This window comes from Geotoga petraea, assembly GCF_900102615.1.
Taxonomy (GTDB): domain Bacteria; phylum Thermotogota; class Thermotogae; order Petrotogales; family Petrotogaceae; genus Geotoga; species Geotoga petraea.
In genome coordinates, this window is record NZ_FMYV01000001.1 from 62,913 (window position 1) to 120,583 (window position 57,671).

56 protein-coding genes (1 of these 56 only partly in view) are annotated in these 57,671 nt (G+C 29.3%); 29 read left to right on the forward strand and 27 right to left on the reverse strand.

The genetic code is table 11. The features are described from left to right. Positions 1-261: 261 nt before the first annotated feature. From cas4 to cas2, 3 genes are all read left to right on the forward strand, one after another. Positions 262-756 carry a CRISPR-associated protein Cas4 gene (gene cas4, locus BLS00_RS00245; RefSeq protein WP_091401707.1) on the forward strand — a complete coding sequence of 165 codons (495 nt, stop codon included), beginning with the start codon at positions 262-264 and terminating at the stop codon, positions 754-756. A gap of 128 nt (positions 757-884) precedes the next feature. Then, positions 885-1,880: a type I-B CRISPR-associated endonuclease Cas1b gene (gene cas1b / locus BLS00_RS00250; protein ID WP_091401709.1), complete on the forward strand. Its 996-nt coding sequence runs from the start codon at positions 885-887 to the stop codon at positions 1,878-1,880. Further along, positions 1,880-2,161: a CRISPR-associated endonuclease Cas2 gene (gene cas2 / locus BLS00_RS00255; protein ID WP_176759798.1), complete on the forward strand. Its 282-nt coding sequence runs from the start codon at positions 1,880-1,882 to the stop codon at positions 2,159-2,161. The genes cas1b and cas2 overlap by 1 nt, the downstream gene beginning before the upstream one ends. A gap of 301 nt (positions 2,162-2,462) precedes the next feature. On the opposite strand, the gene BLS00_RS00260 is transcribed toward cas2, so the two are convergent. From BLS00_RS00260 to BLS00_RS00290, 7 genes are all read right to left on the reverse strand, one after another. Beyond that, on the reverse strand, positions 2,463-2,789 hold the full coding sequence (locus tag BLS00_RS00260) for a type II toxin-antitoxin system PemK/MazF family toxin (protein WP_091401713.1): 327 nt from the start codon (positions 2,787-2,789) through the stop codon (positions 2,463-2,465). Beyond that, the gene (locus BLS00_RS00265; protein WP_091401715.1) at positions 2,783-3,025 is read right to left on the reverse strand and encodes an AbrB/MazE/SpoVT family DNA-binding domain-containing protein; all 243 of its coding nucleotides are present in this window, start codon (positions 3,023-3,025) and stop codon (positions 2,783-2,785) included. Before BLS00_RS00265 ends, BLS00_RS00260 begins: the two co-directional genes overlap by 7 nt. A 122-nt stretch (positions 3,026-3,147) precedes the next feature. Next, complete coding sequence (locus tag BLS00_RS00270) at positions 3,148-4,065, reverse strand: YncE family protein (RefSeq protein ID WP_091401717.1); 918 nt, start codon at positions 4,063-4,065, stop codon at positions 3,148-3,150. Positions 4,066-4,186: 121 nt separating this feature from the next. After that, a complete protein-coding gene (locus tag BLS00_RS00275; RefSeq protein ID WP_091401719.1) occupies positions 4,187-5,881 on the reverse strand; it encodes a M3 family oligoendopeptidase in 1,695 nt (564 codons plus the stop codon). Between the two features lie 121 nt (positions 5,882-6,002). Further along, on the reverse strand, positions 6,003-6,428 hold the full coding sequence (locus BLS00_RS00280; RefSeq protein WP_091401722.1) for a MarR family winged helix-turn-helix transcriptional regulator: 426 nt from the start codon (positions 6,426-6,428) through the stop codon (positions 6,003-6,005). A gap of 5 nt (positions 6,429-6,433) precedes the next feature. Beyond that, positions 6,434-6,916, reverse strand: coding sequence for a glutathione peroxidase (locus tag BLS00_RS00285; RefSeq protein ID WP_091401725.1), 483 nt, complete (start codon positions 6,914-6,916; stop codon positions 6,434-6,436). A gap of 303 nt (positions 6,917-7,219) precedes the next feature. Beyond that, positions 7,220-8,449: an ATP-binding protein gene (locus BLS00_RS00290; protein WP_091401727.1), complete on the reverse strand. Its 1,230-nt coding sequence runs from the start codon at positions 8,447-8,449 to the stop codon at positions 7,220-7,222. Between the two features lie 154 nt (positions 8,450-8,603). On the opposite strand from BLS00_RS00290, the gene BLS00_RS00295 reads away from it, so the two are divergent. Next, positions 8,604-9,188, forward strand: coding sequence for a 3'-5' exonuclease (locus BLS00_RS00295; protein ID WP_091401729.1), 585 nt, complete (start codon positions 8,604-8,606; stop codon positions 9,186-9,188). Between the two features lie 95 nt (positions 9,189-9,283). Here the strand turns inward: BLS00_RS00295 and efp are convergent, their stop codons facing one another. Genes efp through rfbC form a run of 4 tightly spaced genes read right to left on the reverse strand, consistent with a single transcriptional unit; the run spans position 9,284 to position 12,310 of the window. Then, positions 9,284-9,841 (reverse strand): elongation factor P, encoded by a 558-nt coding sequence (gene efp / locus BLS00_RS00300; protein WP_091401732.1) that lies wholly within the window; start codon positions 9,839-9,841, stop codon positions 9,284-9,286. Between the two features lie 42 nt (positions 9,842-9,883). Beyond that, a complete protein-coding gene (gene earP, locus BLS00_RS00305) occupies positions 9,884-10,822 on the reverse strand; it encodes an elongation factor P maturation arginine rhamnosyltransferase EarP (protein WP_091401734.1) in 939 nt (312 codons plus the stop codon). Then, positions 10,819-11,766 carry a GDP-mannose 4,6-dehydratase gene (locus tag BLS00_RS00310; protein ID WP_176759799.1) on the reverse strand — a complete coding sequence of 316 codons (948 nt, stop codon included), beginning with the start codon at positions 11,764-11,766 and terminating at the stop codon, positions 10,819-10,821. Before BLS00_RS00310 ends, earP begins: the two co-directional genes overlap by 4 nt. 31 nt (positions 11,767-11,797) lie before the next feature. Then, a complete protein-coding gene (gene rfbC / locus BLS00_RS00315; RefSeq protein ID WP_091401739.1) occupies positions 11,798-12,310 on the reverse strand; it encodes a dTDP-4-dehydrorhamnose 3,5-epimerase in 513 nt (170 codons plus the stop codon). Positions 12,311-12,573: 263 nt separating this feature from the next. Here rfbC and BLS00_RS00320 point away from each other — a divergent pair, with 263 nt between their 5' ends. From BLS00_RS00320 to kamE, 10 genes are all read left to right on the forward strand, one after another. After that, complete coding sequence (locus BLS00_RS00320) at positions 12,574-13,227, forward strand: CoA transferase subunit A (RefSeq protein WP_091401741.1); 654 nt, start codon at positions 12,574-12,576, stop codon at positions 13,225-13,227. Further along, the gene (locus tag BLS00_RS00325) at positions 13,227-13,877 is read left to right on the forward strand and encodes a 3-oxoacid CoA-transferase subunit B (RefSeq protein WP_091401744.1); all 651 of its coding nucleotides are present in this window, start codon (positions 13,227-13,229) and stop codon (positions 13,875-13,877) included. The genes BLS00_RS00320 and BLS00_RS00325 overlap by 1 nt, the downstream gene beginning before the upstream one ends. A 184-nt stretch (positions 13,878-14,061) precedes the next feature. Continuing rightward, the gene (gene kal / locus BLS00_RS00330; RefSeq protein WP_091401746.1) at positions 14,062-14,448 is read left to right on the forward strand and encodes a 3-aminobutyryl-CoA ammonia lyase; all 387 of its coding nucleotides are present in this window, start codon (positions 14,062-14,064) and stop codon (positions 14,446-14,448) included. Between the two features lies 1 nt (position 14,449). Then, on the forward strand, positions 14,450-15,262 hold the full coding sequence (gene kce, locus BLS00_RS00335; protein WP_091401748.1) for a 3-keto-5-aminohexanoate cleavage enzyme: 813 nt from the start codon (positions 14,450-14,452) through the stop codon (positions 15,260-15,262). Positions 15,263-15,279: 17 nt separating this feature from the next. Further along, complete coding sequence (gene kdd / locus BLS00_RS00340) at positions 15,280-16,314, forward strand: L-erythro-3,5-diaminohexanoate dehydrogenase (protein ID WP_091401750.1); 1,035 nt, start codon at positions 15,280-15,282, stop codon at positions 16,312-16,314. Positions 16,315-16,331: 17 nt separating this feature from the next. Next, entirely contained in the window at positions 16,332-17,615 is a 1,284-nt protein-coding gene (gene kamA, locus BLS00_RS00345; protein WP_091401752.1) for a lysine 2,3-aminomutase, read from the forward strand. 17 nt (positions 17,616-17,632) lie between these two features. Then, the gene (kamB, locus tag BLS00_RS00350) at positions 17,633-18,613 is read left to right on the forward strand and encodes a lysine 5,6-aminomutase reactivase subunit KamB (RefSeq protein ID WP_176759800.1); all 981 of its coding nucleotides are present in this window, start codon (positions 17,633-17,635) and stop codon (positions 18,611-18,613) included. After that, entirely contained in the window at positions 18,610-19,980 is a 1,371-nt protein-coding gene (gene kamC, locus BLS00_RS10535; protein ID WP_091401757.1) for a lysine 5,6-aminomutase reactivase ATPase KamC, read from the forward strand. Before kamB ends, kamC begins: the two co-directional genes overlap by 4 nt. 440 nt (positions 19,981-20,420) lie before the next feature. Further along, on the forward strand, positions 20,421-21,977 hold the full coding sequence (kamD, locus tag BLS00_RS00360) for a lysine 5,6-aminomutase subunit alpha (protein ID WP_091401759.1): 1,557 nt from the start codon (positions 20,421-20,423) through the stop codon (positions 21,975-21,977). Further along, a complete protein-coding gene (gene kamE, locus BLS00_RS00365) occupies positions 21,974-22,756 on the forward strand; it encodes a lysine 5,6-aminomutase subunit beta (protein ID WP_091401761.1) in 783 nt (260 codons plus the stop codon). The genes kamD and kamE overlap by 4 nt, the downstream gene beginning before the upstream one ends. A 152-nt stretch (positions 22,757-22,908) precedes the next feature. Here kamE and argS read toward each other — a convergent pair whose 3' ends face one another. Further along, positions 22,909-24,597 (reverse strand): arginine--tRNA ligase, encoded by a 1,689-nt coding sequence (argS, locus tag BLS00_RS00370; RefSeq protein WP_091401763.1) that lies wholly within the window; start codon positions 24,595-24,597, stop codon positions 22,909-22,911. Between the two features lie 346 nt (positions 24,598-24,943). Here argS and BLS00_RS00375 point away from each other — a divergent pair, with 346 nt between their 5' ends. Further along, positions 24,944-26,875, forward strand: a complete 1,932-nt coding sequence (locus BLS00_RS00375) for a 5'-nucleotidase C-terminal domain-containing protein (RefSeq protein WP_091401765.1) — start codon at positions 24,944-24,946, stop codon at positions 26,873-26,875. Positions 26,876-27,168: 293 nt separating this feature from the next. Here the strand turns inward: BLS00_RS00375 and BLS00_RS00380 are convergent, their stop codons facing one another. Continuing rightward, positions 27,169-27,369, reverse strand: coding sequence for a heavy-metal-associated domain-containing protein (locus BLS00_RS00380; protein ID WP_167848933.1), 201 nt, complete (start codon positions 27,367-27,369; stop codon positions 27,169-27,171). 265 nt (positions 27,370-27,634) lie between these two features. Between BLS00_RS00380 and BLS00_RS00385 the strand changes: the two genes are divergently transcribed. Beyond that, positions 27,635-28,003: an encapsulin-associated ferritin-like protein gene (locus BLS00_RS00385; RefSeq protein ID WP_091401769.1), complete on the forward strand. Its 369-nt coding sequence runs from the start codon at positions 27,635-27,637 to the stop codon at positions 28,001-28,003. A 27-nt stretch (positions 28,004-28,030) separates the two neighbouring features. Beyond that, positions 28,031-28,819, forward strand: a complete 789-nt coding sequence (locus BLS00_RS00390) for a family 1 encapsulin nanocompartment shell protein (RefSeq protein ID WP_091401772.1) — start codon at positions 28,031-28,033, stop codon at positions 28,817-28,819. 40 nt (positions 28,820-28,859) lie between these two features. On the opposite strand, the gene BLS00_RS00395 is transcribed toward BLS00_RS00390, so the two are convergent. From BLS00_RS00395 to BLS00_RS00405, 3 genes are read right to left on the reverse strand one after another with little or no spacing between them, the layout of a single operon-like run. Then, on the reverse strand, positions 28,860-30,830 hold the full coding sequence (locus BLS00_RS00395; protein ID WP_091401774.1) for a P-loop NTPase fold protein: 1,971 nt from the start codon (positions 30,828-30,830) through the stop codon (positions 28,860-28,862). Positions 30,831-30,842: 12 nt separating this feature from the next. Further along, on the reverse strand, positions 30,843-33,683 hold the full coding sequence (locus BLS00_RS00400; protein ID WP_091401776.1) for an Eco57I restriction-modification methylase domain-containing protein: 2,841 nt from the start codon (positions 33,681-33,683) through the stop codon (positions 30,843-30,845). Between the two features lie 14 nt (positions 33,684-33,697). After that, positions 33,698-35,728 (reverse strand): metallophosphoesterase family protein, encoded by a 2,031-nt coding sequence (locus BLS00_RS00405; protein WP_176759801.1) that lies wholly within the window; start codon positions 35,726-35,728, stop codon positions 33,698-33,700. A gap of 151 nt (positions 35,729-35,879) precedes the next feature. On the opposite strand from BLS00_RS00405, the gene BLS00_RS00410 reads away from it, so the two are divergent. From BLS00_RS00410 to BLS00_RS00420, 3 genes are all read left to right on the forward strand, one after another. Beyond that, positions 35,880-36,632 carry a (S)-benzoin forming benzil reductase gene (locus tag BLS00_RS00410; protein ID WP_091401780.1) on the forward strand — a complete coding sequence of 251 codons (753 nt, stop codon included), beginning with the start codon at positions 35,880-35,882 and terminating at the stop codon, positions 36,630-36,632. A gap of 93 nt (positions 36,633-36,725) precedes the next feature. Then, on the forward strand, positions 36,726-36,998 hold the full coding sequence (locus BLS00_RS00415; protein ID WP_091401782.1) for an HU family DNA-binding protein: 273 nt from the start codon (positions 36,726-36,728) through the stop codon (positions 36,996-36,998). A 136-nt stretch (positions 36,999-37,134) separates the two neighbouring features. After that, positions 37,135-37,464: a DUF1292 domain-containing protein gene (locus BLS00_RS00420; protein WP_091401784.1), complete on the forward strand. Its 330-nt coding sequence runs from the start codon at positions 37,135-37,137 to the stop codon at positions 37,462-37,464. Positions 37,465-37,488: 24 nt separating this feature from the next. Here the strand turns inward: BLS00_RS00420 and BLS00_RS00425 are convergent, their stop codons facing one another. The 3 genes from BLS00_RS00425 to BLS00_RS00435 are packed head-to-tail and all read right to left on the reverse strand — an operon-like array spanning position 37,489 to position 42,460. Further along, positions 37,489-39,321 (reverse strand): beta-galactosidase, encoded by a 1,833-nt coding sequence (locus BLS00_RS00425; protein ID WP_176759802.1) that lies wholly within the window; start codon positions 39,319-39,321, stop codon positions 37,489-37,491. After that, positions 39,321-40,346 carry a LacI family DNA-binding transcriptional regulator gene (locus BLS00_RS00430; protein WP_091401790.1) on the reverse strand — a complete coding sequence of 342 codons (1,026 nt, stop codon included), beginning with the start codon at positions 40,344-40,346 and terminating at the stop codon, positions 39,321-39,323. The genes BLS00_RS00425 and BLS00_RS00430 overlap by 1 nt, the downstream gene beginning before the upstream one ends. Continuing rightward, entirely contained in the window at positions 40,346-42,460 is a 2,115-nt protein-coding gene (locus tag BLS00_RS00435) for an alpha-galactosidase (RefSeq protein ID WP_091401793.1), read from the reverse strand. The genes BLS00_RS00430 and BLS00_RS00435 overlap by 1 nt, the downstream gene beginning before the upstream one ends. Positions 42,461-42,827: 367 nt before the next feature. Between BLS00_RS00435 and BLS00_RS10540 the strand changes: the two genes are divergently transcribed. The 3 genes from BLS00_RS10540 (at position 42,828) to BLS00_RS00445 (ending at position 44,978) form a co-directional block, all read left to right on the forward strand. After that, a complete protein-coding gene (locus tag BLS00_RS10540; RefSeq protein ID WP_176759803.1) occupies positions 42,828-42,995 on the forward strand; it encodes a hypothetical protein in 168 nt (55 codons plus the stop codon). Next, the gene (locus BLS00_RS00440) at positions 42,976-43,728 is read left to right on the forward strand and encodes an ATP-binding cassette domain-containing protein (protein ID WP_091401795.1); all 753 of its coding nucleotides are present in this window, start codon (positions 42,976-42,978) and stop codon (positions 43,726-43,728) included. The genes BLS00_RS10540 and BLS00_RS00440 overlap by 20 nt, the downstream gene beginning before the upstream one ends. 80 nt (positions 43,729-43,808) lie before the next feature. Beyond that, a complete protein-coding gene (locus BLS00_RS00445) occupies positions 43,809-44,978 on the forward strand; it encodes a DUF401 family protein (RefSeq protein ID WP_091401797.1) in 1,170 nt (389 codons plus the stop codon). Positions 44,979-45,034: 56 nt separating this feature from the next. On the opposite strand, the gene groL is transcribed toward BLS00_RS00445, so the two are convergent. Both groL and BLS00_RS00455 read right to left on the reverse strand, forming a co-directional pair. After that, positions 45,035-46,684: a chaperonin GroEL gene (groL, locus tag BLS00_RS00450; protein ID WP_091401799.1), complete on the reverse strand. Its 1,650-nt coding sequence runs from the start codon at positions 46,682-46,684 to the stop codon at positions 45,035-45,037. Between the two features lie 17 nt (positions 46,685-46,701). Next, on the reverse strand, positions 46,702-46,971 hold the full coding sequence (locus BLS00_RS00455) for a co-chaperone GroES (protein ID WP_091401801.1): 270 nt from the start codon (positions 46,969-46,971) through the stop codon (positions 46,702-46,704). Between the two features lie 344 nt (positions 46,972-47,315). Between BLS00_RS00455 and BLS00_RS00460 the strand changes: the two genes are divergently transcribed. After that, positions 47,316-48,509, forward strand: coding sequence for an MFS transporter (locus BLS00_RS00460; RefSeq protein ID WP_091401803.1), 1,194 nt, complete (start codon positions 47,316-47,318; stop codon positions 48,507-48,509). A 45-nt stretch (positions 48,510-48,554) separates the two neighbouring features. Here the strand turns inward: BLS00_RS00460 and BLS00_RS00465 are convergent, their stop codons facing one another. From BLS00_RS00465 to BLS00_RS00490, 6 genes are read right to left on the reverse strand one after another with little or no spacing between them, the layout of a single operon-like run. Next, the gene (locus BLS00_RS00465; protein WP_091401806.1) at positions 48,555-48,863 is read right to left on the reverse strand and encodes a hypothetical protein; all 309 of its coding nucleotides are present in this window, start codon (positions 48,861-48,863) and stop codon (positions 48,555-48,557) included. A 12-nt stretch (positions 48,864-48,875) separates the two neighbouring features. Beyond that, positions 48,876-51,239 (reverse strand): phenylalanine--tRNA ligase subunit beta, encoded by a 2,364-nt coding sequence (gene pheT, locus BLS00_RS00470; RefSeq protein WP_091401808.1) that lies wholly within the window; start codon positions 51,237-51,239, stop codon positions 48,876-48,878. 11 nt (positions 51,240-51,250) lie between these two features. Further along, positions 51,251-52,264 carry a phenylalanine--tRNA ligase subunit alpha gene (gene pheS / locus BLS00_RS00475; RefSeq protein ID WP_091401811.1) on the reverse strand — a complete coding sequence of 338 codons (1,014 nt, stop codon included), beginning with the start codon at positions 52,262-52,264 and terminating at the stop codon, positions 51,251-51,253. Next, entirely contained in the window at positions 52,257-53,057 is an 801-nt protein-coding gene (locus BLS00_RS00480; RefSeq protein ID WP_091401812.1) for a hypothetical protein, read from the reverse strand. The genes pheS and BLS00_RS00480 overlap by 8 nt, the downstream gene beginning before the upstream one ends. A 19-nt stretch (positions 53,058-53,076) precedes the next feature. Then, entirely contained in the window at positions 53,077-53,712 is a 636-nt protein-coding gene (locus BLS00_RS00485) for a hypothetical protein (RefSeq protein ID WP_091401814.1), read from the reverse strand. Continuing rightward, complete coding sequence (locus BLS00_RS00490) at positions 53,705-54,262, reverse strand: flavin reductase family protein (RefSeq protein ID WP_091401817.1); 558 nt, start codon at positions 54,260-54,262, stop codon at positions 53,705-53,707. The genes BLS00_RS00485 and BLS00_RS00490 overlap by 8 nt, the downstream gene beginning before the upstream one ends. 168 nt (positions 54,263-54,430) lie before the next feature. Between BLS00_RS00490 and fsa the strand changes: the two genes are divergently transcribed. The 5 genes in view from fsa to BLS00_RS10710 are tightly spaced (at most 49 nt apart) and all read left to right on the forward strand, a layout consistent with a single transcriptional unit that may run on beyond the window. Further along, the gene (fsa, locus tag BLS00_RS00495; RefSeq protein WP_091401819.1) at positions 54,431-55,090 is read left to right on the forward strand and encodes a fructose-6-phosphate aldolase; all 660 of its coding nucleotides are present in this window, start codon (positions 54,431-54,433) and stop codon (positions 55,088-55,090) included. 49 nt (positions 55,091-55,139) lie between these two features. Next, the gene (locus BLS00_RS00500; protein WP_091401821.1) at positions 55,140-55,556 is read left to right on the forward strand and encodes a secondary thiamine-phosphate synthase enzyme YjbQ; all 417 of its coding nucleotides are present in this window, start codon (positions 55,140-55,142) and stop codon (positions 55,554-55,556) included. A gap of 4 nt (positions 55,557-55,560) precedes the next feature. After that, the gene (locus tag BLS00_RS00505; RefSeq protein WP_091401823.1) at positions 55,561-56,643 is read left to right on the forward strand and encodes a lysophospholipid acyltransferase family protein; all 1,083 of its coding nucleotides are present in this window, start codon (positions 55,561-55,563) and stop codon (positions 56,641-56,643) included. Between the two features lies 1 nt (position 56,644). After that, the gene (locus BLS00_RS10705) at positions 56,645-57,316 is read left to right on the forward strand and encodes a sodium/glutamate symporter family protein (protein WP_218119780.1); all 672 of its coding nucleotides are present in this window, start codon (positions 56,645-56,647) and stop codon (positions 57,314-57,316) included. 8 nt (positions 57,317-57,324) lie between these two features. After that, positions 57,325-57,671, forward strand: partial view of a hypothetical protein gene (locus BLS00_RS10710; protein WP_218119781.1) — the 5' portion only. The gene runs 316 nt beyond the window's last position; the window shows 347 of its 663 coding nt (coding positions 1-347); the start codon lies at positions 57,325-57,327; its stop codon lies beyond the right edge, outside the window.

Genomic DNA, 57,671 nt, shown 5'->3' on the forward strand with positions numbered 1-57,671 from the left:
TCTAAAAGTCCTATTAAATCAATCTAACATCAATAATGATTATATTTAAATTCAAATTCAGCTATAAATTGGTCATCGCCTGCAGGATATCTAACATCAATAATGATTATATTTAAATAAATACTCTTTACTTGAATTTTTAGAACCAAACAATTTCTAACATCAATAATGATTATATTTAAATTTGATTAACTATCTTTATGGATTTGAAACTATTTCTAACCTTTATAGTAATTATAAATATTGTTTAGGGGGGATTGTATGGAAGTGAATGGTACTTTAATAAACTATTATTTTCATTGTAAAAGGCAGTGTTGGTTACATGCAAATAGAATTAATCTTGAAAATGAAGATGAAACAGTAAAAATTGGAAAAGCTTTGCATGAGGAAAAGTTAGGGAAAAAGGAAAATACTGAAGTAAAAATTGATAATATTGCCATTGATAAAATCACTAAAGATTATTTAGTTGAAATTAAAAAATCAGATGCTGATTTTAAAGCGTCTAAATGGCAACTATTGTTATATCTTTCTGTTTTAAAAAAGAAAGGAATTCATAAAAAAGGGAAATTAGTGTTCATTGAAAAAAATAAAACTGATAAAAAAACATATTATTTTGAGTTAACCGAAGATAATGAAAATGATTTGAAGAAAATAATTTTTGATATTAAAGAATTAATAGCGAATGAAAAAATCCCTAATGTTGATTTTAAAAATAAATGTAAAAAATGTTCTTATTATCAATATTGTATGATTTAAACAAAATAAGGGAAAGTGAATATTGTAAAATACAATATTTTTATTATCTTATGCTTTTGAAGAGAAAGAACAGTTTGTTAAAACCTTAATTTGATAAAAAAATAACAGGGTCAATAAAGGAGGGAAACATGAAATCAAAATATATTATGACTATGGGAAATTTGAGCAGAAAAGATAATTCTTTAGATTTTAAGAACGAAAAAGGTCACAATTATATTCCAATTGAAGGAGTTAGAGAGATTTATATTTTGAATGAGGTTTCTGTTAATTCTAAACTATTATCATATTTGTCTAAATATGGAATTATTCTTCATTTTTTTGACTATTTTGGGCATTATACAGGAACTTATTATCCAAAGGAAAAATATATCTCTGGAAAATTATTAATTAAACAAGTTTATGCATTTACCAATAAAAGAGAAAAGATTGCAAAATCAATTATTAAAGGAATAATAGAAAATATTCATTTTGTTTTATATCATTATTATAAGCATGGAATTAATGAAGTAAAACCTTTTTTGGGCGATTTGAAAAAAATATATTTAAGGGATTTGGAAAAAGATATAAATATTTCACAAATTATGGCGATTGAAGGAGCAGTTTGGCAAAATTTTTATAATCAATTCAAATTTTTTTTGAATGAAGATTTTATTTTTAATAAAAGAGTTAAAAGACCTCCTGATAATCCAATAAATGCATTAATATCTTTCGGTAATTCCCTTCTTTATACTAGAACAATTTCTCAGATTTATAGAACTCACCTTGATCAATCAATTAGCTTTTTACACGAACCTGTTCAAAGTAGATTTTCTTTGAGTTTAGATTTATCAGAATCTTTCAAACCCTTAATAGTTTTTAAAACAATTTTTGATTTAGTTAATCATAATAGTTTAAAGGTTAAGGAACATTTTGATAATAAATTAAATTATTGTATTTTAAACCCACAAGGAAGGAAAATTTTTATAAAAGCATTCGAAGAAAGGTTAGACAAAAAATTCAAACATGGAAAATTAAAAAGGCTTGTTTCTTATAATACAGCTATTAAAATAGATGGATACAAACTGATAAAAGATATCATGGAAGATAAACCTTTTATTCCTTATATAGAAAAGATCAAGATATAATGAAAAATTATAATTATTCTTATATTATTTTAATGTACGATATAAATGAAAAAAGGGTACAAAAAGTTTTTAAGATTTGTAAAAAATATTTAGAACATTATCAAAAATCTGTTTTTATGGGAGAAATAACAGCATCGAATATTATTAAATTAAGAAAAGAATTAAAGAAAATAATCAATAAAAAAGAAGATTTTGTGGCTATTATAAAAATGATGAATGAAAAGAGCTTTGAAATAGAGAGTTATGGAAATGAAGAAAATGAAGATAAAGATTTTTTATAAAATCAAGCAGTAGGCTTATTAATTATCCTCTCAGTTGAATTTTCTCACTTGACAAAAACAGATATTATTGTTATTGTCAAGCGAAAAATCTACCAAATATCACTCGAAAAGTGTACCACTAAGGTAAAATAATCAAGAAAAGCCTTGAGAATCAGGTCTGCCTTGGGTTTGATTTATTGATGATTTTTTGATTTTAAAAATTATAATAATAATTAAAGAATCCACAAAAATACTGATTGAAAAAAGAGTCAATATACAAATTTTATAAAAAAATAACCTCAATTCAAATTAAAAATTGAGGTTATTTGATGAGCATTTCTTCAAGGACATATTTTACTTCTTGAATTTCTTTCTTGGTTAACATTCCTATTTTTTTGATAAATCTACTCTTATCTAAAGTTCTGATTTGATCTAAAACTATATGAGATTCTACGTCTTTTATTGTTGTTTTTACTCGAAAAGGATAGGTATTTTTTATCTTGCTTGTTAAAGGAGCAACTATTATTGTATTGAGATTATGGTTCATTTCATCTGGGGATATCACTAAACAAGGCCTAACTTTGTTTATCTTAGATCCTTTTGTTGGATTCAAATCGATCAAAAATATTTCATACTGTTTTATCACCAATCTATATCATTCCAATCATCTAAGTCATCATCTATTAAAAGATGGTCTTCTTGGTTCTCGTGTAGTTTTTTTGCTGCGGTGTCCCAACCCTCTCTCGTTTTTTTAACTGGTTTAATTATTAATTTATTTTCTATTATTTCCATCTCAATTTGTTCTCCAAGATCAAGCTCTTTAATTATGCTCGAAGGGATTCTTATTCCTTTAGAGTTCCCTATTCTGATTAGATTTGTTTTCATACATCTCACCTCTTTAATGTAATTACAATGTAATTATATAATAGTTTTCTTATAATTGTCAAATGATTATATTGTATAATAACCTCAATTCTTAATTTGAATTGAGGTTATTAGATTGTTGATTATTTTTTTAAATAGGCTATTCCATCTGGATGTATTCCTGCTTTTACTCTTGTTGTTTCTTCGAGTTTTTCCACATTTATAAAAGATATATCGTTGGTTTTGTTGTTGGCAACAAAAGCCATGCTTCCTGATTCGTTAAAGCACACTCCACCTGGCCATATACCTATCGGAATTCTTTTTATTTCCCAAGGTACTAATTGATCTTTCATTTTGTGTTTTGTGGCTATTACCGAAACATCTCTGGAATATCTGTTTGGAATAAAGGCATATTTTCCATCTGGGGAGAATACGATTCTTATTGGGCATTCTCCTGTTCTTCTTTTATAGTCTGGTTTTAATGTTTTTCTGTTTATGACATATAAGGTGTTGTCTTCTTGGTTTGCTACATAAACATATTTGCCATCTGGAGAGCAAGCCACACCCTCTGGACCTTTTCCAACCGGGAAATGCCCTGTTATTTCTTCTGTTTCTGTATCTATTATTGTTATGTTGTCACTACCAATATTTGGAACATAAATTGTTTTTTTATCAGGGGATGGTTCTATCATATGGGATAACTTCTGATAAGTGGGAAAATGTTTTATTATTTCATCTGTTTGGGTATCTATTATGAAGATTTTCTCTGAATAAGTGGAAGCTACGTAAAGTTTCTTTCCGTTATCCACTATATCCAGCCCATGTGGGAAATTGAAATCTTCATGAGTTATCCTTTTTGTTATCTCAAAACTATCATTGTCTATTACGTCTATAGTGTTACCAAGTGAGCAGGTTACATATGTCTTTTTACCGTCTTCAGTTACTATAACTTCGTGTGGATTGTGATCAGTCTGGATTTTTTTGATTTCTTCTTTTTTTTCTATGTTGATTATAGAAATAGAATCTTCGTCTTTGTTTAAAACTATAAGATATTCTTCCATATTACCCCTCCTTAGTTAGCTTTCCTAATTATATTGTACCATTTTTTATAACTAATATAAAATAATCGAGTAATATATTAACTAAAAAGTACCAGCTTTTGCTGGCACTTTCGTTAATTTATTATAGAGAATTTACATCAACCGAATTTATGTATGTTTCTATTTTATCTACAACATTTTTTAGAGCTCCATCTTTGAAAGGTAGTTCAATATTAGCAATTTCTATTAATTTGGTGAATGGATATTCTCCACCTGCTTTACAAAGATTAACATAATCTTCCCATGCTTTTTCGTGATCGTCTTGGTCTTTTTTCCAGAACTGGAGTGCGCATACTTGTGCTAAGGTGTAATCTATGTAGTAAAAAGGAGTTGCATAAATATGTGTCTGTCTTTGCCAGAAACCACCATTTTCTAAATACTCATGTCCATCATAGTCTCTATGAGGTAGATATTTGTTTTCCAATTCTTTCCATTTTTTTCTTCTATCTTCTGGAGTAACGGTTGGATTTTCGTAAACAAAGTGTTGGAATTCATCTACTGCTACACCATATGGGATAAATTTTAAGGCATCAAGCATGTGAATGTATCTTGCTTTTTCTGCTTGATTTTTGTAGAATAAATTCCACCATGGCCATGTGAAAAATTCCATGCTCATTGAATGAATTTCTGCTGATTCCATTGTTGGTATCCAATAATCTGGAACTTCTTTATCCAATGAAGAGTACATTTGAAAGCCGTGGCCTGCTTCGTGAGTTAGAACCTTTACATCTCCTGCTGTTCCGTTGAAGTTGCTAAAAATGAATGGAGATTTGTATTTTGGTAGTATTGTACAAAAACCACCGGGCCTTTTTCCTTCTTTACTTTCGAGGTCTAATAGATGATTGTTTATCATAAAATTGAAGAATTTACCCGTTTCTTCTGATAATTCTTCGTACATTTTTCTTGCGTTTTCAACCAGTTCATCTGATGTTCCTACCGGGTCAGGGTTTCCACCTTTGAAAGCATATGGTTCGTCGTAGAATTTGAAGTCATCTATTCCAACTCTTTCTTTTTGTTCTTTGTATAGTTTTTGTGTTAGTGGTACCAATACTTCTTTGACTTGTTGTCTGTAATTTTTAACCATTTTGTGGTCAAAATCAGTTCTTCTCATTCTGTCGTAACCAAGTTGAACAAAGTTTTCATAACCCAATTTTTTAGCTATTCTGTCTCTAACTTTTACCAATTTATCGTATATTTCATCTAATTGATCCATTTTTGATGCCAACCAATCGTATTTAGCTTTTGAGGCGTTTTTTCTGATTTCTCTATCTTCTGATTTTTCAAAAGGTGTCAATTGGGATAAAGTTCTTTCTTTTCCTTGGAATTCTACTTTTCCGGAAGAGATTAACTGAGTATATTGCATTTTTAATTTGTTTTCTTCTTTCAAGTCTTCGATTATTTCAGGTTTAAATGTTTTTAATTTTAATTCTATTAAATTGAAATAATGTTCTCCCAGTTTTTCTTTTAGGTCGTCTTTGAATTTTGAGTTGAACACCAATTTTTTGAATTCATTCTCAAGTCCATCTAATGTCGGTTCGTTTTCGTTTATGAATTCCACTTCTTTTTTGTAGAATTCATCGTTTGTGTTTATTGCATATCTTACATTTGCAAGGCTGAACATTGTTGAAAAATCTCTGGAATAATCGTTTAACTGGTGGATTATTCCCAGCTGTTTTTCAGCAGAGTTTGAGCTTTTAAATTCATCAATTAACTCTTTGAATGTTTGTTCGATTTCTTGAATGTTTGGTCTTTCATATTTCATGTTTTCAAATTTCATGTGTTCTCCTCCTTAAAAATATTAGTTAGCATTACTAACATTATAATAATATATGCACTAAAATGTCAAGAAAAATTAAAAATTTGGTTTTATAAATAAAAATACCAGCGTATGCTGGTATTTAAACATGGTTTTTTATGAATTCATCAGTCATTTTTTTTATGTTATGATACTGTTCCATTGTTAGCCCGGTTTCTTCTGCTATTTTGAAGGGTATGTTTTTTGCTTTTTCTTTTAATTCTCTTCCTTTTTGTGTTATTTCCACTTCGAGTATTCTTTCGTCTTTTTCGCTTCTTTGCTTTTTTACAAGATCTTTTTTTTCTAATTTCTTTATTAATGGACTTAAGGTCCCAGAATCAAGATATAGAGTATCTCCGAGTTCTTTTAAAACAATTTTTTCTTTTTCCCACATTACGAGCATAACTATGTACTGTAAATAAGTAAGGCCAATTTTTTTTAAATGAGGCTGGTAGAGCCTTGTTATTAACCTTGATGCTGTATATAGGGAAAAGCATAATTGATTTTCAAGTTTTAATTGTTCTTCCATTTAAATTACGCCTTAAGTAGTTCTTCGATATCTTTTTTCATACTTAATGGCTTTTTAATTGGAGCAAATCTTTTTACAACATCGCCATTTTTATCCACCAAAAATTTTGTAAAATTCCATTTTATATCTTTGCTGTTAAGAAGCCCTTTTACGTTCTCTTTTAAATATTTATATATAGGGTGTGTATTTTCACCGTTTACATCGATTTTGTCAAATAGCTGGAAAGTTACATTATAATTCAATTTACAAAAATTTCTAATTTCTTCATTGTCTCCTGGTTCTTGATTTCCAAACTGGTTACAAGGAAAGGCAAGTATTTCAAAATCTTGATCTTTGTATTCTTCATATAGTTTTTGAAGTTCTTCGTATTGTGGAGTAAAACCACATTTGCTCGCTGTATTTACCACTAATAAAACTTTTCCGTTGTAATCTTTCATGTTCTTTTCAATGCCCATGTTTGTTTTTGCCGAAAAATCGTAAAAATTCATATTATCACTCCTTGATTAATTTTATAAAATTTAGTTGTATACAATTAATTATATAATAATATTTTTAGTTTGTCAAATAATAAACGATATAATATTTTTCGGAGGTGGGAAAATGTATAAAGAAAATTTATTTAATGGTTGAGCAGAAAAATACGATAAGGATGTTTATAATACAGAAAAATTCCCCTTTAAAAATTATAAAGATGTACTTTTTAAAATTTATAATCAAATTCCAGAAGAAAAATCAAAAGTGTCTACCATAGTAGACACTTTTTGTATAAAAACGACTATTGCGATAGGCTATCACTGAATAAAACCAATTAAATATAAAGGTATAATGTTCCCAAACCCATTTATTTGATCATCTCTAAAGATATAGCCATTATCTATATTTTTAATTTGCTTTCTTGATTTATTCTTTCCCCCGATTTCACATTCAATAATTTTACCATCATAGTTTACTGTGAAATCTACGATCTTTGAAGCTTGAATTTTTTCAATATTTTTTATTTGAGAAACAAAAAAAGATTCTCTAATATTTCCCAGATCGGCAGAACTATTCCACATCTCTTCAGCCAAAGAGTAATAAAGATTTGGATTATAAAAAAGTATTTTTGAATTTTTTATGGATCTTAATTTACTATTATCTTCTCTTATTATATGGATTAAATCAGCTCTTTCTAATAAATCAAGAAATTCATAGAGGGTCTCTTTCGATACTCCTATTTCTTTGCAAGTTGAACTTACATTAATTGTTGGTATTTTTGAAGTTGTTAAAAAAGCTATCAATTTTTTAATTGAATTAATTGAAGAATATTTGATATTTTTAATTGAGCTCAAATCTTCATATATTATCTTATCTATTACATTATTTAAGATACTTTTATATTCTGGATATGAATAGTTATAAAAAAATGGATAAGCTCCTTGTTTTAGATATTCTTTGAATTCTCCTAGTATATTAGGTATTTTATTTTTTAATTCAAGTGATATTGTTTCATGATTTTCTATAATTTTTTCTAAAGATATTTTTTCAATTTTTTTGTTATGTTTTAAAATCAAAAATTCTCTAAAAGAAAGTGATTTTAAGTTATAAATCAAAGTCCTTCTGGATAAATCACCTTTTGCATTGAGAATGTCTATTTTAGAACTTCCCAAAATAATGAATTTTTTATCAGGATAAGAATCATATAATGCTTTTATTTCTTCTGACCAATTATTTTGTTTGTGGATTTCATCTATTATGACACATTCTCCATAGTATTTAAAATATTCTTTTACAGTATTATATATTCCATTTTTCAATATTAAAGGGTTATCAGCTGAAAAATATAAACATTTTTTTATATTATTATATTTTTCTATGTAATGTTGCAAAACCATTGTAGTTTTACCTGTACCTCTTGCGCCTGTAATAGTTATCATTCTTGCATTCCAATTTATATCTTTATATAAAGATCTTTTAAAATCTAAACTTATGTTTTTTATAATGTTATTTTGGATATTGAATAATTCAGATATAATATTCTCCATTTTTATCACCTCATACAAATTATATCATAAAAATGTCTACTGTAATAGACACTTTTTGTATAAAAACGACTAGTGAGATAGACGAAACAGTTGAGTTTGCTTTTTAACGATTTTGTACTAAAATATTATCATACCTGATTTGGAGGAGAGATTTATGAAAGATTTTTTGGTTTTTGATACTGAGACAACTGGTCTTCATCCGGGGAATATATGTCAATTATCTTATATAATAAACAATGAAAAAGAGGAGATAGCTAAAAATTTCTTTTTTACAGTTGATTATATAGAACCTGGTGCTAAAAGAGTGCACGGTTTTACAGAGGAAAAATTAATAGAACTATCTGGAGGGAGTACTTTTAAAGATTTTCTTCCTGAAATTGAGGAAGATTTTAAGAGAGTAGATACGATTATCGCACATAATATAAATTTTGATTTGAGATTTTTAAAAGCTGAATTTGAGAATTATGGAAAAGAATTTAATTACAATAATTCAATGTGTAGTATGAGAAGGTTCACAGATATTTGTAAAATTCCAAATTACAATAATCGTGGGTTGGGAAGATTCAAATGGCCTAGCCTTTTTGAACTAACGAAGTTCATGGGGATAAAAAGAAAAGATCTTGTCAAAGAAACAAAAAGACTTTTTAAAGACCCAAGGTCTAAATTTCATGATGCAAGATATGATACTGTTGCAGTTTATTTGAGTATAATAAAAGCTTTGGATCAAAAGTTGATATAGTTATTAAAAAGTCTCTCTAAAAATTCATTTTTACTTAAGTTGATTTTTTTTATTATATGAAATAAAAAAACCAGGCTTTCGCCTGGTATTATTGATTATGCTCTTGAAACGTATTGACCTGTTGTAGTATCTACTACTATTTTTTCACCGATATTTACAAATAAAGGCACGTTAATTTCGTAGCCAGTGGATAGCTTTGCTGGTTTAAGTGGATTTCCTGTTGAATCTCCTTTTTCTCCTGGTTCTGTGTACTCTACTTCGAGGGTAACGTTTTTAGGAAGTGAGAAAGATACTGGTCTGCTTTCATGGAATGAAACATTTACTATTCCTTCTTCTGCAAGGAAATTGACAACATCTCCTAAATCGTCTTTGTGTACTTCTATTTGTTCGTAGGTTTCGTTATCCATTAAAGCATAGAAATCCCCACTTTTGTAAATATACTGCATTTCTTTTTGATCAAGCATAACGTCTTCAACTTTTTCTGATCCTTTCATTGTTGTATCTAATGTAGAACCATTTTCCAAATTTTTAAGTTTTAGTGTAACTGTGGCAGAGTTTCTACCTGACCAGTTGTATTTGAATTTTAAAACAGAATACAAGTCTCCGTTCATTTGAATTACATATCCTGTTTTCAAGTCTGAAGCTGCAATCATATTTGAATTCCTCCCATATTTATTATTTTCACTTGTAATATACTATAAAAAGGTTACTTTTTTTATTAAAAAATCTTGAAGATTTGTTTTATTTTTAAAATGAAGTTTAATACATTCAAAAGCCTCTTTTAGTGCTGTATAATTTTCTTCATAAAAATCGTATATAGACTCTAACTCTTTCAAGTCTATTTTTTCTATATCGTTTAAATAATTAGTCATTTTTATATATTTTTGTTTTAATGATTCATTTTTAAAAAATGGTGAAATAAACTCAATGAAAGCTTTTACTTTTGTGTGATGTATATTGTCTTTTTGTTTGTAAGCTTCCCAGAAAAAAGGTATCCCAGAATTTAGAGCCAATTGAAAAGAGTCTTCTCCACGAATCCAATTATATTTCGCCCCTAAAAGATACGAATCAAATTCTTTTTGAGGTAAAAAAGGCATTTTTTTTAAATTTGTTTCTTTTTTATAGCCCCAAATTGTTCCCAATTTCAATATTTTCAAAACTTTTTCTGGTGAGTATAAATATACATTGTTTTTTGTTTTTTTTGTTGTACTGGTTAAAGGAAAATTCAATATCCCTGCACTATTATCTGATAACCCTGGAACTATGTATTCTACGGAAATTTTCAACCCGTTCACAAAACTCATTTTATCATTTGCTTCATCTGCCCACTTTTCCGTTGTGAAATAGTCTATTATGAGAGCTTTTTTAGAGCTTTTATTTATTTTATTTAAGGTGTTTTGATCTGGAATGTGTTGAAACATGAAAAATATAATGTCGTTTTTATCGTTATAATCTTTGAAATTTTTTATGTTTATTTCTGTATCTGGTACCATTTTATAAAATAAATCCACGTAATCTGTGTATATGGTGATATCTTTTGGAGTTATTATTTTTGTCATTGCTTTTGCCAGCCTAATTGTGAATCCAGCGTCTCCAAAGTTATCTATTATAGTTGAAAAAATGCCCAACTTCATTTTGATTCCCACTTTTTCAAATAGAAATCCACAGTTTCTTCAAGTTCTTCTGCAAAATTTCTTCTGTTATATTTGATTATACTTCTCAGTTTATCATCATTCATCTTGTATCTGAAATCATGGTATATTCTTTCATTTTTATAATCAAAATATTCAAAAAAATCATAGTTGAGATTAATTTTTTTAGACAATGTTTCGTGTATTAATTTCAGCAAATCAATATTTTTAATGGTGTTTTCTGAAGTTAAGTTGTAAATACCCGGCTCAAGATTTTTTTCGATTAATTGGTTGATGTAATAGCAAGTTTCTTTGGTATGCAACCAAGTTCTATAATGCTCTCCTTTATTGTATAAGGGGAATTTTTCATTTTCAACTAATGCATTAATGTATTTGGGTATTAGTTTTTCTTTATTTTGATATGGTCCAAAATTATTTGTGAGTCTTAGAATATAAGCTTTAATATTGTGTGTTTTTCTGTACGATTGTACGTATAAGTCTGCTGAGGATTTACTAACAGCATAAGGGTTACTCGGCAACAATCTGTCTGTTTCAGCTTTAGGATGTTCGCTTTCTCCATAAACTTCGTCTGTAGAGATTTGAATAAATTTTATTTTTGGGTTGATAAAATTAAGTAGATTTAAAACACCTTGAACATTGTTTATTAAAAATTCATTGGGTTTTTGAAATGAATTATCTACGTGAGTTTCTGCTGCAAAGTTTATTATATAATCAGGGTTAAAATCATCTATAATATTTTTAATTTTTGAGTTGTTTATGTCGAGTTGTAAGAATTTAAAATTATCATCATGAATATCTTTTATTTCTGGATTTGCAGCGTATGTCATTTTGTCTATTCCAAAAATTTTATGATTGATATTTTTAAGAGTGTATTTTATATAATTAAAACCTATAAATCCTGCGCAACCAGTCACTAATAATTTCATGCAAATCACCATCCAAAAATCTTTAAATGTATTACAATTTTTTATCTTTTTCTGATATTATTAAATCTTTTTCTGAAATACCGTATTTTTCTAATTCCCAGTCGATGTTTATTTTTTTATCTTTCCAGCTTATTCTTTCTTCATATTCTGGCTTGTAATAATTATCTACTTTGTAATATACTATGTTCTCTTCTTCTAAAGCTAAATACCCGTGTGCGAATCCTCTTGGAATTAAAATTGATTTTTCAATTCCATTTAAAGCAACTTTCCCATATTTTAAAAAACTTTCTGAATTAGTCCTCAAATCAACAAATACGTCCAATATTTTTCCCTTTACACAGGTTATTATTTTTGCCTGTGGATATTCTTTTTGGTAATGCAAACCCCTTAAAACATTTTTCTTTGAAAAAGCAAAATTATCTTGAATTGTTTTGAATCCTAAATTTGAATTGTATTTTTCTATAAAAAATCCTCTATTGTCTTCATATTTTATGTTTTCTATTATTTTTACATCAGGTATGCCGTTATAATTTGTGGTCTTCATTATATCCCTTCTTTCTTTTTTAAATTATAGCATAAGTATTTTTTATACATGCAATATTGTCGATTAAAATGGATGAGCCCTGATATATTTGATTTCTCTTAAGAAATCTGATTTTAGATGAAATTTATTTTAAAAACTTTTAATGATATAATACAATTAAGAGAATGAAAAAAATTTCATACTCTCATTTATGCTTTAAATAAAGGATAGAGAGAATAATTAGTTAGGAATGAAAATTATCTCAGATTAAAGAGGTGAACTCTATGGAAGTTATCAACTTGAAAAAAGTGGGAGATTTAATTACAAGTAATTCTTCTTTGATGATTGGCGGATTTTTAGGGGTAGGTACTCCAGAAAACATCATCGATGAGATCATAAGGCAAAAAAAAGAAGGATTAATTGTGATTGGAAACGACACATCTTTTGTAGATAGGGGAATTGGCAAATTAATTGCAGAGAAACTTGTGAAAAAAGTGATTACATCACATATAGGGACGAATCCAGAAACTCAAAAACAAATGATCGCTAATGAATGTGAAGTTGAATTAACTCCTCAAGGCACATTAGCTGAAAAAATTAGAGCAGCTGGTGTAGGACTTGGTGGAATTTTTACTCCAACTGGGGTTGGAACGACTGTAGAAGATGGGAAAGAAGTAAGAAATATTGACGGAATAAATTATCTATTTGAAAAACCTTTAAGTGCTGATTTTGCTCTTTTAAAAGCTAAAAGAGCAGATTTTAAGGGTAATTTACAATACAACCTAACTGCAAGGAATTTCAATCCAATAATGGCATTGGCAGGAAAAACTGTAATAGTGGAAGTTGAAGAAATAGTTCCTGTTGGAAGTATTGATCCTAATAATGTCCATACTCCAGGAGTTTTAGTTGATTATATTGTTGTTGGGGGGAATAAATAATGGATAATAAAATTAAAATAGCTAAAAGAGTTGCTCAAGAATTAAAAGATGGAGACTTGGTAAATCTTGGAATAGGTCTTCCTACTCTGGTTGCAAACTATATCCCTGATGGTGTAGAAGTTACTTTTCAATCTGAGAATGGAATGGTTGGAATGGGACGTTCTCCTGAGGAAGGATACGAAAATAAGGATTTGACTAATGCAGGTGGAATGTACACTTCTGCTAATCCTGGGGCAATGTATTTTGACAGTGCCTTTTCATTTGCTTTGATAAGAGGCGGCCATTTAGATGTTACTGTTTTAGGTGGACTGCAGGTTGATGAAAAAGGCCATTTAGCGAATTGGATGGTTCCTGGTAAAAAAATCCCAGGAATGGGTGGAGCTATGGATTTAGTTACTGGAGCTAAGAAAGTTATTGTAGCTATGACACATACTGCAAAAGGTAATCCAAAAATAGTTAAAGAATGTAATTTGCCTCTAACTTCTATTAGAAAAGTTGATCTTATAGTAACTGAAATGTGTGTTATTGAACCTACTGACAAAGGGTTGGTACTAAAAGAAATAGCACCTGGTTATACGATAGATGATGTTAAAAATAATACAGCTGCTGATTTGATAATTCCTGAAAATGTAAAAATTATGGGGGAATAAAACAAAGGAGAAATTGTTTCACAATTTCTGTTGTTAGATGCTGGTTGTTAGTTGTAAGAATAATATGGCTAATTTCAAATTATTATTTGAAGCAAAAATAAATTAAATGCTTAGTTGAGGTTTTAACTTCCAACCTATAACTGCTAAATTAAAATATAAGACTAAAATGGAGGGGGTTTTTATAATGAATGAAGTTATGATCAGGGTAAGAATGTCACAAGCAGAAGCTCATTACGGTGGTAATTTAGTTGATGGTGCAAAGATGCTCCAATATTTTGGTGACGTAGCAACTGAATTATTAATAAGAAACGATGGTGATGAGGGCCTTTTTAGAGCATATGATAGCGTAGAATTTTTAGCTCCAGTATATGCTGGGGATTATATAGAAGTAGTTGGAAGAATTGTTAAAAAAGGTAAAACGTCCAGAAAAATGGAATTTGAAGCTAAAAAAGTTATTAAACCGAGACCAGATATATCAGATTCTGCAGCGGATGTTTTAGATGAACCAATTATTGTGGCAAAAGCATCTGGAACTTGCGTAGTTCCTTTGGATAAACAAAGAGGTGTTTAATATGGATAAACTTATTATAACGGCTGCTGTTACAGGTGCAGAAGTTACAAGGGATTTGCAACCAAATCTCCCTTTAACTCCTGAAGAAATAGCAGAAGAAGCATATAATTGTTATAAGGCTGGAGCCTCTATTATTCACGTTCATGCAAGAGATGAAGAAGGGAAGCCTACTCAAGACTATGAATATTATAAAAAAATAAAGGAAGCAATAGAAAACAGATGTAATGTTATTTTTCAGCCTTCTACAGGTGGGGCAACATGGCATTCTTTTGAAGAAAGAATGCAACCTTTGAGATTAAATCCAGAAATGGCTACTTTGTCAGCTGGTACCAGTAATTTTGGTGATGATATTTTTATAAATACTAATGAATATATAGAAAAATTTGCTGAAGAAATGCTCAAAAGAAATGTTAAACCCGAAATAGAAGTTTTTGAAAGAGGTATGATTAAAAATGCTCTGACTTTAGTTAAAAAAGCTCTATTAAAACCACCACTTCACTTTGATTTTGTTTTGGGAGTTCCAGGCGCTTGCCCAGGAGAAATTGAAGATTTGGTTTATATGGTTAGCAAAATTCCATCAGACTCAACTTGGACAGTTGCAGGAATTGGAAGATACGAGCTTCCTTTAGCTATGCATGCAATTGCCATGGGGGGACATGTTAGAGTGGGATTTGAAGATAATATATACTTCAAAAAAGGTGAAAAAGCAAAGTCTAATGCACAATTGGTGGAGAGAATAGCAAACTTAGCAAAAGAATATGGAAGAGATATAGCAACACCAGATGAAGCAAGAAAAATTTTGAACATTAGATAAACAAGGGAGGAAAATAAATGAAGAAAGGGAATCCATTTGGAACTCACAGAGTGATAAATCCTGAAGGTGCTTTGCCTCAACCAGCAAAAAAATTAGACAATACAATGGAAATCTATTCAAATGAAATTTTAATAGATGTTCAAACATTGAATGTTGATTCAGCGAGTTTCACTCAAATAAAAAATGCATGTAATTCTGATGAAAATAAAATAGCTGATATGATAAATGAAATTGTAAATGAAAGGGGTAAACTGCAAAATCCCGTTACTGGTTCTGGAGGAATGCTTATTGGAACGGTTAAAGAAATCGGACCAGATTTTCCAGATAAGAGTTTGAAAGTAGGAGATAAAATAGCGACTTTAGTATCTCTGTCTTTAACACCTTTAAAAATTGAAGAAATTTTAAAGGTAAACAAAAGTACTGACCAAGTAGATATTAAAGGTCAAGCAATATTGTTTGAAAGTGGTCTTTACGCTGTTTTGCCTGAAGATATTTCAGAGAAATTAGCGCTGGCTGTACTTGATGTTGCAGGAGCACCTGCCCAAGTAGATAAGTTAGTAGAAAAGGATCAAACTGTATGTATTATTGGTGGAGGCGGTAAGTCGGGGATACTATGTACTTATCAGGCCAAGAAAAAAGCTGGAAAAGACGGAAAAGTTATAGTTATTGAATATTCTGAAGAAAATGCAAAAAGATTAAAAGATATGGGAATAGCCGACGAAGTTATTGTGGCAGATGCTACAAAACCAGTTACTGTTTATGAAAAAATTAATGAAATTACAAATGGTGATTTGTGCGATGTTGTTATAAATAACGTGAATGTAGAAGAAACAGAAATGTCTTCTATCTTAATAACAAAAGATGAAGGAGTTGTTTATTTCTTTTCAATGGCGACATCGTTTACGAGAGCAGCTCTTGGAGCAGAAGGTGTCGGAAAAGATATAAGTATGATCATTGGTAACGGTTATACCAAAGGTCATGCAGATTTAAGTTTGCAAATCATTAGAGAATCAAAACAAATAAGGGAACTATTTGAAAAATTGTATATTTAATATGGGAGGTTTTTTGATTGAGACATTTTAAAGATATACCTTTATATAAAGATGTGACACAAGAACAATGGAACGATTGGAAATGGCAATTACAAAACAGAATTACAGATGTAGAAAGTTTAAAAGAGGTAATCAATTTAACTGAAGAAGAAGAAGAAGGAATAAGAAACACTCTTAAAACTTTAAGAATGGCTATTACTCCTTATTATGCTTCTTTAATTGATCCAGACGACCCAAAAGATCCTATAAGAAGACAGGCGGTGCCAACAAGCAAAGAACTTAAAGTAGGTAGATGGGATATGTTGGATCCCCTTCATGAAGATGCTGATTCGCCTGTTCCAGGCTTAACTCACAGGTATCCAGATAGAGTATTGTTTTTAATAACTGATATGTGTTCAATGTATTGTAGGCACTGTACAAGAAGAAGATTTGCAGGTCATAAAGATGGTGCAAGAACAAGGGCAGAAATTGATGCAGCTATTGAATATATTAGAGAAACACCTCAGGTTAGAGACGTTTTATTATCTGGGGGCGATGCATTGTTAGCTGGTATTCCGATGTTAGACTACATCTTAACAGAATTAAGAAAAATAGAACATGTAGAAATAATTAGGATAGGAAGTAGAGCACCAGTTGTAATGCCTCAAATAGTTACAGATGAATTATTAAATGTTTTGAAAAAGCACCATCCTATATGGTTAAATACTCATTTTAATCATCCAAATGAAATTACTCCAGAATCTAAAGAAGCTTGCGAAAAGTTAGCCAACATAGGCATTCCTTTAGGAAACCAAAGCGTTCTTTTAAAAGGAATTAACGATAGTCCTTATATAATGATGGAATTGGTTCATCAATTAACTAAAATTAGGGTAAGACCTTACTACATTTACCAATGTGACCTCTCTCAAGGTATAGCACATTTTAGAACATCTGTAAGAAAAGGGCTTGGAATTATGGAAAGTTTGATAGGTCATACTTCTGGGTTTGCTGTTCCCACATTTGTTGTAGATGCCCCTGGCGGAGGCGGAAAAATAAGATTGATGCCACAATATCTTGTTTCCGAAACAGATGGAGCTGTAATTCTAAGAAATTATGAAGGAGTTATCACTACTTATCACGAACCTGAAGATACTGAAACAGACGTAGATGATGAAGAATATAGAAAAAAATATCATCTTAAAGGAGTTGCAGGACTTTTTGAAGGTGGACAAGTTAGTATGGAACCTGAAAGTCTTGAAAGAGGAAAAAGAATTAAAGAATGGAAAGCAAAACATAAGGAAGACTTAAAAGATTTAAGATGAATTTTTTAAATAGTTTGATGAATTTTGAGACTCTTTCTGTAGTTGGGCTTGAAAAAAATACTGGAAAAACTGAAACGATGAACTATATCATAGAACATTTAAATAACAAAATAAAACTTGGAATTACTTCAATTGGAGTAGACGGAGAAACTACTGATATAGTAACGAAAACTAAAAAACCAGAAATAACTGTATATGATGGAATGTTTTTCGCAACTACAGAAAAACACTTTAAGCTCAAAAAAATCAACGCAGAATTATATTATTTAAGCAGAAGAGAAACACCACTCGGAAGAATTTTAATTGCTAAAGCAAATGAAAAGGGGCGGATATTATTATCCGGCCCTTCTACGTCAGTATGGTTGAAAGATATTATAAAGGAAATGAAGAAAATTGATAAGATGAAAATAATTGTTGACGGTGCAATTTCAAGAATTTCTACATCTTCACCATCGGTTACAGAATCTGTTGTTTTGTCTACAGGGGCGGCTTTGTCTTTGTCAGCAAAAAGTATAATTGATAGAACTGTTTACAAAATACAGTTAATGAAATTAAAAACAATAAAAGAAGAGTTGATTAAAGATTTAATTGATCTGGAAGACGGGATATACTCTTTGGATAAAAACATTGAAAAACTACCCTTTAAAACTCTGCTATCTTTAAAAAATTTTGATTTAGATAAATACGGGTATAATTATTATATAACGGGAGTTTTGAACAACAGTTTTGTAAAAAAAATACTAACAAAAAATCATGTTGATAAATATACTATAATAGTGAAAGATTATACAAAAATATTTTTAGATAGTGCCACATTTAATAAATTCATTAAACTTGGTGGTAAAATAAAAGTCCTTCAAAAAGTAGATTTAAAAGCTGTTACTTATAATCCTGTTAGTCCTGAAGGATTTGTTATTGATTCTGAACCTATTATGAAATCGATAAAAGAAAAAACAGGAGTTACAATTATCGATGTGAAAAAGGATTTGATATTATGAGAGAACTTCTAAAAAAAACAGATGCTGAATATATTTTGAACCAAATGAATTTTAACTCAAATATGGGTAAAAACATTTTGAAAAAAGTGAAAAAAGGGCTCAGTGATAAAGATATTAAGTTTCATTTAGATTTAACATCAACATTTTTAAATTTCTTTGATAAAGAAGAAGAAATAATTGAAACTTTTAAATCAGCTATTTCTCACATAAACGATATTGAAAACACGTTAATTAGCCTTGGTCACAAAAAAGAATTAGATGAAATTGAGATGTTTGAAATAAAGAATTTTCTTTATTTCTCTATGAAAATTCAAAAAAATATACCAACAAATTTCAAAGAGATATACTTTGAAAATCCAGAGGACATTTTTAATATTTTAGATCCACAAAAAACTAAAATACATAGTTTTTTTATATATGATGAGTATTCTGAGTATTTAAAATCTCTTAGGAATATAAAAAAAGAATACCAAAAAGAAAATAAAACAGAGAATCCTGAATATGTTGAAATAATTAAAAAAGAAAAAGAAGAAGAACACAAGATAAAACAAAAATTGACTAAAGAATTGAAAAATTATAAAGATATTTTGTTGGATATTTTTAATAAAATATCTTTAATTGACTATTTGATAGCAAAGTTAGAAATAATAAAAAAATATGATTTGAGTAAGCCTATTTTTTCTAATTGCATTTCTATTAAAGGGATGTTTAACCCAAAAGTCTATGATGTTCACTTGAAAAACAATAAAAGATATCAAAAGATAGATTTCGAACTTGATAAAAAACCTGTTATTATAACAGGCTCGAATATGTCTGGTAAAACTTTATCCACTAAAACAGTAGCTTTGATTTCTGTTTTGTTTAAACTGGGGTTTTATGTTCCAGCAAATAAAGCTGAATTGAAATATTTTGATGATATTTTTTATCTTTCTGGCGAACTTGGATCTAATGAAAAAGGGTTGTCTTCATATGCTGGTGAAATAAAGTTTATAAATGAAGCATTTTTAGAGGCAAAAAGCGGCAAAAATGTTTTGGTTATTTTAGATGAACCAGCAAGAACAACTAATCCCAATGAAGGCACTGCTATTATAGAAGCTCTTATAGAAGAATTATATTCTAAGAATTGTTTTTTACTAATAACTACACATTATCCTCATTTAAAAGCAAAAAAGGCAAAGAAAATGAGAGTGAAGGGTTTAATGAAAGATAGATTAGAAGAGATAAACGAAAAAAATATTAATGATTATATTGATTATTCTTTTATTGAAGACGAAAAAGCGAATGTTCCTGAAGAAGCGATAACGATTGCAGAGATACTTGGAGTTGATGAGGGGTTCATCAAAACAGCGAGAAAATTTCTCGGATAAATTTTGTACAATAATTTTCAATAGTTCATCGCATCTATTTATTATTTTTACTGAAAAATCAAAAACATTAAAAGCAAAAAAATAATTTCGAAATATAAAAACTCAAAGTAGGTCGTTTTTTAACCCTCGCTCAACAATAAAATTGATGTACTGCTCATATTATCCATCCGTGGATAAATTCGCATGAAAAACATCCGTGTTTTTCAACATCAATTTTTACATTGTTTCACTCAGTAAAACTCCAATACTTTTCATTTTTATATTTCTTCATTATTTAATGTTAAATAATATATAGAGCCTTCACTAGATCAAAATAGTAGAAATTGTTTCACAATTTCTGTTTAGAGTTTATGGTTGGAAGTTGGAAATAAAAAACATTCTTCCAACAAACAACAAAATAAATTACAAAGTAATTTTTTATATAAAAAGGAGTGATTTAATTGAGTAAATTAGGGATAGATTGGTCTCTTGTTGAAAAAGCAAGAGGTTATGCTTCTAATATAGCAAACAGCGTCAGTGAATATGTTCAAAATTATTCAACTGTTTCTGTTGAAAGAACTATTTGCAGATTTTTAGGAATAGACGGAGTTAATGAAAACGACATCCCTTTACCAAATGTGGTAGTAGATCATATGAAAGAAAAAAATATTTTGATAAATGGTGCAGCTTATATTATAGGAAATGCAATGATAGAATTAAATCTTACTCCTCAAAAGATTGCAGAGAAAGTTGCAAATGGTGATTTGGATTTGTCGAAAATAACGCCTCATAAACCTGAAGAATCTCTAAAAAAGATTGAGCCTATAGTAATTTCAACAATTGAAAAAATAAAGGAAAATAAAAATTATAGAGATGATTTTATTAAGAATATAGGCGAGGGGTCTCAACCTTATTTATATGTTATTGTTGCAACAGGGAACGTTTATGAAGATGTTGTCCAAGCTCAAGCAGCTGCAAGACAAGGTGCAGATATCATAGCTGTTATAAGGTCTACTGGGCAAAGTCTTTTAGATTATGTTCCTTATGGTCCAACTACAGAAGGCTTCGGTGGGACTTTTGCAACTCAAGAAAACTTTCGAATTATGAGAGAAGCACTGGATGAAGTGGGCCATGAACTCGGAAGGTACATAAGACTTGTAAATTATGCATCGGGTTTGTGTATGCCAGAAATTGCTGCTATGGGGGCTGTTGAAAGACTGGATGTTATGCTTAACGACGCTTTATACGGAATATTGTTTAGAGATATTAATATGAAAAGAACAATAATAGACCAACACTTTTCAAGGGTTATAAATGGTTTTGCAGGAATAATTATAAATACAGGAGAAGATAATTATTTAACAACTGCAGACGCTTTTGAACAAGCTCATACAGTTTTAGCCTCAGATTTTATAAATGAGCAAATGGCTTTAACAGCAGGTATTCCAAAGTCTCAAATGGGATTAGGCCATGCTTTTGAAATGAACCCAGATATGGAAAATGGATTTTTATATGAATTAGCTCAAGCGCAAATGGTTAGAGAAATATTCCCTGAAGCAACTCCAAAATATATGCCCCCTACAAAGTTCATGACAGGTAATATTTTTAAAGGCAATATTCAAGATGCTTTGTTTAACGAAGTGTCTATTTGGACAAAACAAGGGATACAACTTTTAGGTATGATTACAGAAGCTGTCCACACTCCTTTTATGTCAGATAGGTATATAGCAATTGAAAATGCCAAATATATTTTCAACAACATGAAAAATATTGGCGATGAAGTTGAATTTAAAGAAGGTGGAATTATTCAAAATAGAGCGAAACAAGTTTTAAACGAATCACTCACACTTCTTGAAGCCATAGAAAAAGAAGGGCTATTTAATTCTCTTGAAAAAGGTGTTTTTGCAGATGTAAAAAGACCTATTAACGGTGGTAAAGGATTAGACGGGGTTTTTGAAAAGGGAGAAAATTATATGAATCCTTTCATTGAAAAGATGTTGGGAGATGATGTAAAATGAGTGGAGGATTATACAATATAAATAAAAAAGATTATGACAAGACTTTGGATTTAACAAAAGTTAAACCATACGGAGATACAATGAACGATGGAAAAGTTCAGGTTTCTTTCACATTACCAGTCCCATGTGGGGATGAGGCGGTAGAAGCTGCAAAAATAACCATAAAAAAAATGGGGTTACAGAATCCACAAATAGTATATTATAAAGAATTAACAAAAGGATTTACTTTTTTTATTGGATACGGTGAATTCACAGATACGGTTAATTTTGAAGAAATAGATGTTCCAAAAGTAAAAGTAGATAAAATGACAATGGAAGAAACAGATGAATATATCAAAGAAAATATAGGAAGAAAAATAGTGGTAATAGGGGCCAGTACTGGAACAGATGCCCACACAGTTGGAATAGATGCTATAATGAACATGAAAGGTTTTGCCGGACATTATGGCCTTGAAAGATACGAAATGATAGAAGCATATAACTTGGGAAGCCAAGTAGAAAACGAAGATTTTGTTGCTAAAGCCGTTGAACTAAATGCAGATGTATTATTGGTTTCTCAAACTGTTACCCAAAAAAATATTCATATAAAAAATCTAACAGAATTGGTTGAGCTGTTAGAGGCCGAAGGGTTGAGAGATAAAGTTATTTTGATTGCAGGTGGTCCAAGAATTTCTCACGAGCTTGTTAAAGAAATTGGATATGATGCAGGGTTTGGCCCAAATACTTTTGCAGATGATGTTGCAAGTTATATAGCAAAAGAAATGTACAACAGAATGTAAATATAAAATATAGCCTGACTTTTTAAAAGTCAGGCTGTATTTCTTCATTATTTTTAGTTGTTTATATTTTCTCAATAATTTGATTTATTGAAGAGTACTATTTATTATTTGTAAAAGGTATTATAAACACGAAAATTTGACAAACTAAGTTTTTACATTTCGTCTAATGTTTTTATTCCCAATAAATCGAGCCCTTTTCCTATAACAAATGCCGTTTTTGCGGCAATGTTTATTCTTGATTTTAATTGTGTTTCTTCCGATTTTATAACATTTACATTGTTATAAAAAGAATTGAAACTTTGAGCTAGTTCATATAAATAATCTGTTAACAGGTTAGGTTTATAAGCTTCAGCAGCTCTCAAAACTGCGTTAGGAAATTTGAGAATATTTTTAACAACTTTCTCTTCGTATTCATTTTCTATAACCAAAGTATTCTCAAAATCTTTTACATTAGCCTTTTTCATTAAAGAGCTTATTCTAGCAAATGTATATTGTAAATAAGGACTTGAATTTGAATTGAAACTTAACACCTTATCCCAATCAAATATTATATCGCTTGTTCTATTTTGTGATAAATCGGCATATTTAACTGCACCAATGCCTATTATTTCTGCTTTAGTGTCCAAGTCGCCTGTTGAGTTTCTTTCTTCTAACACTTCTCTTGCCTTTTCTTTTGCTTTATCCAACAAATCTTTTAGTTTGATTACATTGCCTTTTCTGGTTGAAAAGACACCATCGGCAAATCTCATCAATCCAAAGTAAACATGGACTTTTTCTTCTTTCCAACCCAGCATTTCTGCTATTTTAAAAACTTGTTTAAAGTGAGTTTGTTGCCTGTGGTCTGTAACGTATACTAATTTATTTACATCGTAATGTTCTCTTCTGTATTTTATGCAAGCTAAATCTGAAGTTGTATAAAGATAACTTCCATTGCTTTTTTGTACTATTGCATTGTGAAGATTAGCTTCTTCGTCAAATTTTACTACCAAAGCACCTTCATCTTCTTCTGCTAAGTTTTTTTCTTTTAAAATTTCTATTATTTCATGCATTATGTCATGATAAAAAGATTCTCCATTGTAAGTATCAAATTCAATCCCCATTCTTTTATATATTTTTTCATATTCCTGTAGAGAAACTTCTATAAATTCTTTCCAAAGTTTAGTATTTTCTTTTTCGCCTTGTTGAAGCTTGGCTAATTCAGTTCTGGCTTGTTCTTTTAATTCTTCATTTTCTTCAGCAGCTTTTGTGTATTCAACGTAAATTCTTTCCAATTCTTCAATTGGGTTATTTTTGTAGTTTTCTTCGTTTAAAAAATTTCTATAGCCTACAATCAAAGCTCCAAACTGTGTTCCCCAGTCTCCAAGGTGATTGTCTGCTATTGTTTCATAACCAACAAATTTCAAAATTCTCTTTATTGAATCCCCAATAACGGTTGATCTCAAATGGCCTATGTGCATAGGCTTTGCTATGTTAGGAGATGAATAATCAATTATTACCTGTCCTCTGGTATCTAAATTGAATTCAAAATCTTTTTTATCAAAATTTATTAGTGAAGTTATTATAAATTCATCTTTCAAAAATAAATTTATAAATCCAGGTCCAGCTATTTCTATTTTATCTATTACTTTTGAATCTTTAAAATTCTCTACAATTTTTTCAGCGGTTTTTTTTGGAGCTTGTCTCAAATCTTTAGATGTAATCATCGCAAAGTTTGTTTGATAATCTCCAAATTTAGAATTATTTGTTTCTTGAATGACTAATTTGTCTAAAAGGTCATTCCCAAATAATTCAGAAATGACAGGTTTTAGTTCATTATAAATGATATCTGTTATTGGTTTCATTTCATACCTCCGTATTTTTTTATTTATAGTCTATATTATTATATTTTATTAATTATAAGGGAATGTTTTTTTTAAGTCAAATTAGTATAAAAAAGCCTGCTTTTTTATACTAATTTCAAGTAGAAACAAAAATTAATAAAAGTTTTATGCAGTCAGATTTAAGAGTAAAAAATCATTCCAGGAACTTATTATCTATATATTTACCAGTACAAAACATTATTGTGTCATTTGGGATTTTTATTTTTATGTAAAAAGTGATATAATAAAAATCCCCAAATTTGTAAGTTGCCTTTATTAATTTATGTTAATAAATATTTACAATAACTATTACAAGGAGGGATAGACGTTGAAAAATTTTAGATTTTTAATGGTGTTTACGTTTGTTTTGATTTCCGTTTTTGCCATAGCACAGGTTCATATTGCAGTAATTGGTACTAGTGATACCCATGGAGCATTAACAAGTTACTCTTATACAGATATGACAGATTATGAAAATGTTGGTTTTGAAAGAATAGCCTCCATTGTTGAAGAAGTAAAAAATAATAATGAAAATGTAATTGTTCTGGATAATGGAGATACTATTCAGGGGAGTTTATTGACTGATGATTTATACAATACACAGCTATTTGATCAACCCCATCCATTGATTCAAGCAATGAATAAAATAGGTTATGATGCTTTAACGTTGGGCAATCATGAATTCAATTTTGGCCTTGAATTAATCGAAAAAATGAAAAAAGAAGCAGAGTTTCCTTTGCTTTCCGCAAATATTTACTATAAAAAAGACGGTTCTAACTTTCAAAAACCTTATTTAATAAAAGAGTTTAATGGGGTAAAAGTTGGAATAATAGGATTAACTACTCCAAATATTCCAAGATGGGATGGGCCAAAGGTTGAAGATCTCACTTTTAATGATATGAAAACTGAAGCAGAAAAATATGTAAAAGAATTAAAAAATGAACACAATGTTGATGTAATTATTGCAATGACGCATGCAGGACTTGAAGCAAGGCATGAAAATGAAGGTTCTGCAGCAAAAAGAGTTGCAGAAATACCTGAAATAGATGTTTTAATTACCGGTCATGACCATGTCCCAGTTAATGAAACAATAGGAAACACATTAGTTACTGCACCAAGAGCAAAATATGGGCAGGCTGACCAAGTGGTAAAAATTGATCTTACACTTGAACAAGACGGAGAAAATTGGAAAGTTATTAATAAAAAAGCAGAAAACATAAGTATAGCTGATTATGAACCATCAAAAAATTTATCAGAAATAACAGAAAAAGCTCATCAAGAAACAATGTCTTTCCTAAAGGACCCAATTGGAACAGCAACAGCAGATTTTCATCCTGATTACGAAGTACCTGGAATACCAGCTGGTAGAGTTCAAGATACTGCAGTTGTAGACCTAATTAATATAATTCAGTTGCATTATACTGGTGCAGATATATCTGCAGCTGCTTTATTCAAAGCTTCTTCGAATATTAAGAAAGGAGAAGTTTCTTACGCGGATATATTCGATATTTATAAATATCCAAACACGTTATACGCAGTTAATATTACTGGAAAAGAATTAAAAGAATATATGGAATGGTCAGTAAGTTATTATAATCAGTATAAACCTGGAGATCTAACTATTAGTTTTGATAAAGACATCCCAGCCTATAATCTTGATTTATTTCAAGGAGTAGAATATAAAGTTGATATTTCTGAACCAAAAGGTCAAAGGATCAAGAACTTAACTTACAAAGGAAAGCCAGTTAAAGATGATCAGGTATTTGAGTTAGCTTTAAACAACTACAGATATGGTGGATTAAAGAGTATGGGTATGCTAAGTCACGATGCTCACTTCCAATCTGATCCAAAATCTATAAGATTATATATTAGAGAATTTATTGAAGAAAAAGGAACTATTGAACCAAAAGTAGATTATAATTGGGAAATCATTGGTGTAGATTTTGATCATCCATTAAGAGACGACATTATTGAAATGATAAAAAATGATAAACTAGAATTGCCATCAACAGAGGATGCTAGAATTTCAAATATTGAATCAATTAATTTACATGAACTAATTAAAAATAATAAGCTTTCTAAAGATGTTTTAACTGAAAACAATTTAAAACTATATGAAGTAAAAGATGGAGACACCTTATATCAAATTGGATTAGACTATAATTTAATGTGGGACAAACTAGCTGAATTAAACGAGATGGCAAATCCAAATAACATTGAAGTAGGTAGAAAAGTTTTAGTTCCTGCTGAAGTAAACTGACCTGGAAAAATTAGGCTCAAAAATTACTAAAACCATATACAAAAGGATGCTTAGTTTCTAAATTCTAAAGGAACTAAGCATCCAAGTTTTTTGTACTTATTAGTATTTAAAAATGGGTTACATCTGTTAGACCCTTTTAATTTTATCTGCTTTGAAATCTTAGTATAATGTATTTTCTTGATATATTCTTCTTTTATTGAGATAATAAAGATACCTCCAAAGTGATTTTGTAGTTCTTAAACTTTGAAGGTATCTTTATATTTTTAAGAAATCTTTTGAGTTTTTTTAATTAATTATATTATATGGCCGTGATAACCAAGCTCTTCTAAATGTGACAATATATCTTGAGAAGGTTTATCCGTATTAATTTCAAATGTTTTTGAGTCTAAATCTACTGAACAATCTTCTACTCTGGCATCTTTTTTAAAAGCTTCTTCTATTTTCTTTTTACAATCCTTTGTTTTTGCGTTTGGTATATTTATTTTGTATCTCATAAAATCACCTCCCATGATTTATGAAAATAAAAAATTCATCTATTATCATTATTGCATGTTAATTTTTAGTTGATATAAAGTTTACGTAAAATTCTTTGTAATATTAAAAAACGATTATATACCACAAACTTAAATTCTAAATAATATCTTTACTTTTATTTTAAAATTTGATAAAATTATAGTGATAGCATTTCATTAGTACGTGATGTAAATAAAATTAAAAAAGGCAGGTGAAAACCCGTTGAATAAATATAGCGGGGAAAATATGGGAGATTATCATGAATCTTACGATGCTTTAGATGAACAAACAAAAAATATGACCAGAGCTTTAAACAGTTTGAAGGAAGAAATCGAAGCTATTGATTGGTATAACCAAAGAGTTGCACTTGCTACAGATGCCGAACTAAAAGAAATAATGGCACATAACAGGGATGAAGAAATAGAACATGCTATAATGACTCTTGAATGGTTAAGAAAAAATATGGCCGGATGGGACGAAGAAATGAAAAATTACTTATTCAAGCAGGGGAACATAGCTCATATGGAAGATAGCAAAGGAAACTCGGAAGAATCTGATGATAATATTTCAGATCAAGATGACGGTTCTTTAGGTCTTGGAAAAATGAATAAATAATAATTTTTTGAAAGGAGGAAAATTAGTATGGATGTATTGAAAAGAAATTTAGCACCTATATCTGATGGTGTTTGGACTGAAATAGATAAAAGAGCAAGAGAAGTTTTTGAATCATATTTATCTGCAAGAAGAATTGTTGGATTAAAAGGACCTTTAGGGTTGAACTATACGGTAGTTCCAGAAGGCAGAGTGGGGCCACATGACGAAAAAGATGGCGTTAAATATGGTTTATACAAAGTTAAACCATTGGTAGAATTAAGAGTGGAATTTGAATTAGATAGATGGGAATTAGATAATCTTGAAAGAGGTGCTGTAGACTTAGAATTAGCTTCTCTTGAAGAAGCAGTTAAAAAAGCAGCTCTTTTTGAAGAAAATGCAATTTATAATTCTTTAGAAGATGTTCAAATAACTGGTTTAAAAGAGTCTTCTAAGAATGAACCTATTGAATTAGGCGAATCAACTTCTGATATAATGGAAGCTGTAACAGATGGGATTTTGAAATTAAAAGAGTCTTTTGTTGGAGATAATTATGTTTTAGTTGTCGGTCCAAAAGTATGGAAAAAGATTAACAAATTATCAGAGAATTACCCACTAATGAGAAAATTAGAAGAAACTATAGGAAACAAAGTTATGTTTTCTCATGTTCTTGAAGGAGCCTTATTGTTACCAGTTGATCATGAAGATTTGGAAATGACTATAGGTAAAGATTTTTCTATAGGTTATCATTCATCTACAGATGAAAAAGTAAAATTCTACATAATGGAAACATTTACTTTCAGAGTTCTCGATCCAGCTATAATAGTGAAATTTAAATAATATAGGATATAATTAAAGCTCCCTTTAAAAGGGAGCTTTTTTAAATTAAATCGTGCAAAGACATATTTTTATAATTTGATTGATATTTTTTAAGAGAGATTTTTTCATTGAATTTTTCTTTCCAAAAGGTTTCAAATGTTTTTTTAAAGATTTTATAATTATTTTCGGCGACTGTTTTATCTTTTTTGTTTTCATCAAAATCCATGTCTTTTATATAAAGTTTTATTGTTGGAAACACTTTTATTTCAAAAAGAATATTTTCTAAAAACTGTTGATATTCTTTTAATTCTTTTTGACTTAAAATTTCTCCATTTTGTCTTTCAAAATTTTCTTTATAATACTTTATTAAGTCATTTGGAAAATTGGCTATTTTTATTGGCTTGTTTACTGAATTTATTAAAAGAGAATTGTTTGTTAAAATCTTTAATTCATCAAACAAATCTTGAATTAAAGATCTTTTTTTATTTTGTAAATAAGTTAGTGTTCTTTCGTTTTTTTCATTAGATAAGATATTTTTAACAACTGAAATTTCTTTTGTAAGTTTATCTACCTTTGAAGATTTTTCTAAAAGTAAATATATCGTTTCTTTATTCTTTATAGCTTGTCTTCTTAGCTTCATCTCGTTCTCGTTATAAAATATTTCCAAAGAATGAGAGCTGTTCTTATTCTGTATTTTATGATGATTAAAAGATATGTTGATGTTTTTTAATTCATTTGTTCCCAATTTTTTATTTAGGAATATAGACATAATTTCCTTGGTCAAGGACGATTTTTCTTTTTTTATTTTTTCTTTTATCATATTTTCTATTTTTATAATTTCTTCTGAAGATATTTTTATATTACCATTTAAAAGGTAAACTCTGTTTTCTTCAAAAAGTTTCTTCAATAATATTTTTGTTTTTTTTTCTGCATCTTCACGAGGCTCTATAAAAGTCGAGTACATGAAGTTGATCAAAGTTTTTTCCGGAATTCCAAATTCTGAAAAAAGAGTTTTTTCCAATATATAAAGAGTTTTGTATAGTTCGTTTGTTTCGTTGTCTTCAAATATGGCATCGTAAATATCTGAAATTTTTATCCATTTTTCTACATTTTTCTCTAAATATTTTTCTTTGATTATTTTGTGTATTGTGAAGATCAGAGTTCTGTTTGATAAATTTTTTCCTTGTTTAAGAATACTTTCCAAAACATCAATTTGATATGGTTGCAGAGGGTGTATACGAGAAAAGAGCTTTTTATTATTGTTGTTTTCAGAAATCTTGTAATTGTTTTTGATTTTTATTTCTGGTGTTCTATAAATTATATCTTCATAATTTTTTTCAAATATATCTTCAACAACGCTTTCATCATTTTTTTTCAATATCCTCTCAAAAAGTACTTCTTCTATATTGTAATCATCTAAGTGTAAATATAGAGATATACGATTTTGAACGGGTTTAAGATAATCTATGTTGCTGAATTTGTTCTGGCTTATAAAGATAAATTTTATATTTTTAAAAAAAGATTCTGAAGCGTGTATTAACCCCTGGAGGTCTAAAGATATATTTTTCAATTTTGAGTAAGATTCTATTTCATCAAAAATGAAAACAACTTTTTCTTCATTGTTCATTAATGATAGCTTTTCTAAAATTTTATCTGAACTCATTATTTCTGTTGTATGTAAATATTTTTTTGACAGAATTTCTGATATGTTTGCAAAGTTTGTATGCAAAGAAAGATCAATGTTGTAAGCTTTTACTGGTTTAAAGTTATTAATTTCTTTTGGAATTTTATTTGAATTTTTGTTTTTTAACATGTAGTTGAAAACATTTATAAAATGCGACTTTCCAGAACCAAAATCACCGTATAAGTTCACAGCTGATTTATCTCCATCTAAAAATCTAAAAAGTTTGTAATAGTTTTCAATTATTTGTTGGGTGAAAATATAATTATCTATATGTGGAGTTTCTTCTTCTATTTTTATAACGTTTTCAGTTGATTTTTCAAAATGTTTTAAAATATCTTTAATAAGCATAAAATCCTCCGATCAATAATTCAAAAATTCTTTAAAATTTTCAAAGAACTTGTTTGAATGTTCATAAGTATCTTCTACTGAGTATTTTTCAAATTTGTTTTTTAGAGATTTTTTAAAGAAAATAAGTTTTTCTATATCACTTTTACCATACTTATCTTCTATTCTTTTCAGATGGTTTTCTATTTCTTGGTCAATCTTTTTGTATGTTATTTTTGTAATATTTCTCGTATTGAGAAATAAAGAAAAATCAGTTTCTGGTTCATACAATAAAACTATGTAAGGTGTTTTTTTAAAATATTTATAATGCTCTTTTGGAAAAACTTTCTCCAGATATTTTTGTAAAACCTTTTTGTGGTATTCTTTGGTTAAAAAAGAATCAATATGGTATTTTTCCAAATGTTTGAATAGATTTTCATCTATTCTCAAAATACTGCTGTTTTTTTCGGTTGTATTTGTTATTATCTCATTTGCAATTAAAAATATAAATTCTTGAACAATTTTATTGTTTTTTGAAAAATCTATTTTATCCATTGATTTTATAATACTTGAAATATTATATCCTTCTAAGGCTAAAACTCTAACGATATTATCAGACAATTTTGCATTTGTTTTGTTTATGTCGTAGTTTAACTTTAGTAGATTTTCTTTTTTGTCAACGTCAAGATAATCTTTGAATTCTTTTTTTAATGTTTTTTTCTCTTCTTTTAAACCATATAATTCTAAAACCAAGTCGTTTAATTTTGATTCTTCTTGAAGTATATCATAATCGACTTTTATCTTTAAACGAATAAAATTGTTGAACATTTCTTCAAAATTATTTCCGAATAAATTTGATATAAAACTTTTATTGAACAATTCTTCGGGGAAAATTTCCATATTTTGTTTTTTTAGATTATATATTTTTTTTGATTGTTCAGTTATGCTTTTCACCAAAGACTTTTTGTTTGATAAATCTGGTACGGGTAATTCTTTTAGATCTCCAACTTCAAGGTCTACACTTCCAGCTAAGAATTTTAGAATGTAGGTAGTGAGTTTGCTGTTGAGCAAGCCTAAAAAGAAAAATATGTGTTCTTTATTTTTTGGGAAAATAGAACTTCCTTTGCAGTCAAACATCATGTTGGGGGGTAAATATCTAAAAGTAGAACCTTTTGAGGTTGTCATAGTGTAGGTTATTCCTTCTTTAAAGTAATATTGTTTAGAAGGAAGGTGATTACCCATGTTTTGCAATTCGGATTTGCTTTTTTCGTCAAAACTAATTAACCAATAATAGTTTCCAAACCAATTTCTATGTGGGCCCCCTTTTACATAAGGGATCCATCTCTTGGTAGATTTTTTGCCATCAAAGTTTATTTTTTCATTTGGTATTTCCCACTGAAACCTCAAAAATCTTTTGTTGTTTCCCGTAGCTATACCTTGCCTTATATCACAAAATTCTTCAAGTTTTTTTTCTTTAAAGATTTTATAAAATGGTTTGTCCAACCAATATACAAACTTTTTGCCGGGTATTTTTTTGAATAAATTTTGATCTACCTGGTGCACCCTACTTGAGTTATTGGATAAACTTTCAAGCAAATCTTTTTTAGATTCATTTTTATCTATTTTTGTAAGATCGATAAAAGTACTTTTTTCTACATGCTGTTTTGTTAATATGTATAATGCTGTATCTACTAACGCATAATCAAATACTCCTCCAAGACCGAAATGAACAAATCTTTCTATATTAAGTTTATTTAATATAAGATTTCTTGTCTTTTCATAGGAAGAAATGAACATAAAAGTTTGTGGGGTAATCATTGCAATTATCCCGTTATTATTAAGTAATTCATAATTTTTTGCTATAAAACATGTGTACAAATTCTTTTTGTAATCATCATAGAATTCTTTTATTTTATCTTTCAATTTTTCGTTATACTCTCTTGAGTCGGTATATGGAGGATTTGCTATGACAAGGTCATATTTTTTATTTAAAATTTCAGAAAATTTAGTTTTGTCTTCAGTGGTTATCTTTTTTGGAGATAAGCTTCCCATTATTTTTACCGTGGAGGTTGAGTCTTTTGGCGTAGAGATGTTAAAAATTATTTTATCTGTATAACCATCTTCAATGGCTTTTATTGTTAATAAAAATTTTGCTATTTGTACAGCTCTTTCGTCTAAATCTAAACCGTGAATGTTGTTTTTTAATATATTTTTTATCGCATCAACTTTTTTATATCCTTTGGTAATGTATAAATCTTTTAATTTATCATAGATATAAATAAGAAAATTACCGCTACCACACGCCGGGTCTATTATTTTTGCATTAATAGGATCTTTTAAAAGTTTAAAACTATTGTCAACCATGTATTTGACAACCCATTGGGGAGTAAAAATCTGTGATTTTGATAACATGTCTTTTTTGTCTGAGTTGTAAAATTGATAGAACCAACCCATTAAATCGTCTTTTTCCCATAAATCAAATTTCTCAAAAACTTTTTCGATTTTTTCTTCAGTTTCTCGATGGATCTTTATTAAAAATTTGTTTTCAAAAGTTTTAAAATATTCTATATTGTGAGATATCTCTTTAATCTGGTTATCAAAAGTATCAGAAGTTGGAGAGAAAATGCCCTTTTTTTTGACGATCTTCAAAGCTAAAAAAGCATTATAGTAATTAAAAACCAAGTTGTTAAGAACTTTTTCATAATCTTTGTTATTTTTTATTGTTTCTTTTAAAAATTCATAGTCTCTTTTAGAAACTAATTCTTCTATATAGAAATAATCCCCGTTTTTGAAGCCCAATAGTTCTAAAGAATTATCTATATCGTTTTCTATTAATTTTTTTGTTGTAATAGCTAAGTTTTTTATTATTTGTTGCATAAAATCCTCCAAAATTATTTTATCACTTCAAACTGATCTATTATTTCATTAGTAGGAGTGTAAATTTCTGGTGTGTCTTTTGATGGGGCATACGCTACAGAATAAATTGTAAATACAGCTTTATTATCATGTATTTCAACGCTGACGTAGTTTAGATGTCTTAACAGTTCAAACTCTTTCCAAGGTAGTGGTTCAGCTGTGTGTAATTCGTTTAATTTGGATCCTCCACCACCTGTTGTCACAAACTGTATGCCATCTTTATAATATCTTTCATAAGCATGTATGTGTCCGTTGAATACTGCGTCTACTCCATATTCTTTGAATAAAGGTAGCCAGTGTTTTGTGTTGTAATGCCCTTGGGGATAATTTTCTTCCATCTCTCCGTATTCTTGTGCTTGAGTCCAGAAAGGGTGATGGTAAGAAACAAAAATAAACTTATTTTTATCGGTATTTTTTAAATCGTTTTCCAGCCAATCTAATTGAGACTTGAATTCTGGTTGTGTTTCTGTGATATTTGAATCCAAAAATATGAAATGAACGTTTAAATAGTCTATGGAATAATACCTTTCGTTGTCTTTCCCTCCACCATCTGGTAAGTCCAGAGCATTATAGTATAAATCATCATTGTATTCGTGATTACCAAGGGCAAAATAAACTGGGACAGAGCCTGTTAATTTGTATGATGCTTCGAAATGATCTGACCACATTTGCTCATCATGACCTTTTTCAACCTGGTCGCCTACTCTTACAATAAAACTGGGGTATCCATGATTATTGTATATTGTATCTACTACGAGTTCATGTCTTTTGTTGTATATTTGGCTGTCTCCATAAACTACAAAATTAAAAGGTTCAATTTTTTCGGGCTTAGTTTTAAATTTTTTTATTGGAGAAAGAATTTTTTCACTGCCATAAGTTTCTGGTATTTCTACATAATAGTAATATTGTGTACCTGGCTTTAAATTCATAACTTTTAGTTGGTGGTACTCTTTTGGATAGTTATTTTGTATTAAAGCTACTTCTTCACCATCTTTAAAAATGTGTATTATGGATTTCGATGGGATAAGTGTCCTGTAGTTAAAAGTTATGCCATTTGTTGTTACTTCTGTTAGAGAAGGCATATAAAAAAAATCGTTAATTTGAGGTTCTAAATCTACTTCTGTAGACAATTCATAAAATTTATCACTTGAAAAGTTTTTGTTTTCAAATTCGAAATATAAATTAGACTTTTTTGGATAATATAATGTATAATTCCCTTTTTTATCGGTATAAGTCCTGGTTAAAATTGATTCAAAGAACTTTTCTTTTAAATTGATGTTTATAAACTCTAAATCTTTCGCATCTTTTATATGAATATTTCCAGTATATGTTTTATATTCAATTCCCTTTCTGTCCATGTAATCTTTATGTAGTGAGGCTATATCTTTTCCCACTTCAAAAAATCTGTTAAAAGTGAAAGTCTCTTTAGAGTTTAATTTGGCAAATTTAGGAGACGAAAATATTCGGTTTCCATTGGTGATCATTCTTTTTATTTCGTCATTTAAAGATCCATAAATCATTGAAGTGTTTTCAACCTGAATTGAAAATAAATTTTCGTTTAAAAAACTTTTAGACAAATAATTGTGGCTTATTCCATCATAATCTAAAATTTCATTCATTTTTAATAAATTAGCTTGGTCTGAAATGTTCTTTATCTCAGTTTTAAGGTTAAGAAAATTATTATTTAGAGTGTAGTAAGTAGTTACTTCAAAGTTATCTGACTTTTCAATAGTTTTATATCCATTTTCAATATCTTCAATTATATATTCATTTACAGAATGATTTTGTATAATAATGTCGTGATTGTTTAAAAAATTCTTTTTGTTAATATTTGAATGTATAGATATTAAATCACCGTCTTTGCTATCGATAATAACTGTCATAACAGAATTTTGAATAAAAATATTGTCGGAGTTATCTAATGACCCTTTAATTAAAATATTATTGGATGATAAAGAAAAAACCATAATTAAGAGAAAAATAACCAAGATATTCAACTTTTTCATCATCGTACCTCCATTTTATAAAAATAATAATTTTAGTATAATGTTATTGGTATTGTTCTTATTTTATTTTAATTTACTATATTATAATTATAATATACAAAAGTCTTTTTTAAAAGATATACTAAGTAATTAAATTTAGGAGGTTGTTATAATGAATTTTTTCATTATTACAGGAACATCTAAAGGTCTTGGCGAAGCTATAGCAAAAAAACTGGTATCACCTGACAATCAATTGGCTTGTATTTCAAGGACTAAAAACTTAGATCTTATCGATCTTGCTGATCATAAAAATTGTGTTTTGGATTATTATGAATTTGATCTAACCAGAATTGAGGAAATAAAAAGTTTGATAAAACAAATTGTTGATAAAATCGACAAAAACAAAGTAGAAAAGATCACTTTGATAAATAATGCTGGAACTGTAGAACCAATAAAACCTATGGGTAGATCAGATGATTTGGATATAAGCAGAAACATTACACTTAACTTAATAGCTCCATCAATTATGATAAATAATTTTATAAAATACACAAGAGATATTCCAGTGAAGAAAGATATAGTGAATATTTCTTCTGGAGCAGCTAAGAGAGCAGTTTTTGGTTGGGCTCCATATTGTTCATCTAAGGCGGGAATAAATTTACTTACAGAAACCTCTGCCCTCGAATTAGAAGATACTGAATACAGTGTTTACTCTTTTTCACCAGGTGTCGTAGATACTTCAATGCAAAAAAGGATAAGAAATTCATCTGAAGAAGACTTTGTTGAATTGAATAGATTTATAGGGCTGAAAGAAGAAGGAAAATTGTTGAAACCTTCATATGTTGCTGAAAAACTAATTGAACTGTTGGAAAATAATGAGCTTAAAAATGGAGGTATATATCATATGCATGAGTTTGTAAATTGAGTAAGCCCTTTTAAAAACTTGATTATAGTAGATTTTTATGGTAAAATTCTATTATAACTTGTTAGCCAAATTTATTAGGGGGTGTTTTTTTTAATGAACAAAAAAGAACTCATTACAGCTGTTGCAGAAAAAATGAATGCTTCAAAAAAAGACGCAGGAGATTTCATCGATGCTTTTATCGAAGTAGTTTCTTCTTCACTTGAAAATAAAGAAGAAGTAAAATTAGTTGGATTTGGTACTTTTTCTGTTTCTGAAAGAAAAGCCAGAAAAGGTGTTAATCCTCAAACAAAAGAACCAATTGAAATTCCAGCAAGAACAGTTCCTAAGTTCAAACCTGGTAACGAATTAAAAGAAAGAGTAAAATAATATTTTAAGAGGCTTATTAGCCTCTTTTTTTTATTCATGATTAGTTTACAATTTATATTCTCAATATTATATTAGCTTAATAGTTTTGTTTTATAATTAGTAAAGTTAAAACTCTTTTGAGTATGGAGGTAGTATTATGGATAATAAATTAGAATTCTTTACTATTAAAGATGAAGAAGATAATGAAAGACATTTTATGTACGTTGATACAATTGAGTTAGATGGTAACTCTTATTGGGTTTGTGATGAAGCGTATCCAGATGAAGATGGTGAAGAGATAGTACTTGGAGATAGCGTTGTTTTCAGAGTTACAAAAGATGGAGAAGATTTTATTATTGAATCAGTTGAAGATGAAGAAGAACACAATAGAGTTGCAGAAGAATGGGAAAAATTAGAAGAAAAAGATTTTGAAGATGGCGATTATGAAATAATTCAGGTTGAAGACGATGATGATGAAAAAAAATAATGGTGCTTAAGCACCATTATTTTTTTAGGTTTCACTTCTTATTTCATAAGGTCTAAGTTCGATATTACCAAACAATTTTTTTTCGTGTGAAAAATTAATGTATTTTCCGTTAATGTATTCTACCTTTTTTGGTAAAATCACATCATAATCTATAAATTCTTTTAATAACTCGATTAGAGACTCAGTATTTAAAACTGTGCCAATGTATAGAATTTTGTCATCTTCAGACTTTAATATTGAGGCTTTATTTCTCAAAGGTCCTGATTCCCATGTGCAATAAACTTTTCCTTTTAAAAGTTCTATATCTTCAATCCAATAATTGGAGATCAGCCTTTTTCCAGACAAAGAGATTTTTTCTTCTTCTATGGCTCCGAAATCGTTTATATTGAAATCCAAAGATTTTAAGTGAAATCCTAATTTTTCGTCAGATTTGATGTGGTTGTTGTATTCTTTTAAACCCGTCATGCAAGTTAGTATGGTTTTTTTATCTCTATTTTTTATTTTACCCATAGCCTTTTCAGAAAGATAGTAAGAGTATGGGATTACAAGAGTTTCGTATTTGCTAAAATCATCATCTTCAAAAACAATATCTACATTTTTCTTCATTCTTTTGAATGCTTCGTATAGGTTTATTACCTCCATAAAATAGTCAAAATCTTTCGAAACATTATTTATTTTGTGCATCCAATTACTTTGATAATCAAAATATATTGCTACATCTGCTTTTTCTTTTTTTTCAAATTCTATTTGGTTTAGTTTTTTTATCATATTTAATCTTTCAGAATTTTCAGTATCTCCATCGTATCCTATTATTCCATTATGAAATTGTTCTGCTCCATAGGGAAGTGCTCTCCATCTGAAATAGAGTAAATTGTTTGCTCCATGCATAAATGTTTGAGTGGAAGCATTGTTTAACCAATCAACTGAGTAAAATATATTTTTTTCTTGCCAATTAACTCTTCCTGGCTGTTGTTCCATAATTGTAAATTCTTTATTTTTTAATGCGTACATAAGATCAAAATTGAAAGCTGCTATCATAGGGTTGTAATCTTGAACTGGCATATAATTGTCGTATGAAATAAAATCGTACAATTCATGATGCTTTTTGTAGTCTATTTCTCCAAAATTAACCATAAAATTATGGGTGATGGGTTTATCTGAGTATTTTTTTATAATGTCTATTTGAATTTTTGCAAATTCACCAATTCCTTCCGTTGAAAATCTATAAAAATCTAAAACTTGATGAGGATTTAAAAAGGCATTTGTTTTTTTTGGCGTTTCTATTTGAGAAAAATCATTGTATTTTTGAGACCAAAAATCCGTTCCCCAGTTTTTATTTAGAACATCTACGTTATCATATATTTCTTTTAAATATTCTTTAAATGAACTATCACAGTCTTTACAATAACAATATGTCGTATTTTCGCAACCAAATTCGTTATCTATTTGCCAAGCATATAAACAGTCGTATTTTGAATACCTTTCAGCCATTTTTTCAACAATTATCCCAGAATATCTTCTATACACTTTGTTGTTATAGCAATAGTGTCTTCTACTCCCAAAATTTCTCACATGTCCATATTCATCTTTTTGAAGGATTTCTGGATGTTTTCTTATAAGCCAAGCAGGTGGTGTAGCTGTTGGAGTTCCAAGGATGATTTTCAAACCAATTTCTTCGGCTTTTTCGAAGACATGATCAAGAAGATCAAAATTAAAAATCCCCTCTTCTATTTCCATTTGAGCCCACATAAATTCTGCAACTCTTATTATTTTCACACCATTATTCACCATAGATTTCATGTCAATTTCTATTCTATTTTTATTCCAATGTTCTGGATAATAATCAACCCCAAACATCATTCCCCCCCCTTTGTAGAAGCTCTTATAACAATATCAGTATCGATTTTAACTCTTTCAGTCTTTTTGTCTGGTTTTTTCAATCTTTTCATCAAAGTTTTCACTATTTTTCCCCCCATATCAAATTTATCGTATTTGACAGTACTTAAAGAAGGTGTGATCATGCTTGATAAATCAAGATCATCATATCCCATGACAGAAACATCTTCTGGGATTTTTAGGCCTGATTCATGTAGCCCTTTTATAACTCCAAAAGCAAGCAAATCATTAAAAGTAAAAACGGCATCAAACTTGATATTATCTTTTACAGCTTTTTCTATGATCTTTTTCCCTTCATTTATCCTATGAATTCTATCCAATTTTCCAACTACCTTGTGTAATTTGTTGGAGTACTTTATGTTGTTTTTTTCTAATGCATATGTATAACCTTGGTATCTTTTATTTTTACCTATTTTAAAAAGAAAGTTATCAATCATCATAATTTTTTTTCTTCCAGATTTTATTAGATAATCAACTGCCTTAAAAGCTCCATTAAACTCATCGGTATAGACATTATCAAAAATATCACCGTCAAAGGGTTGCCCCGCTAAAACGGTATTTTGTTTTAAATTATATATATCATAATATTCCATTTTATTGTTGATGGGGAATAATATTAACCCATCTACTCTGTTTTCTAAAAGTGTCATTATATTCTTTTTTTCTTTGATTAAATTTCCCATTGAGTTCATAGTTATAACATTGTATCCATTTTTATCTGCTTCATATTCTATCCCTTTACCAACTTCAGAAAAAAAAGGATTAGAACCATCCGAGTAAATAGTTCCCAGCAGTCCACTTTTCTTTCCTCTCAGTATTGAAGCAGAATAATTTTTGATATAGCCCATCTTTTCAGCAGTATCTAAAATAATACTTTTGGTTTTTTCTGAAATATCGGGGTGATCTTTAAAAGCTTTTGAAACAGTATTTATTGAAACTCCAACTTCTTTTGCTATGTCTTTCATAGTTACAAATTTCTTATTCATTAAAATTCATCCTTTCTAATGGTTATTATTTCTGCTTTAAAAATATCTTTTTTTCTGATAGCTGCATCTATTTTTATTTCAGAATAAATATTTAAGCCTGATCTCATAAGTGCTTTGCCAGAATAAACTTCCCCTGTTTCATTTATGGTGTATTTTGCAGTATCTTCTAAATCTCTTAACTTTATGTGGTAAGTTTTGAAATTATTTAATGCTTTAGGGTTAATATAGATGAAAACTACTATATTTTTATTTTTAGTGTATTGTATAGCTTGATAATTGTTCTCATAAACAGAATTAAGTAGATAATAATCTCCAAATTGCACCGTTTCACGAATTTTTTTGTAAAACTCAACATTATTTTTGGAAACTTTCAATTCTTCTTTGTTGTATTCCATAAGGTTAGCACCAATCCCAAGAGTTCCAGACATGGCTACTTTGAATCTAAAGTCTAAAGGATATGTGTTTTTACCTTCCCAATCAGTCACCCAGCTTCTCATTGTTGATACAGGGTATACCATAGCGAATCCTTCTTGAATAAACTGTCTGTCATAAGGGCTTGTATTATCAGAAGTCCAAATTTCATCAAAATATTTCATGATGCCAAGGTCCACTCTTCCACCACCACTGGAACAATTTTCAAAAATTACATTTTCATGTTTATTTCTAAGGTAGTTTATTATTTCATAAAAATTTTTTGTGTAGTAGTACCATATTTCTTTTTGCTTATCTCCATTTTTTTCTGGCCATCCGGATTCAAAAACATAACGGTTCATATCCCATTTTACATATTTTATGTTATTATTATTCAGCAAGTCATCCATGAAATCAATAATATATTCTTTTACAGCTTTGTTAGCAAGGTTAAGCATTAATTGATTTCTTTTTTCAGTTCTTGGTCTATTTGGAAAGTTTATAACCCAGTTAGGATGCTCAGAATAAAGTTTACTATTTGGGTTAACCATTTCAGGTTCTACCCAAATACCAAAATCCATTCCAAGATTGTTAACATGATCTATCAAAGGTTTTAATCCATTTGGAAATTTATTTTTGTTTACAAACCAATCTCCAAGACCTCTTTTATCACTGTTTCTTTCCCCAAACCAGCCATCGTCTATAACGAATAGTTCTACTCCAATTTCTGCGGCTATATTTGCTAACTCTTTTTGATTTTTTTCGTTCACATCAAAAAGAGTTGCCTCCCAAGAGTTGTATAAAACTTTTTTAACTGTTCTTGATTTTTTTGTTGGCAATACATAATTTCTTGCGTATTTGTGAAGGTTGTTCGTCATTTTATCAAATCCGTGATCTGAAAAACCAAAAACTATTTCTGGGGTTTCAAAGGATTCTTTTGGATTTAATATCATGTTAAAATCCCAATCATTTATTCCCATAGATATAGCTATTCTTTCATATAGCTGTTTTTGAATTTCAACCTTCCAGTTCCCGCTCCATTTAATAAGCCCAAAGTAAACCTCTCCAGCTGTTTGAGAAGCATTATAATCCACAGCAAAAAAAGGATTTAGAAAAGAGCTAGTTTTCCCCAAGCGACTTTCTAAAACTTTCCTACCTTCATTTATGAGTTCTTTTCTTTTTTGGAATTCGTGTATCCACATACCAGTTAAATAGTTTAATTTTGCATTATCCTTATTTGGAATATAGATTGTTCCAGATTTTGCATCTTCAATTTTTACAGTTTTTGTTGAGTTGTTTATTATTGTATGTTTTCTTTCTATCAGGTCGTATTCTTCAATTATTTTATAAGTTACAATCACTTCAAGATCATAGAAGTGATCTTTTAAGATTAAGAATAATTTGTTTTCTGTTATTTTATGTTTTATATAACTTAAGACTAAGTCTCTTGTCCCATCTTCAAAAGATATCTTTAGATTATGTTCAACGAAATTGGCTTCTCCCCTTACAGAAATTTCTTCATCCCAAAGCCAGTAGTCTCTTTCTATATAATTTTCTGTTCCTGGATAATCGTTTTCAAAAATTAGTTTGGCACCAAAGTATGTGTTCTTTAAATGACCATCATTATTTTTAGCAAAACAGTAGGCCATATTATCTGTTTCCAATATCCACAAATTTCTATTTTTAATAAATTTAATAGGCATAATATACCTCCAGTTTTATAATTAACGTTCACTTGAATTTTATAACTGTTTACAAAAAAATCAAAACCCTCATTCTTTGATATATAAGTGCCGTATTTCATTTAATAATAAATATGTTAAAAATTCATCATTATATTGAGTTTGAGATTTTTTGTTTTTTTAAAAAATAAAAATTTTAGAATCCTTTTTTTAGTATATTTTCCTATGGGTAATAAAGTCGATATATATTTACAATTTATTCATAAGCCGATGATTTTATAATACATTTTATCTATATCATAAAAAAAATGTAATATATATTATTATTATTGTATAAAAAAACTTGTATCATAGAGATGATGGAAATAATATGATCGAGGTGATCGTGTTGAAAGATAGATACAGTTTTTCTAATCCTAAATTATCTTCTCAATTTGAGTTTATAAAAATAATGAAAGAAGAGAAAAACAGTGAATATATTAAAAAGATTGCAAAGCTAAGGCGAGGCAATACAAAAGAAAACGTTGAGAATAAAAATGGAAAATCAGATTATTAATTATTCTGATAACGAAAAAATAATTGAATTATGTAATTTTGGAATGGATATAGGTGAACATTCAATATTAAAGGATATATCTTTGGATATATCCTTTAATGATATTGTTTTACTATATGGACCAAGAAATTCAGGGAAATCTTCATTATTGAGATCTTTTGTACATCTCAATGAGGAGCTATACAACGACGTTAAAGGTAAAGGCGGAATTTTTTTTGAAGGTAATAATGTAAACGAGTTGGATAGAAAGTATCTTAGGTCACAAATAACCTATGTAGATCCTACATTTGTTGAAAACCTGAATATTTTAACTTTAAGCGAAGTTATAAATCTTTCTTTGGGTTTAAAATTAAAAGATATATCAAAAGAACATTTTGATATTTTGGAAAAACTTGGTTTATCTAAAAAATTTTCTGATTTGGATAATTTAAAAGTTCATAACTCACTTAAGAGTTGGTCAATTGGAGAAAAAATATTACTTATAACTTTTATTTCTTTAGCAAGAAATCCAAAAGTGTTTATGTTTGACTCTATATTAGATCATCTTGATGATTTTTTGTTGAAAGATGTAAAAGAAATTCTATACGACATGAAAAAAGATAGGACGTTGATCATTTCTACAAGAAATCTTAATTTATTCAGTGATATTGCAAATAAAATTATTTTTATTGAAAATGGACAAATACAATATAATGGAACTATGGATAGTTTTATGATGAATTTTCCAAGATAAACTCGCAAATAGCGAGTTTATTTTTTTATATTTCTCTGATATAATAAGGTTAACTAACTAAAAATATGAGGTGATGCTTTTTGGCTATTGTATCAATATTAAGTGGTTTTGCAAGCATGATATTGGCTATAAAAATAACTAAAAAAGTTCATTGGGCCATGCTTGTAGCCATTATAGTTACCAGCTTGATTTCCATGAACACTAATTTTATTTTTGAAAGTGCCAAAGTTACTGCGATAACATCTAATTTTTATGAAGTTTTGGGGGTTATATTTGGGATATACCTTTTATCTGATACAATGAGAACTTCTGGGAATTCTGAAAAATTTGCTTTGCATATAAAGCATCTTTTCAACGCCAAACAGGCTATAGCTTTTATGCCCATGTTTTTAGGGCTTTTACCGATGCCTGGTGGTGCTATGTTTACAGCCCCTATGGTTAAAGATATTTCAGACGAATCTGGGATATCTCCTTTGAATGCTTCTGTTATAAACTACTGGTTTAGACATTCAATGGAATTTTTTTGGATTCTTTATCCAGCAATAGTTATGGAAAGTGCTTTAACTGGAATATCCCTTACGAAGATTCTTCTTATACAATTACCAATAGGTATATTTTCATTGGTTGGGGCTTGGTTTTTCTTTAAACTTGGAAAGATAAAAGTGAATCATAACCCAGAAAACTGGAAACATTTATTTATCTCTTTGTTGCCAATATTGGCTATTATGTTGGGAGTTATCGCACAACTTCCAGGTTATTTGGTTGTCCTTGTAGTTTCTTTTGTATATGCACTTTATTATAAAAATTATAGGGGTTTTTTGAGAATTAAGTGGGAAGTTCTCTTGCTTTTATTTTTTGTTTTTTGGTACAAAAATTTTGTTGAAATTTCGAACTTATCAGAAAATTTTGTCATGAATTTAAACGATATTGGGCTAAGTCCTTGGTTGATAATAATTGTATCTCCAGTTATCATAGGTATGATCACGGGAATAACTCAAGCTGGATTTGCAGTAACTATGCCTATAACAATATCTTTGATTGAACAAGGTATTTTACCTTTACTTCCAGCAACTTTGACTACTTACTATTTCTCAGTAATTGGCGTTTTGATAACTCCAGTTCACCTTTGTTTATTGTTGACTTCCGAGTTTTTTGGGGTTAAAATATCAAAGATGGTGAAAAAAATGATTTGGCCTTTAATTTTTTCCATAATAGGTTTTATAATAATGTTTATATTTGTATCTATATAAAAAAAGGGTGTGCTTAAAAGCACACCCTTCGAAAATAATACATTGAGGGTAGGCGATTACATCATACCGCCCATTCCACCCATGCCGCCCATTCCTGCGCCAGGGTTTCCTCCCATATCTTCATCGTCTTTTGGTTCATCTGCTACTAATACTTCTGTAGTTAGAAGCATAGAAGCAATTGAAGCAGCGTTTTGAACTGCTGATCTGGTAACTTTTGTTGGATCAATTATACCAGAATCAAACATATTTACATAAGTGTTTTTCAATGCGTTGTATCCAAATGCTGGATCGTCGCTTGAAAGAATTTTATCTATTACAATTGCGCCTTCAACACCAGCGTTTTTAGCAATTTGTCTAATTGGGGCATCTAAAGCTTTTAAAACTAACTTTCCACCAATTAATTCGTCACCTTCTAATTTTTCTATTGCTTTTTCTACAGCTTTTTTGGCTCTTAATAAAGTAACTCCTCCACCAGCAACCATTCCTTCTTCAACGGCCGCTCTTGTTGCTGATAAAGCATCTTCGATTCTATGTTTCTTTTCTTTTAATTCTGTTTCAGTAGCTGCACCAACTTGAATTACAGCAACTCCACCAGCTAATTTAGCCAATCTTTCTTGTAGAGTTTCTTTTTCATAATCTGAAGTTGTATTTGCAATTTGTCCTCTTATTTGTTTAATTCTTTCTTCAATATCTTCTTTTTTACCTGCTCCACCAACAATTGTTGTATCCTCTTTACCTATTCTTACAACTTCAGCTGTTCCAAGATCTTCTAAAGTTACATCTTCTAATGATAATCCTACTTCTTCAGATATAACTGTTGCTCCAGTTAATGTAGCAATATCTTGAAGCATTGCTTTTCTTCTGTCTCCAAATCCAGGTGCTTTAACTGCAACTGATTCTAATGTACCTCTTAATTTATTTAAAACCAATGTTGATAATGCTTCTCCTTCTAAATCTTCAGCAATAATAACTAATGGTTTGCCTTCTTGAGCTACTTTTTCTAAAGTAGGAACTACTGATTTTACAGCTGAAATCTTTTTATCTGTGATTAAAATGTATGGTTCTTTCATTTCAACTTCCATTTTTTCAGTGTTAGTTACAAAATATGGAGAAACATATCCTCTATCAAATTGCATACCTTCTTTAAAGTCAACTTGAGTTTCCATTGATTTTGAATCTTCAACGGTTATAACGCCATCTTCACCAACTTTATCCATAGCTTCTGCAATGTAATTACCTATTTCTTCGTTGTTAGCAGAAATAGAAGCAACGTGTGCTATATCTTCTTTACCAGATAATTTTTTACTAACATTTCTTATTTCTTCTACAGCACTTTTTGTAGCAACTTCAATACCATGTTTCATAAGCATTGGGTTAGCACCAGCAGCGACATTTTTAAGCCCTTCTTGAATCATAGCTTGGGCTAAAACAGTAGCAGTTGTTGTACCGTCTCCTGCTATGTCATTAGTTTTTGAAGCTACTTCTTTAACTAATTGTGCACCTAAATCTTCAAATTTATCTTTTAATTCGATTTCTTTTGCTATTGAAACACCGTCATTTGTAATTGTTGGAGAACCCCAACTTTTTTCTAAAACAACGTTTCTTCCTTTTGGACCTAATGTTATTTTTACAGCATCGGCAACTTTGTTAACTCCTCTTTCGAGGGCTCTTCTTGCCTCTTCTCCGTATCTTAATTCTTTAGCCATATTTCATGCACCTCCTATTAGTCTTCAACTTTTGCTAAAATATCATCAACATCGATAATTATATGTTTTTCATCGTTCATTTCTATTTCAGTTCCAGCAAATTTGGCAAAAATAACTTTATCGCCTTTATTTATATCGTAATCATCTTCAAGGCTTCCTACCTCTATAACTAAAGCTCTTTGAGGTTTTTCTTTAGCAGAATCTGGTAAAACTATTCCACCATCTGTTTTCTTCTCTTCAACAATAGGTTTAATAAGTAATCTGTTTCCTAAAGGTTTGATGTTCATTAAAATACCTCCTTTTATATATTTTGGTGTTTTTATTTTTTGTTATTTTAGCACTTTATTATTATGAGTGCTAATGCATTTTTATGTTACCATTTTTTGCCTTATTCTTCAACACTTAAAATTGTTGAATATGGTCAATTAAATATAAATAAGAACAATTACAGTTAATTAACTAAAGAAATCATTAAAATCATAAAAATCATATAAAATGTTTATATTAATTGATTTTAAACTAAGAAACGATTGATCAATATTTATTCAAGAAAAAATAACATAATTTATTTTTATTTTGACTAATTTTTTAGTATAATATTGTTAGTTATACTAACTAATGGAGTGGTGATATGTCAAAAAATTTAACTAATTTAATATTTTATTCTTTTATAAGTAGTGTTTCATGGGCTATATACAAAGTTGTTTTTAATTTATTTTTGAGAGATATTGGCTTTGGAAATGACTTTATTGGTCAAATAACATCTATAGAAATGGTTGGCTCTGCTATTATTGGCATAATTATAGGAGTCTTAGGAGATAGATTTGGTAAAAAGCGAATGCTTTTTATCACTTCATTGGGTTTTGGATTACTTTTGATAGCCAGAATAAGTTTTCCTATACAATCAGTATTGTACACATTATCCTTTTTTAGTGGTGGATTTATGACTTCAAGAATGCTTCTTCTAAATTCATATATAATTGATATTACAGAACATTCAGTAAGAGGAAAAGCTTTTGGTTTTAATTTTGGATTGATGATGGGTTCTGGCGTGTTTGGTAATTTTGTTGGCGGCTTTATGGGTGAATTTATTGGATTAAGAACAACTCTATTTATAGCCGCATTTGCTTATGTTTTATCTATTGGTTTGTTATCGAGAATACCAGAAAGTGTTGGAAATAAAGATAGAACCATTAAAGAGATATTTGATATATCTGAATTCACATCCGATCAAAAGGAAATTGTTAAATACTATTTTTTGAGGACATTTTCAATTAGTTTTGGTGCCGGATTGTTTGTTAATTTTGGGAATTTGATTTTCAAAGACATGTTTGATATGAGCCCAGCGATGATTGGGATAGCCCTTTCCATTGCTCAATTAGGCGCGGCTACGGGATCTATTTTATCCCCAAAATTAGGGAAAAAATTTGGGCCTTTTAGATATATGAGAGCACTTAGTTTGGTAGTAGTTCCACTTATAATCAGCCTTGGTTTTGTAAATAACCCTTATGTTTTTACAACTTTGTATGCTTTTAGGTTTTCTTTTATGAACATGACAAATCCTGTTGGGATGAACATTGTGTTAAGTTCTATGCCTAAAGACAAAGTTACAACAATAAATAGCATAAGAAATTCACTCAATTTTGTTTCCAGAGCTGTTGCTGCTATTATGTTTGGTATAATTGTTGCTTTGCCTTCAGGTTACACTTATTTATTTTTAATAGCTTCAATATTCTATTTTATTGGATATTTAATGTTAAAGAAAATGTTTAAGCCTATACAAAAAGGCAAAATACTTCATGAATTATACGGCAATAATGGATAATCATATAAAAAAAGAAAAGGATAGTTTTCAACTATCCTTTTCTTTTTAATTGTTTGTGTCTACATGTTCTTTATCTGAGTTCTTTTGTCTTTGCCAAATGTTTTTATTGTTTTTTTCATCATATATGTAGTTTATATCTTCAGGGATGTTCATGTCTTTTGAGTGTTTTTCAATAGCCTCAATCAATATGTCATATGGAAGTGAAGTTATGAACCACAAATCCGATAAAAATATTTTGTCAGTTTTTCTGACAGGTGATTTGTATATTGCACTTTCTATTGCCTTTACAAATATTTCAAAAGGTTCTTCTTTTATAAACCCTTTACCTGTATCTTCTCCAAATACTCTTGCCATTTTTAATCCTCCTCAGGCTTTTCTAAGCTTAACGTTTTTATCTTCAAGTTGTTTTAATATTTTTGATTCAACTTTGTTTACTTCGTCATCGGTCAAAGTTTTTTCATGAGATCTGTATATTATTGTGATAGTTATGCTGCTAAAATTTGGATCTATTCCCTTCCCCCTATAAACATCAAAGATTTGAATTTTTTCTATAATATTTCCTGCATTTTCAATTGTTTTGTTAATTTCTGAAAACTCAGTTGATATTGGAACCATGAATGAATATTCTCTTTTTATAGAAGGATAATCATATTTTTTAGATGCCTTACTTACGAGTTTTGAGTATTTTTTAACTGCGTCTAAATCAATTTCTGCAACAAAAATTTCATCTTTTATATCATACATTTTGTCTGCCATTTCTGGATCGATTAAACCAATATAACCAATTTTTGTATCTTTTATGAAAATTTCTGCTGTTTGAGATTGAGAAAATCCTTTTATGTTGGATCTTTTGTATGTAGCACTGATTCCATTTTCTTCAAATAAATAATCAAGAGTCCCTTTTAATGTATAAAAAGAAACTTTTCTTTTGTCTGTGTAATCAGCAGGGCTTTCTTCACCTGTAGAAACGATTGCCATGTGTGTTGGTTCTTTTACTTTGGTTTCTGAAGTTTCGTCTTTTAAAAATACTTTGTTTATTTCAAACATTTTTATGTCTTTATTTTGATTTCTATAATTGTAGGAAACAGTTTCCAATATTGGATAAATCAATTCAGGTATTAAGAATTCAAGCTCTGCTGAAATAGGGTTGATTATTTTTACATTTGCTTCAGATTTCCAAAATTTTGTATCATTCATAAGAGGTATATTTTTTGTTTCATGAAAACCCTGGTGTCTTAAAATCGATGCTGCTTTTTCTTTGAAAACATAATTTTCATTTCTTTCACCTTTTAAGAATGTACTTTTTGGAGCTTCACTTTTAATATTGTGATATCCATAGATTCTGCCAATTTCTTCAACAAGATCTGCTTCTCCTTCTATATCTGGCCTGTTAGTTGGAATTGTGATTTCAAAACCTTCGTTAATTCTTTCAAACCCAAAGTTTAACCTTTTGAGGATTTCTTCTATTTCATCAATTGTAAGATTTATGCCTAACTTAGAGTTCAAGTAATTAATTCTCAAAGGTTGTTTTTTATTTTTTATTTTTTGAGGGTAAATATCTGTGGCATTATAATCTGTTGAACCGTTTGCATATTTTTCAATAAGATAAATCAACCTTCCCATAACAAAAAATGCATTGTTTGGGTCTACTCCTCTTTCAAATCTATAAGATGAATCGGTACTTAGCTTATGGTGATTTGTAGTTTTTCTAATATTTATTGGATCAAAATGGGCAACTTCGAGTAAAATTTCCTTTGTGTTTTCGTTTATACCAGAAATATTTCCCCCCATAACACCACCAAGTGCCAATATTTTTTCTTCATCAGTTATTAACGTTTCATGTCCAACTAATTCCAACTCTCTTTTGTCTAATAGTACTACCTTTTCACCTTCTTTAGCTTTTCTAACTATAATAGAATTCTTAATAGTCTTCATATCAAATGCGTGGATCGGGTGACCAGTTTCCAACATAACATAGTTTGTTATGTCTACGACGTTGTTTATACTTCTGATTCCAGCCATTGCAAGTCTTTTTACCATCCATAAGGGGGATGGTTTTATTTCTATATTTTTCATTTTTAAAGCTGTATACCTTTTACATCCATCATATTCTATTTTGACTGGAAATCCCTTGGTAGTTGTGTTAATTTTTTTATATACAGGTAATTTAAAATTTTCAGCTGCGTCAATTGCTGTAAATTCTCTTGCTGTACCAAGGTAAGATAATAAATCAGGTTTGTTGGGAGTTATCTCCATTGACAATATTTGATCTTTTATTTTGAAATAGTTTATAAAATCTGTTCCTGGTTCAACATCTTCTGTTATTGTATATATAGCATCTGAATGTTCTTCAAGACCAATTTCTTCAAGAGAGCATAGCATTCCATGAGACTTTACACCTCTAAAATTTCTTGTCTTTATCTTGAAACCATCGTATAAAACCGCTCCATCAACGGCTACAGGAACTAAATCTTTTTCTTTAACTGTAAGGTCCCCTGTTACTATGTCAAGAGTTTCGTCTCCTAAGTTTACTTCGCATATGATTAATTTATCAGCGTTAGGGTGTTCTTTAATTTTATCTATTCTTCCAACTTTGATATTTTTTAGTTCGTCTCCAAATGATTCCATTATTTCAACATCTGCTGTGTGTAGCTTTAACTGTCTTACTAAATCGTTGTAATTAATTTTCAAATCTATGTAATCGCTTATCCAATCTTTTGAAATTCTCATTAGTATCCTCCTCAGTCGATGAATCTTATATCATTTTTTACAAATTCTCTTATATCATTTATATTATATTTTAACATAGCAAATCTTTCAATTCCCGCGCCAAGTGCAAAACCTTGCCATTCATCTGGATCGAGTCCAACATTTTTAATGACATTAGGGTTTACAAGCCCTGCTCCTAATACTTCAATCCAACCTGTATTTCCACAAACATTACAACCTTTTCCTCCACATGCTATACAGGTTAAATCAACTTCAAAACTTGGCTCAGTGAAAGGAAAATAACTTGGTCTTAATAAAATATCCACTTTACTTCCAAAAAATTCTCTTGTAAAACTTTCTAAGTAGTATTTTAAATTTGCCACGCTCACTTTTTTGTCTATATATAATGCTTCCAATTGGTTAAAAGCAAACAAATGAGTTGCATCCATTTCGTCTTTTCTAAAAACTCTTCCTGGTGAAATTATTGCAAGAGGAGGTTTCTCTTTAAGCATCGTCCTAACTTGAACAGGAGAGGTATGGGTTCTTAAAAGTGTTCCAACATCAGAATCGATATAAAAAGTATCCTGCATTTCTCTCGCAGGATGCCATTCAGGTGTATTTAATGCGTCAAAATTAAACCATGTTTTCTCGACTTCAGGTCCTTCAACTTGTTTAAAACCATGATTTGTGAATATCTCAATCAATTCTCTTGCCGTTTTTTCGATAAGATGTTCCTTCCCTCGGTTTGTAATAGCTCCGGGAAGAGTTACATCTATCCAATTTTTCTTTTCTTTTTTTTCTTTTTCTATTTTTTTAATTTCTTCCATTTTTTCTTCAAAAATATGTTCAATTTGGTTTTTTATTTTGTTTACTTCTTGCCCGTAGGCTTTTCTCTTTTCAGGTTCTATTTTAGATATTTCTTTCATCAAATCCTTCACTTTACCCTTTTTCCCTAAATATGAAGCTTTTAAATTTTGAAAGTCTTGTTTATTATCTACTTTATTTATTTCAGATTTTAAATCATCAATAATAGTGCTATCAATCATTGGTATTTTCCTCCTTGATCTTGTCTATTTTTATTATATTTATATTTCTTACCAAAAAATATGAAAGGACAAAATTTATCAATATTGCTGTTATAAATAGATAATTGTAATTAACATCAAATGGCGGTAAAAAGTAAAAGTATAATGAAATAAAGTATATTAAACTTTTTATCCATTTATTTGAAAATATATTTGCGATAATAACTGAACTTACCGAAATAAAAAACAATCGCTCTATAAAAATATAGTCTGTTAGTATGTTAGAAATAATTATAATAGAAATCACTATCGAACTAAAATATATTATTTTGCTTAAAAATTGTCTAACATAATTAAAACTCAACAAAAAATAACTTTTTTGGCTGAACACTTTTATAATTAAGCCGCTAAAAAAAATAAAAGAAAATATTATAACCTCTTTTATTATTTTTGAAATTTCAAAGATTTTAGATTGGCTGATTTCTTCATCAACAGTTATATAATTTGAAACGAGTTGATTTTGTAGTTTGGATATCTTATAGTTTATTATGTTTATTTCTGGCATTATTTCTTGAATATATTGTGCATTTTTAGGTAAGATTATATTCAGAGTATTATTTTTAAAGCTCAAAAGAGCTTTTGTATTTTTGGGTTTTTCGGATACCTTTTGAACATTATCCAAGTCAAAGGGTGCTTCGCCTATAAAATGAAAAGGTTGGCTTTCGAAAACATAATCTGTTATTAAATTAGCAGAATAAATAAACACAAAAAATAGTAATATTATCATAGAAAATGATTTGAAATATTTTTTCAAAGTTTGCCCCCTTTTATCTTTATTTAAACAAGTCTTCTATATTTAATTCACCAGTAGTATCGTCTCTTAATATTTTCATTTTTTTAAATTTAATGTTTTTCAAGTTTGATTCAATTTTATTGACATCCTCAATTTCTTTCCCATTCATATCTTCGAAGAATTGTCCAGTTTTATACGAGATTTTGTTTCCTTTTTCATCTAAAACTTCGTCTGAAGTTGCTTCAATCAAGTTTTTAGAATCAGTAATAATGAGAACTGCTCCATCTTTTTTATAAAGAGAACATAAATCGGAGATTTCAGAATATTCTTCAGATTTTATATCATCATCTGAGGCTGAAATAACTATTAAATGTCTTCTATCGGGTTTTTCTTTAAGTATTTCTAAAATGTTTTTATCCCACAATTCAGGTATAACTAAATGAGAAAAACTCCTTCCTATCCAACTTGAATTGTTGGCAATCAAATCATTAACCGTCACTTTTTCTGAAAACTTATCTGGATTTGTCAAAATCTTGAATAAGTTTTTCAATGTTTTTTTATAATCTCTTGTAAATATTCCTAAGGAAGAACCTTTTTGTAAATGAATTTCAGGGAAATCTAATTTTGGATTTATAATTCTTAAAATATAATTTCTCTGTTCAACACTATTAACCATTATTTTCACCTTCAGAAATTTTATTTCTGATAAAATTTACCAAAGATTTTGTATCAATTTTTTTTATATTTTCGTCTATTACACCATATTCATCATTTGATAAGTACAATAACGGTTTGTTATTGTTTATTTCATGAACTTTAAGAACTTTTCCAACAACTAATTCATGGTCTCCCTCAGTATAAATAGATTTTACTTTGCATTCCATCGCAAAGTATCCATCTTCTATATAGGGGCTTTCTATTTCATCAGACTGTTTCAAAGAAACATTTAAAGCTTGCAATTTGTTACCTTCTCTTCCTGATATTCTACCTATTCCGTGAGCTTTTTGAACATTTTCTTGATCAAAAAAAGTCACGGTAAATTGTTTGGAGCTTTCTAAAAATTTCCAAGTGTGTCTGATTTTTTTTATTGCAAACGCAAAAAGTGGTGGGTTTGCAGAAACGGGCATGCTCCATGCTACCGTCATTGAATTAACTTCCTGTCCGACTTTAGAAGTAATAGCACATACCGGCATTGGTAATTTGGAGAAAAATATATTTGGTTTCAAATTAAACCCTCCATTTAAAATAATATCAATATCAATTATAACAAATTATGATGTAATTTTAAATAATAACACATAATTATATGTAAAACACTATAACAAGGACTATAATCATATTTTTATGTATGGTATAATTAATTTGAACATATAACTTATAAAGGGGGAAAAAGTATGAAGATTTTTTTAGATACTGCTAATATCGAAGAGATTAAAAAAGGTGTTGACTGGGGGATTGTAGATGGTGTAACTACAAATCCAACACTTGTTTCAAAAGAAAATGCAGTTTTTGAAGATAGAATTGTTGAAATTTGTGAAACAGTGAAAGGCCCTGTAAGTGCTGAAGTTATATCTACTGACTACGAAGGTATGGTAAAAGAAGCAGAGAAATTGGCTAATCTTAATCCCCACGTTGTTGTTAAAATTCCAATGCTGCCTGAAGGTATAAAAGCCGTTAAAACTCTATCTCAAAAAGGTATAAAAACAAATGTTACGTTGATTTTTAGCCCTTTACAAGCTTTTTTAGCTGCTAAAGCAGGTGCAACATATGTCAGCCCATTTATTGGAAGAATGGATGATATTGGCAATACAGGTATGGATATTGTAGGTGAAATAGTTACTATATTTGAAAATTATCAATTTGGAACTGAAGTTTTGGTTGCCAGCGTTAGACACACAGAACATGTTTTAGAAGCAGCTTTAACAGGAGCAGATGTTGTTACAATACCTATGGTCGTTCTCGAAAAAATGTTTAAACATCCAATGACAGATATAGGGTTAGAAAGATTCTTAAAAGATTGGAAAAAATACCAAGATTATATGGATAAAAAATAAAATGGGTTCGCCCATTTTATTTTTATGATATTTTTGTTGGAGGGATAATATGAAAAGTTATAGGAAAGAGCTGTGGTTCAACACAAAAAAAAGAAGGGAATTTATCAATATAACTCCAAAAATAAAAGAATGTTTGAAAGAGAGCAATATAAAGGAAGGCTTTGTTCTTGTAAATGCAATGCACATAACTGCATCCGTCTTTATCAATGATGATGAAAGTGGTTTGCATAGGGATTTCGAAAACTTTTTAGAAAAATTGGCTCCAGAAAAACCCTATGATCAATACTATCATAATGGATTTGAAGACAATGCAGATGCTCATATTAAAAGAACTATTATGGGTAGAGAAGTTGTTGTTGCCATAACCGAAGGGGAATTGGACTTTGGGCCTTGGGAGCAAATTTTTTATGGAGAATTTGATGGTAAAAGGAATAAAAGAGTTTTAGTAAAGATTATTGGAGAATAATATCATGAATAAAAAACATACGGCTCCAGCAGATACTCTGTTATGGAGAACTGCTCATAAATTATTATATCCATTATTTGATAACTTTTTAGATATAAAAGTTCAAAAGAAAAAAGAAATTCCTGAACCACCTTTCATATTGATAGCAAATCACACCCATTTTTTAGATGGTTTTTTTCTTAGTTATGCCATAAATAAACCTATTTCATGGGTGGTAGCAAAAGGTAATTTTGAAAATAAACTTCTCTCCTTAGCTCTAAAGGGAATTGGTTCAATACCTAAACAGAAAAACAAACCTGATATTGTATCCATAAGAAATATTTACAGAACATTTCAAAAAAATGGAATTGTTGGTATGTTTCCTGAAGGATCAGTTGCTTGGGATGGGTCTTTTGGGAAAGTTCCAAAAGGAACAGATAAATTCATAGATAGAATGAAAGTTCCTGTGGTAGCCGCACAGGTTTACCGCGGTTATCTTTCAAAACCAAGGTGGGCTGAAAAATCAAGAAGGGGAACTATAGAAATAAAGCTTGATGTGTTCGAAGGGAAAGAAGCTTTAGATTTTATAAATGTTTCTGAATGGGATTGGCAGAAAGAAAAGATGAAAACATACAAAGGCAAAAATAAGACAAAAGGTTTAAAAAGGCTCATGTGGTACTGCCCTGAATGTAAAAGCTTTCACTCATTCAAATATTTAAAAAAATCTATGAAATGTCAAAAATGTGGTTTTGAAGTTTTTGTTGATGAATATGGTTTTATAAACAAAAAAACAGCAAAAGACATTCTTGACGAACAAAAAAAGATAATGAAAATAGATTATGACAGAAATAAAAAGTACTATTTTGGGAAATCAGAACTTGTCCGTTTTACTGAAAATGAGAAAACAAAGTACAAAGGCGTCTTACAGCTACATAAAGGTATTCTTAGTATTGATAATTTTGAAATCAAGTTGAAAGATATAAAAAATGATTCAACATTTTTAAAAAAAATAAATGAGTTTTTTTATGAGGGGGATTTATATAGGTTGAAAACCGAAAATTCCTCTCTATTTTTGAAAAATTTAACTCATTTACTCAAGGAGGAGTAAGATGTTTTGGGATATGATAGATGATTTTGTTTATATTACTTTATTTTTTGCAATTGCCATTCTCTTAAAAAAATATATTCCTGGATTGAAGAGGTTTATAATTCCAAATTCTATTCTTGCGGGTTTTGTTGGGCTGATATTGGGGCCTAACGTATTAGGGCTAATCCCATTAGATGCTGATGGTTTGGGAACTATTATTTATCACCTTATGGCAATTGGGTTCATAGCTTTATCTTTGAGAAGTGTAAAAAAATCAAAAAATGTAAATGCATTAAATGCAGGAATTATAATAGTGTCCACATATCTATTCCAAGGTGTTTTAGGCTTGGCGATGTCTTTTGGTTTTAATATTTTTGATAAACAGATTTTTCCTGGAATGGGACTTTTATTTCCACTTGGATTTGGACAAGGACCTGGACAAGCTTTTTCCATTGGTACTCAATGGGAGAAATTAGGACTATTAAATGGCGGTGGAGCAGGTCTTGCTATAGCTGCATCAGGATTTGCTTGGGCAACCATTGGAGGTATTATCATATTAAATATCTTGATTGTTAATAAAAAGAAAAAGCACGAGCAAATTCAAGTTGTTCCAAAAAAAGAAATGATGGTTAAAGATTATGAGTTTTCTGATATGGATGGGTTGACCATCCAATTTGTTATTATATCGGAGTAATCTATTTTGTGGTATTTCTTATAATTCAAGGGTTAAAATTATTACTTTCTGATATGGGAGATTTGGGAGCTACGTTGGCTACAACTTTAGAAGGATTTCACTTTGTTATTGGCGCTTTAGTGGCTTTATTATTCAGAAAAGTTTATGACAAACTATTTGATTTAGGTATTGCCGAAGAAAACTATCTTAACGATTTTTTATTACATAGAGTTTCAGGCTTGGTTTTTGATTTCATGGTTGCAGCATCCATAGCAGCTGTAATGTTTTCTGAGATTAGTGGAATTGTTTTCTATATCGTTTTAACTTCTTTAATAATTGGTATGGGGACTTATGGTTTCATATACTTTATTGTTAA

Excerpts from the sequence above, each read along its gene's own strand:
- cas4 (WP_091401707.1), top strand. The coding sequence starts at position 262 with ATGGAAGTGAATGGTACTTTAATAAACTATTATTTTCATTGTAAAAGG.
- cas1b (WP_091401709.1), top strand. The coding sequence starts at position 885 with ATGAAATCAAAATATATTATGACTATGGGAAATTTGAGCAGAAAAGAT.
- cas2 (WP_176759798.1), top strand. The coding sequence starts at position 1,880 with ATGAAAAATTATAATTATTCTTATATTATTTTAATGTACGATATAAAT.
- BLS00_RS00265 (WP_091401715.1), bottom strand. The coding sequence starts at position 3,025 with ATGAAAACAAATCTAATCAGAATAGGGAACTCTAAAGGAATAAGAATC.
- BLS00_RS00270 (WP_091401717.1), bottom strand. The coding sequence starts at position 4,065 with ATGGAAGAATATCTTATAGTTTTAAACAAAGACGAAGATTCTATTTCT.
- BLS00_RS00275 (WP_091401719.1), bottom strand. The coding sequence starts at position 5,881 with ATGAAATTTGAAAACATGAAATATGAAAGACCAAACATTCAAGAAATC.
- BLS00_RS00280 (WP_091401722.1), bottom strand. The coding sequence starts at position 6,428 with ATGGAAGAACAATTAAAACTTGAAAATCAATTATGCTTTTCCCTATAT.
- BLS00_RS00285 (WP_091401725.1), bottom strand. The coding sequence starts at position 6,916 with ATGAATTTTTACGATTTTTCGGCAAAAACAAACATGGGCATTGAAAAG.
- BLS00_RS00290 (WP_091401727.1), bottom strand. The coding sequence starts at position 8,449 with ATGGAGAATATTATATCTGAATTATTCAATATCCAAAATAACATTATA.
- BLS00_RS00295 (WP_091401729.1), top strand. The coding sequence starts at position 8,604 with ATGAAAGATTTTTTGGTTTTTGATACTGAGACAACTGGTCTTCATCCG.
- efp (WP_091401732.1), bottom strand. The coding sequence starts at position 9,841 with ATGATTGCAGCTTCAGACTTGAAAACAGGATATGTAATTCAAATGAAC.
- earP (WP_091401734.1), bottom strand. The coding sequence starts at position 10,822 with ATGAAGTTGGGCATTTTTTCAACTATAATAGATAACTTTGGAGACGCT.
- BLS00_RS00310 (WP_176759799.1), bottom strand. The coding sequence starts at position 11,766 with ATGAAATTATTAGTGACTGGTTGCGCAGGATTTATAGGTTTTAATTAT.
- rfbC (WP_091401739.1), bottom strand. The coding sequence starts at position 12,310 with ATGAAGACCACAAATTATAACGGCATACCTGATGTAAAAATAATAGAA.
- BLS00_RS00320 (WP_091401741.1), top strand. The coding sequence starts at position 12,574 with ATGGAAGTTATCAACTTGAAAAAAGTGGGAGATTTAATTACAAGTAAT.
- BLS00_RS00325 (WP_091401744.1), top strand. The coding sequence starts at position 13,227 with ATGGATAATAAAATTAAAATAGCTAAAAGAGTTGCTCAAGAATTAAAA.
- kal (WP_091401746.1), top strand. The coding sequence starts at position 14,062 with ATGAATGAAGTTATGATCAGGGTAAGAATGTCACAAGCAGAAGCTCAT.
- kce (WP_091401748.1), top strand. The coding sequence starts at position 14,450 with ATGGATAAACTTATTATAACGGCTGCTGTTACAGGTGCAGAAGTTACA.
- kdd (WP_091401750.1), top strand. The coding sequence starts at position 15,280 with ATGAAGAAAGGGAATCCATTTGGAACTCACAGAGTGATAAATCCTGAA.
- kamB (WP_176759800.1), top strand. The coding sequence starts at position 17,633 with ATGAATTTTGAGACTCTTTCTGTAGTTGGGCTTGAAAAAAATACTGGA.
- kamC (WP_091401757.1), top strand. The coding sequence starts at position 18,610 with ATGAGAGAACTTCTAAAAAAAACAGATGCTGAATATATTTTGAACCAA.
- kamE (WP_091401761.1), top strand. The coding sequence starts at position 21,974 with ATGAGTGGAGGATTATACAATATAAATAAAAAAGATTATGACAAGACT.
- argS (WP_091401763.1), bottom strand. The coding sequence starts at position 24,597 with ATGAAACCAATAACAGATATCATTTATAATGAACTAAAACCTGTCATT.
- BLS00_RS00380 (WP_167848933.1), bottom strand. The coding sequence starts at position 27,369 with ATGAGATACAAAATAAATATACCAAACGCAAAAACAAAGGATTGTAAA.
- BLS00_RS00385 (WP_091401769.1), top strand. The coding sequence starts at position 27,635 with ATGGGAGATTATCATGAATCTTACGATGCTTTAGATGAACAAACAAAA.
- BLS00_RS00390 (WP_091401772.1), top strand. The coding sequence starts at position 28,031 with ATGGATGTATTGAAAAGAAATTTAGCACCTATATCTGATGGTGTTTGG.
- BLS00_RS00395 (WP_091401774.1), bottom strand. The coding sequence starts at position 30,830 with ATGCTTATTAAAGATATTTTAAAACATTTTGAAAAATCAACTGAAAAC.
- BLS00_RS00400 (WP_091401776.1), bottom strand. The coding sequence starts at position 33,683 with ATGCAACAAATAATAAAAAACTTAGCTATTACAACAAAAAAATTAATA.
- BLS00_RS00405 (WP_176759801.1), bottom strand. The coding sequence starts at position 35,728 with ATGAAAAAGTTGAATATCTTGGTTATTTTTCTCTTAATTATGGTTTTT.
- BLS00_RS00410 (WP_091401780.1), top strand. The coding sequence starts at position 35,880 with ATGAATTTTTTCATTATTACAGGAACATCTAAAGGTCTTGGCGAAGCT.
- BLS00_RS00415 (WP_091401782.1), top strand. The coding sequence starts at position 36,726 with ATGAACAAAAAAGAACTCATTACAGCTGTTGCAGAAAAAATGAATGCT.
- BLS00_RS00420 (WP_091401784.1), top strand. The coding sequence starts at position 37,135 with ATGGATAATAAATTAGAATTCTTTACTATTAAAGATGAAGAAGATAAT.
- BLS00_RS00425 (WP_176759802.1), bottom strand. The coding sequence starts at position 39,321 with ATGTTTGGGGTTGATTATTATCCAGAACATTGGAATAAAAATAGAATA.
- BLS00_RS00430 (WP_091401790.1), bottom strand. The coding sequence starts at position 40,346 with ATGAATAAGAAATTTGTAACTATGAAAGACATAGCAAAAGAAGTTGGA.
- BLS00_RS00435 (WP_091401793.1), bottom strand. The coding sequence starts at position 42,460 with ATGCCTATTAAATTTATTAAAAATAGAAATTTGTGGATATTGGAAACA.
- BLS00_RS00440 (WP_091401795.1), top strand. The coding sequence starts at position 42,976 with ATGGAAAATCAGATTATTAATTATTCTGATAACGAAAAAATAATTGAA.
- groL (WP_091401799.1), bottom strand. The coding sequence starts at position 46,684 with ATGGCTAAAGAATTAAGATACGGAGAAGAGGCAAGAAGAGCCCTCGAA.
- BLS00_RS00455 (WP_091401801.1), bottom strand. The coding sequence starts at position 46,971 with ATGAACATCAAACCTTTAGGAAACAGATTACTTATTAAACCTATTGTT.
- BLS00_RS00460 (WP_091401803.1), top strand. The coding sequence starts at position 47,316 with ATGTCAAAAAATTTAACTAATTTAATATTTTATTCTTTTATAAGTAGT.
- BLS00_RS00465 (WP_091401806.1), bottom strand. The coding sequence starts at position 48,863 with ATGGCAAGAGTATTTGGAGAAGATACAGGTAAAGGGTTTATAAAAGAA.
- pheT (WP_091401808.1), bottom strand. The coding sequence starts at position 51,239 with ATGAGAATTTCAAAAGATTGGATAAGCGATTACATAGATTTGAAAATT.
- pheS (WP_091401811.1), bottom strand. The coding sequence starts at position 52,264 with ATGATTGATAGCACTATTATTGATGATTTAAAATCTGAAATAAATAAA.
- BLS00_RS00485 (WP_091401814.1), bottom strand. The coding sequence starts at position 53,712 with ATGGTTAATAGTGTTGAACAGAGAAATTATATTTTAAGAATTATAAAT.
- fsa (WP_091401819.1), top strand. The coding sequence starts at position 54,431 with ATGAAGATTTTTTTAGATACTGCTAATATCGAAGAGATTAAAAAAGGT.
- BLS00_RS00500 (WP_091401821.1), top strand. The coding sequence starts at position 55,140 with ATGAAAAGTTATAGGAAAGAGCTGTGGTTCAACACAAAAAAAAGAAGG.
- BLS00_RS00505 (WP_091401823.1), top strand. The coding sequence starts at position 55,561 with ATGAATAAAAAACATACGGCTCCAGCAGATACTCTGTTATGGAGAACT.
- BLS00_RS10705 (WP_218119780.1), top strand. The coding sequence starts at position 56,645 with ATGTTTTGGGATATGATAGATGATTTTGTTTATATTACTTTATTTTTT.